The following is a 57,671-nucleotide window of genomic DNA, read 5'->3' as shown; positions in this document are numbered from 1 at the left end:
TTTTGCATCCGGCATCAAAGATTACGACGACACGGCGTTGAAAATGCCGCTTGAAACCGCGCAGCGCATGATGGAAACCGACGGCGTGAGTAAGGTGTTAATTTTACTGAAAGAGGATAATACAGCCGCATTCAGCGCCAGACTGAGAAAATTTATCGAGAAAAACCATCTGCCGCTAATTGTGAAAGAGTGGAAGGATACCTCGCTATTTTATCAGCAGGTTGAGAGCTTATTATCCGGGATCTATTTCTTTATTAAACTGATTGTTGCATTGATCGTTATCTTTATGATCGGTAATTCAATGACCATGAATATCGTCGAGCGGACAAGGGAGATCACGACGCTGCGCGCCATTGGTTTAAAACCTCTCCACGTTACCCGATTGTTTTTACTGGAAGGGATTTTTGTCGGCATGATTGGCGCTGTTGGAAGCCTCGGCATTGGTTTTGCTATCGCTTCAGTGATTAATCTTTACGGCATCGCAATGCCGCCGTCGCCTGGGCAAACTTTAGGCTACACCGCTTTTATTAAAACCAGCAGTTATGATTTGTTATTTATTACGCTGATGCTGCCGCTATTAACCGCGACTGCAGCTTCTGTTTTACCGGCGTTGCGTGCCTCTCGTCTTAATATATCGGATGCTTTTAAATTTTCTTAGGGAAACTCGTAATATGAAAATTACGCTATTTGGCAAAGGAATTGCCTGCCTTGGGCTTCTTTCAGCCTGTGCCTTCGCCGCGCCTGGCGATAACGCTATCGATATTATTCGTCGTGCGGATGAGATCCGTTCTCCCAATAAACCTTTCCGCTATACGCTCGCGGTGAGCGAATATAAAAATGGCGAAGAGAAGCCAGAAAGCAGACAGGTGCTGGATATCTCAATGCGTTTTATGAAGCCTGAAGGGGAGATGAAAGCAGATGCCCGCTCTTTAGTTCGCTTTATTTATCCGCCGCGTGATAAAGGTAAAGTGATGCTTTCCGACTGGTATGACTTATGGTTTTATTCTCCAGGGCTACGGCGACCGGTACCAATTTCTCGCCAGCAAAGATTGATGGGGCAAATATCTAATAGTGACGTGATTGTGACTAACTTTGAATATGCCTATCAGGCGACTCTGCAGGGCATGGAAAATTGTGGCGATAATCAATGTTACAAACTGGAGCTGACGCGAACCTATGCCGAAGCAACCTGGCCAAAAATTATCTATTACGTTGAAGCTGGCGATGAAAATCGGCCTTATAAAGCTGATTATTACTCTCTTGATGACAAATTACTTAAAGAAGTTCGGTATCTGAATTATCGGCCGGTATTAGGGAAGATGAGGCCAATGCGGATTATTGTGCAGGACGTACGCCATGAGAAAAGTTTTTCCGTCATGGATTACAGTGATGTTCGTCTGGAGTCGTTACCTGAATCTCACTTTACACGTGAACATCTTCAGCGGGAGGCAAAATGAAATATTCACTCCCGTTGATTACGCTGGTTTTTTCTGCTTTGCCAACAACCCTGTGGGCTGATTGTTTATCCGGCGAAGAAGTTGCACAGAACACGGATGTTGTGCTCTATGCGCAGACATCGTATGTGAATAAACAACCGTCGATCTGGCAGGTCGGTGGCAATAATCCATTCAGCAAAAGCAATATTTATAATAATTTCGGCATCAACCTCAAAGGCGGTTGCGCAATCATCGACAATCAGCTGGATCTGAATTTCTCACTGTATGGGCTCACTTACCGTCCATTGCATGCCAACAGTGGCTTTGAAGAAGATCGAAGCCATTCACGCGCTTTGATCGACAGGCTCAGTGTTATTTATAACGTCTCGGACAGCGTTCAGCTTGAGGCGGGCAAGTTCAGTCAAAAAGCCGGGCTTTTTTTCCTGCGATCGCCTGCTGATTTACGCAATAGCTACTATGCCGGGTTCAAAAGCACGCGTCTTTACGATCCGCTGATGGAGCCAGTGTTCCAGGAATCCCCGTGGCAGGTGAAGCTATCTGAAGATACGCAGGATTATTCGCTCTCGTTCTCAGTCGTTCCGAAATTAGCGGATGCCGGTAAGCGCCATCTCGCTTCTGGCGACTGGTCTGCCAATGTGCGAAGCAATAGCCGTGAAGATTATTTGCTCAATTACACCGATCATCGCTTTGAAAAACACCTTCCTACGGCGAGCTTGCTGCTTGGCGAGACGCGCTCTGTAGCCATATCGGATAGCTATAACTTGACGCCGCAACTGGTGATTAACGCGGAAGCGGCTTATCACACCGAGCAGCAGTGGCGTCATTTCTCCCCTGAAAATGCAGCAATGGTCGAAGAGTTCGAGTTCCCTTCTTCCCTTTATAGCACGCAGGAGAAAGAGGGGGTTGAAGTGGCCGTGGGTGGGCAATATGCGACGGATAACTTTAACCTGTTTGGCCTGGAATATTATTATCAGAGCGAAGGGTATTCCCGGGCGGAATGGCGTAAACAAACTGATTTTATTCAGTCATTAAATAGCCGCACCGGTTTTTTCTTCATTGATGATATTTTTGACTCTTATAAGTATTTGATGGCCTCAGAGATAAATAATACTGCAAATAAAAAGATGCTTCAGGGGAAACATTATCTTAATACCTGGTCAAGTATTCAGATGGATAACCAGTCAACGCTACAACCTTATGTGGTGTTTAACCTTGTCGATCACAGTTCAGTATTAGGTGTTAACTATAACACACCGCTAAATATTATTGATGATCGGCTTGAAGGCTATACCGGCGCATTTATGTCGACGGGAAGTTCTGACTCTGAATTCGCATTATATGGCGATATGTTCGGTGTCTATTTAGGCCTTAAATACTATATGTAAAGGTGGCAATATAATGACAAATACTCTATCACAACCGGTTGTATTGTTATTCTCTGGCCAGGGGAATCCCGTTATTGGTATGGGCAGCGATCTGTGGGATATCAATGAGACCACTAAGTCCATCTGGGATTGCGCCAGCGATATTGCTGGTGTGGATCTGCGTCGGCTCTGTCTGAAAGGGCCGATGAATCGGCTGATTCAGACTACCGTGCAACAAATTGCCGTGACGGCGATTAACGTCACGTTGTATAGCCTCTGGCGCGAACGTTTCGCCGATGCGCAGGTTGTCGGATCTTGCGGGCATAGCGTGGGGGAATACAGCGCGTTATATGCTTCAGGGGCGCTCACACTGGAAACCGTGTTCGAACTTATACGGTTCAGGGCCAACCTGATGCACCAGCAAAGCGAGAAAAATAAGGGAACAATGCTGGCGTTAAAAGGCGTGGATTACGACACGCTACGCAACATCATCTGCCGTTCAGGTATTGAGCTGGACATCAGTTGCGATAATACTCCTCGCCAGCAAGTCGTTGGCGGGCAGGTATCGGCGCTGAATGATTTCGCCAGAGTATTACTCGCTGAAGGCCACGAGGCGATTAAACTGGGTGTGAGCGGCGCATGGCACACGCGTTTAATGGCTGAAGGCGTTCAGCCAATGCGGGACTATCTGGCCGGGATCGCGATCCTCCCGCCACAGCATGATGTTCTGATGAATGTGACAGCAAAACCCGAAGCAGAGCCCGCCATGATCAAAGAAAACTTATCCTTGCATCTGACCCATACGGTGAAATGGCGAGATTCTCTGTCGCACTTTTTACAGCGCGCACAGCCTGTCCGGTTTGTGGAAATAAGCAATAAACCTTATCTGGGGCAAATGTTGCAGGATTTCGCCGGGTTTGATGTCGGGCAGGTTATCCATTGCCGAAAAGCAATAGCAATGTAGCGGTGTAATGATGATTCCAGATTATTTAACCTTCATCCGCTTCCAGGATAAACGCAATATATTATTTTTCTATATTGTGACCCTGATGCTGCTGGGTTTTTACTGGCGCAATGCGGATTTTACTCTTTCATTGCGCGATGCAGGTTTCATCGGCGGCATCTGCGCACTGGTGTTTTATAACGTTATCTCCGATCTGAAAGCATACTGGGCATACAAATGCGTAATTAAGAATATTGATTTTTCTTGCTTCAAAGGTAAAGCGTGCGGCCCGAAAGAGAGGTTATTCACGCACCCGCTTATCGCCGCAGCGTTGTCTTTTTTTATTTTTGCGCTGTTTTCTGCTGTGCTCATTATGCTGATTTATCCGGCCGGAGCAGCAATTTCTTTGGCCGTTAGCGTTCCGCCTGTCATTTACGCCCTGTTTTTTGTTGCGCGTCATAGTTATTTAAAGCAGATGCCGACATCCGTTGTTGAAAAGGTCCGTTACAAAAATCTGTCACAATATTTACTGCTTGCCGTAGTAGCCAGTACGGCGTTGAGTCTGTTGACCATCATTCCCTTGCGCGATAAGGTACAATTTGATTTATCTGGTAATTATTTCACGCTAAAGTCAATTATTACCATGTGTATTCTGTGTGCGGTTGTGTTGGCGGTTAACCTGCTCTTTTTACGTTTCACAAAACGCTATGTTTTTCTTGGGCGCCTGTTTCTCAACGAGATTAATTTGTTTTTTTCTCCCGTTTTACCATTACGCGCTTTGTACGCAAAACCGCTCTGGCAAAGGTTGCTATTATTATCGGTAGTGGGGTTTTTCTGGATCTCATTTTTGTGTCTGGTGATGATGCTTTCCGCAATAAAAATCTGGTTTGAGGTCTGGTTTTTATTGTGCTACACACCTTGCCTTATCTACTACTATTATCACGCATACTGGCGGTGGCATAACGACTTTATGATGTCATGCGATATGTACCTTCGCTGGGATGAGATTAAAAAGAAATCGGGGGTGTGGTAATTTGTCTTAGCTGTTAATTCCGTCTGTGTATCGCAATGCACAGACGGAATCATTAAGCGCATGAGGATATCTGATTCTATCTGCCTATCCACTTCAAAAAAGGCACGAGATTCTGGAAGCTTTTTAATCCGTATATCTCTTTTAATCTGTTTATATAGTAGTAGACTTGTTTTTCATTCAGATTGTACATTTTTGCTACTCTATTAACATTGCCAATCTGCATATACTTTTTGAATATCATGAGATAGAGATGAATTTTTTTACGGGGTTTTAAAATGTCGTAATAGTAGAGATAGAGATTCGCCGTCGATTTTCTTTCATTAATTTTCTTCTTAACATCTTCGATGAACTCCGCAACTCCCAGACGTGCATTGGTCGTGTAGCTGTTATCTCGTTCCGAAAGGATGATAACCAGCGCGTCCGGGAATTTGATGATACAACTGAGGAGTTCATCGATGATGCCAAATATATCATCGAAGTAGATCTCTTCAATGAAGATGAGTGTCTGGTTATCACCTTCAATATCCATACCCGAAAAAAAGGATTCGATTGCTATTTTTTTGAAAGGGTCGAGGATCTTACATATCACGTTCATAACTGTCATCCATAGTCGAAATAATCTAATCCGTTAAAGTTTTTATAGGCTACAGGAGCTTTGAATAATTCCCCCTGGAACAATGACACGTTTTTATTTAAAAAGTACTGCAAATGATAAACTGAGTCTATGCCGCTAACGATGATAGCTGTGTTCTGTTTGCTTAAACCACTCATTAAATCATCAGCGAAACCATGCATGATGACTTTATCCGTCAACGGGAAAAACATACTTTTATCGATTTTTATATAATCAAAGTCGAAGCCAAAAAGCATTTCAATATTGGAGTGTCCGGCACCAAAATCGCCGAGGGCAAAGAAGGTGTTTTTTTGTATAGTCAACAATGCGGAGAGTAATTTTAATTTGTGAATTAAGTCGAACGGAATGCGGGAGTTGACTTCAATAACCAGTTTGGCGTTTAGTTTATCGAGCTTTTTGGCAGTTTGAATACAATCTTCTGCGAACTCCATAATATTCTCGCTGAATAAATGCAATGGGCTAATTTTTATAAAAAAACGCAACTCACGGCATTTATCAATATCACCATGGTTGGCCAGATAATCCTGGATTTGCAGCAATAGTTCTTTTGTAATACTGATGATTTCACCACTTTTCTCTGCTGCGGTCAGGAAGTCATGGGGTGAAATAAAATCCGTGCAATTGGAGCCTTTGCTTTGCAACCACGCCGTTGCATCAATGCCGTATACACGATTAGCTCGGGTATCAATGATTGGTTGAAAAAATGTCGTGACATTCCATTTCTCGAAAATGTCATCGAACATGTCATGGTAATCTCTTTCATCATTGAATTGTTTCATAGCTGGTCCATTACGCGCCAACAAACATCAAAAAGCAAATATCTAAAAGGAAACTTGTGTAACCGAATGAGTTTAAAATATTGCAATTTGTATTAGATGGGCATTTTTTGATTTACATCCATTTATTGTATTATGTTTGATTTTGCGAAGCATGCAATCTATGTATGTTATTATCAGATTTTTCAAAAAATGAAGTTAAAAAATATTAAGTGTCTGAATAAAGGTCCTTAATATATTTTAATTGTGAATTTAAAGTTAAATAATATGTGATTTAATTCCATGTGACTATTAATTTATGTTTTAGATCATGTTCCGTCATCAGATATTAGGGTAAGGCGAATAAAAAACCGCAGTTTGTTTATTCTTAGTGCTTATATTCCGATGTGAGCGGGCCCTTTCGATAATTCTTATCAAGCGGGTAGAAGCTGCAGATGGTTGATAGTGGGTCACCGTCATTTACCCTACACAGAAGCGTTATACAGTAGCGCAACCTGAGAAGAGGGAATGACGATGAAACATGCCAAATTAGCGGAAACCTGGATCGATCCCGGCGTTCGTATGCGCGAATGCAAAATGGGTCAGCAATGTGAAGTGCTGGCTAATAGTCTGATGGAATACAGTACGTTAGGTGATTTTTCCTATATCGGTGAATATTGCACCATTGCCGATGCTGGGATAGGAAAGTTTGTCGCGATTGCCAATAATGTGCGTATTGGCGCGCCCAATCATCCGATGGGGCGGCCATCCCAGCACCGAATCACTTATTGCCCGGAGTACTATTCCGCCAGCGCGGTACGCGATCATGACTTTTTTACTCAGCGGCGAGGCGATCGCGTCGTCATCGGGAATGATGTCTGGATCGGGCATGCTGCTATTGTGCTGCCCGGCGTGACGGTAGGCGATGGCGCTGTCATTGCGGCTGGCGCCGTGGTCAGTAAGGATGTGGCACCTTACACAATTGTTGGCGGCGTTCCGGCAAAGGTTATTCGTTTGCGCTTCTCACCGCATATTGGCCAGCAGTTACAACAGATCGCCTGGTGGGAGTGGCCGCTGGAGACCATTATCGAACGGCTGGCCGATTTTCAGGATGAGGATATAGAAGCGTTTTGCGAAAAGTGGGGACGCCAGTAAGCCGCGCTCAGCGCTCCGGCGCACAGAGCGCTACCAGCATGCCCAGTAGCGCGGCAGCACCCAGCCCACGAAATACCGTAGACCAGCTTGCCAGATCCGGCTGCATCGCCAGTAAAACGGAGATCACTGCCAGCATCATCGCGCCGGCGATGTACTGGCTGGTGACCATCAACGCGCTGGCGCGTCCCTGTTGCTGCACTGGTACGGCGCTCAGCCCGACGGCGAACATTGCCGGATAGATCAATCCGTGGCCGATACCGCTGAGCACGAGTCCGGACATGAACCCGACGGAGAACGGGGCGCTAAGCGATATCGACAGCAGCCATAAGCCAACTGCCGCGCAGGCAAACCCCACCAGCAGCGCCTTTTGGCTACTAAAGCGTGCAGAGAGTCGGGTGTAAAGCGCATTTCCCGCCACAATCAGCACTGCCAGCGGGGTAAATAACCATCCGGTGGTGACGGCATCAAGCTGTAGCGTTTGCTGCCAAAGCAATGTCATGGCGTAAAACTGGCTGCCGACGCTGGCCATATAGCAGGCGCTGCTGAGCCAGCCTGTCTGCAAACCCGGCATGTCACGCAGTGTGCGTGACAGCAGCGGCTGCGGAGCAAAACGTTCATGGAGAATCAACAGCAGTAGCATGGCTGCCGCCAGTCGATTCGCAAAGAAATCCGGCGCACCTTGTTCGGCATAACGCATCATCGCCCACACCAGCGTGCCGGCTGTCGCACAACCAAGCAGCGCGCCAAAACCCGTGCGTTGCACGCCACCTTGTGGTTGTGTTTTCGAAAAGTTGCGCTGCACCAGCCATAGCGCCAGCAAACCAGGCGGCAGGTTGATGAAGAAAATGGCGCGCCAGCTCAGGGCCGTCAGCATGCCGCCCAGCACCACACCCGCCACCAGGCCCAGCGCGCCAATTGCGCTCCAGATCGCCAGCGCCCGGCGATGTGATTCTCCCTGAAAACGCTGCGCCATTAAGGCCAGCACTGCCGGTTGCAGCAGCGCGGCGGCGATCCCTTGTCCACAGCGGGCCATCAGTAACAATGTTCCGTTATCGGCCATTCCGCCCAGTATTGATGAAAAAAGAAACAGTATCATGCCGATGCTGAAGATTCGGCGCGCGCCGAAACGATCGCACAGGCTTCCACCAGGCAACAGTAGTGCGGCGAAGGTCAAACCGTAGATCGACACCACCCACTGCATTTCGCTCAGTGACAAGTGCAACGCCTGCGCCAGCGTGGGTAGCGCAACATAAATAATGGCGTAATCAAGCGCAATCAATGCCTGAGCGATGCCGGGAGCCAGCAGCGCCTGATAGTGTGGCGATGAGTGCGTAGCCAGCGTGTTAATTTGCGTCATGGGGTATTCCTGTTAATCTTCTTAAGGTGAATAATCCTCATGGATCATTCCCGATGAGTAACAGGCTACCCCCTGTTTCATGACGTAAGCAAAGTCATATTTTTCAGCTTAAGGTGAGTTAAATTCAGCTATGCGAACACGCCGATTGCCACCACTTTCTGCCATCCGTGCTTTTGATGCTGTGGCCCGCCACACCAGTTTTAAAGCTGCCGCGGAGGAGATTGGCGTGACGCCGACCGCCATCAGCCACCAGATCCGCGTGCTGGAGACATCGCTCAACCAGCGTCTGTTTACCCGCTCGGCGCGCGCCGTGGTGCTCACTAACGCCGGAGAAATTCTGTTTCGCGCCTCGGGGAATATCTTTGCCACGCTGCGCGAAGCGGTGGAGGCCATCGACAGGGCCGGGCAACCGGGAGCGTTAACGCTGAGCACTACCTCCAACTTTCTGACTAACTGGCTGGTGCCGCGCCTGCCGTCGCTGCATCAACAGCACCCATCGCTGGAGCTGCGTCTGCACAGCAGTACCGACCTGGTGGATGTTCGTGGTGATATGGCGGATTGTGCGATCCGCTACAGCATGCAGGCTGATGAAGCACTGGAGAATACGCTGCTCTACCGCGATCGCTTTGTGCTGGTCGCCAGCCCGCAACTGGCGTTGCGGGTGACCGAAGATCTTTCCCGTTTTACGTTGTTTCATATTGAAAACCGCCATGTTCCGCAGCCGGAGCCGGACTGGCCACACTGGAAAGCGGCCTTTGGTCCGGCCGATTTACCGGTACATACTGGTATTCATTTTGATGATGAGACGCACGCCATTCAGGCGGCGATTGCCGGGCAGGGTGTACTGCTCGCCAGCGAATTATTGATCCAGAATGCGCTGGCACAAGGATTGTTGCGCGTTGCCCTGCCGGGAACATTACCCGGCGGGAATTACTATTTCGTAACCAGCCAACAAAAAGCGCAGCGTGAAGAGGTTAGAATAATAAAAGCGTGGTTGCAGCAGGCATTTGCTGAGGGTGAATAATCGCGGCGGAGTAAGTTTAATTATATATTGTGTATTCATTCATCTTTTATTTAGAAAATGTCGTTGATACTTCTTAAGTGAAATTTATTTTCTATCCTTTATAACCATTACTTAGATTAGGTGTGATAATCATAATAGTTAACGGCATAAGAATTTTGTAAATCCTTCACGAATTTTAGAAATAGATCTTTTTGACTGTGGAAAATAAGGTAAAGTATTTTCCGTGTAACACTTCATGGTAAACGATGACATACAGCATCAATAAGACCATGTTTGGAAAGGCGATTTCCTGCCCTGCGCATGACGAAGTAGCGGATTTATCACCTTGCCTGCCAACTTTGGTAGGTTGATTAAACTTTATTGGAGTATATTCTGTAATGTTTTTTATTGTTAAATGTACAGGCTGTCCACCTCGTAAATAATAACCCTGATTCTACTACTGCACTAATAGCAAGGAGTTTGCTTTGAGTCAGTCTGAACTCGTTTCAGTATTTAAATGCACCCCCTGGTTGACGAAGTTTCTTACTCGTCGTGGATTAAAAAAAGCTGATAGTAGGCCTCTTTATGAATATCATGCAACCAGCGATGAATATGCCGATCTGAAACGGCTTCTTCGGGAAATAGGGCAGCCAGAAAAACTAAAAAACGATAAAGGTTATGCAGCCTGTTTTACCCTTTTTTGCTCCGAATGGTATCGCCGGGACTACGGGCGCGACTGCAAATGGAGCTGGGATCCTATTCATGCAGCCCTGAATATTAGTCTGTCTCATTCGGAATTAGGTTTGGTCGTACCAAAAGGATTGGAAGGTTTTTGGGAACGTCCAATTCGTTTTTATGAATCGGAACGTCGTAATTTTCTGGGGTCACTTTTCAGTGAAGGTGGTCTGCCTTTCAAGCTGCTGAAAGAAACGGATAGCCGCTTCCAGTCTGTTTTTTCCCGTATTCTTAATCAATACGAACAGGCCTCATCGCTGGGTTACTCAACGTCGATGTTGGTTCAAATGATGGTTGAAAAATCATCGCTTCCTCAAGGATTTCGGGAAGACACATCCATAGAATTCATCGCCCGGATGGCTGAACAACTCATTTCGTTGGTGCAACTCTATGAGCTCAGCACCCATGCTGAACCGGTTAAAGAGCTTGAGCGCGTACACCCTAAATGGCGCGACAGTTTTCCCATCCCCCTTGACGATGATACGGGAACCAGCTTTCTCAACGGCTTGCTTCGCACTGCATCGGTGGAAAATAAGCCCCGGCAGCGCAAAAGTAAGATTATTGAATGCTTTTTTTCCTGGTCAGAGCAAAAGCCCGATGCCTTACATACCTACATTTCACTGCCGGAAGAAATGGTTTTTCCATTATTGAGTGAACCTTCGACTACTCGCTTTGAACTGGCAGTGTGTGAAGACGGGGAAGACATGGTCAGCCTGGGAAGCGCTTACGCCACGCTTGAGCATATGCAAGCCAGATTACGGCTGCGCAAAAGTGATGTTCGTTTTCACCGGCGTCGTCCTGCCACCACATTGTCTCTGGTCGCCCGGGCTGGTGGGGTGATTATTGGCATTGTCAATATTGCTGAGAGTGAAATCCCGGTTGGCGATGTTCCTCTTGTCTTTGTGCGTCAGGGTGATGACTGGTCCTTGCAAGGGATTGCCTCATGCAGTGTCCGCAGTAGCGACATGCTAATCATTCTGCCGGAAGGTGGGACGCTGTCTGCTGAAAATACCCCCTCTGATTTTACCTGCCGGGCTTTCGGCTACCCTGCTTTAGTGGTGCAAGGAGGGCAGGATATCCTCATTGAGGGTGAGGAAACCTATCGCATACGTGCGGGGCTGGAGCAGGTGCGCCTGCCAGGTCTGGAGTTACAAGGTAAGCGTCTGAACTGGACGACCTTTCCTGAAGAGGTGTTTCTTGGCACTCCGCGAGTTATGCGAAAAATGGGGGTACCTGAAGTTCGCTACAGGCGTTTTTTGAGCGGTAAAGATATTGATGTGTGCGAGTTGCATGACACCATGGGTACGCATTTTTTGTCCATCCGCAATGAGAACAATGAAACGTTACTGCGTCGCAAAATTGGCATATTACCTGCGGATTTTCAGGTTGAAATTAAGAGCGGTGAGCGTGCAAACGAAGGAATCATTGCTATCTCGACGCAGCACAAATGTTGGTATGCATTAAAGGACAAAACACTTGAAATAGGCCGTAAGCGTTCCGGGAACAGAACGGAAATTCTGATCAAAGCGGAAGGGGTACCGCCCTCATCAGTACAATTGCAGGTTACCCCAAGCTTGATGGAAGCGCCCGTTGGGATTGTTATGCCTTTTCCCTCAAGTGGCTGTCTTGCTTTTGATGCCGAAGGTCGGCCGCTGGCAAAAAATATCACCATTACCGATTTGCTGGGCTCTCGAGTGTTCCTGTTTGGCAAAAATGGAGAACCGACCCGCTTTACCCTGGAACTACGCTTGCGTTCCAACAGTGGGCAGCAGGCATGGCATGAATGGCGTTATAACGCCGGTGAACGCCCGCTTGAAATTAATCTTTACAGCCTGAAAGAGCATATTGAGAACTTACTTTCCCTCGGTTCAGGGATTGATCAGATTGTGGATATGCGGATTAGCGGCGTAGGCGGTACCGGCAACTGGCAAATCCGGCGCTACAAATACAGCCTGGAATATGATCCGGCCTCACAGATACTGCGTTCCAACTCGATTCACAATGCATCAGGGAAAGCGCCTTCGCCAGTTATCATGTTGCTGAGCGAACCAGAGCGAAAATCCATTCCTCTGACATCAAGAATGAGTGAAGGTGTCCCGGTCGGTGAATTTGAGCTGGGCTCAATTGTAAGTAAAAACAGCCCCTGGCTGGTTCTGCCGAAACCTGGCGAAGAAACTGCATTCCGTCCCTGTTTTATTCGTGGTGAACAGTTGCCAGAAGCGGAAGCCGGTACGATTCACTCCTTGCAAAAAGCCACTCAGCTTTTCAAACCTGGTGCTGAGGTTAATACCATTTCCTTGGTTCTGGATCAGATGGCGAACGATCCGGCGCATTCTGGCTGGCAATTCCTGCAAAATCTTTACAGCCAGTTCAGTTATTTACCTCTGGCCACCTTCGAGGTCTGGCGTGCGTTATTTCAGCATCCTCAGGCACTAACGCTCTCCTTGTTCAAATTTGAAATGTCGGCCGAATATCTTGGTCGAATCGAATCTGAATTCCCCGTGTTTTGGGAGTTCTTACCGATACAGCAAATAAAAAATGCAGCAGCAAAAATGCAGGCCTTTATGGTGAGCAAAGGCGCATCTATAGAAATGCAGAGTAATTTCCTGAATAAAATGTATCAAAGGTTGGGAATGATCTTTCCTACCTATGCCAGCGATGTGCATAGCTGGTTAAGCGAGGGAAAGGCCCCGAGGCTTTTCCCACAACCGGTCATGAAAGAGATTATTCAGGGTTGGTATCAGGAGTTACTTCGTGAACACGGGGAATCCCGCTGGCCGGAATATGGCGGCCCACGTCTCTCTCGCTGGATCCAGTCGCAAGCCGATCCCATTATTGAAATCTCTTCCGATACACATTTTCGCTATGCCGTTGCATGGCTGCCGGTGTTTGCCGCCGCAGTAGCCAGCGGCAAAACCACCTTTACCAGCGTTTTTGGCAATGAACCTGGCGCCGTATTTTTCTTACGGCAGGTGAGAGACTTTGACTCTCGCTGGTTTAACGCTTTGTTCCAGTACTGCTTGCTGCGTAACGTTACGGAAAAATAAAAATGACTACACGCTATTTTTCGACACTCATTGAACAATCACTCTCTCGCTCAACGGAAGCGACACTCAGTATATTGAGTATTACCAATCCCCAGTTGCGTGAGCATCTTGCACAGCAAATGGCAGCAGAATGCGGTGCGGAAGGTTCATTTCTCGCATCGCCGGTTTTCGAGCAAACCTTTGGTTGGGAAGAGTCCGCTTTCACGATGCGCCAGCTGGCAACGGAAAAAACGTTGCTGAGTAAAGAAGTCGTCGCTTCTCTGGATAGCGAGGAAAATGGCCGCTATCGTTTTGGCGCAAGCTGGAAGCCTTTTACACATCAGTTGGCCAGCTGGAAAGCGTTGCTTGAGCAGAAGCATTCTATTGTGGTGACCAGTGGTACAGGCTCCGGTAAGACCGAGTGTTTTATGGTGCCGGTTCTGGAAGATCTCTACCGGGAACTACGTGGGAACGGTAATAAGCCGCTGGTGGGCGTGCGGGCGCTGTTCCTCTATCCATTGAACGCGCTGATTAATTCCCAGCGCGAACGCCTTGATGCCTGGACGCGCAGCTTCGGGACGGGAATTCGCTATTGCCTGTATAACGGCAACACCAAAGAGAAACATGCGGCCGTCAAAAGCGAGCAAGAGAAAAAGCCAAATGAAGTGCTTTCGCGTGAGAAGATGCGCGAAGAACCTGCACCTATTCTGGTTACCAATGGCACCATGCTGGAATACATGATGGTTCGCCAGGTTGATGCGCCGATTATTCAGCAATCTAAAGCGCAAAAATCATTACGCTGGATCGTGCTGGACGAAGCACACACCTATGTTGGTTCGCAGGCTGCCGAACTGGCGTTGCAGTTGCGTCGCGTAATGAATGCCTTTGGTGTTACGCCGAGGGATGTCCGGTTTGTTGCAACATCGGCAACCATTGCCGGTAGCGATGCAGAAAAGCAGCTGAAAAAATTCTTGTCTGAGCTTTCTGGCGTGCCACTGGAACAGATTGATGTGCTGGGAGGCAAACGCATTGTGCCTGAACTTGAGGCTAGCCTGAATCGCGCTGTTTCTCTGGATGTGCTCGAAGCTATTCCTGATGCTGGCGAAAAAGAGGTTAGCTCGGAGCGCTATAGCGCATTAACTCACTCACCGGAAGCGCGTCACTTACGTGAAATGCTGGTTAGCCAGCGGGCAATGAAACTGGATGCGTTGACCGCGCGCCTTAATGAACTGACTAAACAACGCTATAGCCAGCAGGACACTTTACGCTGGATTGATCTCTGTTCCGGTACACGTCCCAATGAACAGGATCCCGCTTTTCTCAAGGTCAGGGCGCATATTTTCCAGCGAAATACACAGGGACTCTGGGCCTGTGCTGACAAACACTGCGCGGCGAAGCACGGCACGGCTCTGGAGAAGAACTGGCCATTTGGCTATGTCTATGTAAACCAACGGCAGAATTGCGCATGCGGTAGCCCGGTATTTGAACTGGCATTTTGTAATGAGTGTAATGAACCCCATCTGCTGGCCCGAGAAAAAAGGGGCAGGCTTGTCCAATGGGAAAATAAAGGTGGTGACGAGTTCTCTCTGCAGGACGATATGCCGGAGGAGATTGAGCCGGTTGCTGAAAAAGTCGAAAAAGAGATTGTCATCAAGACTCCGCACATTATCGCGGCGGAACATAATGAAGCCGCTGGCTACACGCTTCAACGTCTTGATCGTCAAACGCACAGTATCGGTGTCGTGCACGATAACAGCATTTCTCTTGCCATAAACGACATCGATCAGGTCTGTAGCGCCCAGGGTTGCGGCTACCGGGGCGTAAAAGGAATATCACCTTTCCGACGTGCTATCCTGGGGAGCCCGTTTTATGTCACGCATATTGTTCCTACGGTGCTTGAGTACTGTCCGGATTTTGCCGGGAAAAATGAAAAAGGTGATGGTCAACAAACTCTACCGGGGCGCGGTAGACGCTTAATTACCTTTACCGATAGTCGCCAGGGCACTGCGCGAATGGCAGTGCGCATGCAGCAAGAAGCCGAACGTAACCGGCTGCGCGGCAGCGTGGTTGAAATCCTGTCGTGGTATCAGAAACAACAGTCGACAGGCGATGTTGTTGCTGCCGATATTGATCCGCAGAAATTCCGTGAACTGGCCGATAAAGCCCGCAAAGAAGCAAAAGAGTACCGTGATATGGGCATGCCGGGTGAGGCGGCAGAAGCGGAGGAAAAAGCGCTGCGTTTTGAACAGCGTCTGAAACAGGCATTGGGCGAAAAAGTAAGTGCGCCGTTGGTGTCACTCAGCTGGCGAGAGATGGTTGGCGAGTTACAAAAAACCTTTGATATCAAAGGTCCGATCCTGCGTTACAACAAATACCACAAACCGGAAATTTTTCGCGAGCATGATGGCCCGGTGAAATTATCGGAAATGCTGTTATTTCGCGAGTTTATGCGCCGTCCTAAACGTTCCAACAGCCTTGAAACCCAGGGACTGGTGAAGATCGGTTATCAGGGGCTTGATAAGGCGCAGATTGTTCCTGACCACTGGCAGGAAAAGGGGTTGTCACTCCAGGATTGGCAGGATTTCCTCAAAATATCCCTCGATTTTTATGTTCGCGAAGGCAGCTATATTCAGCTGGAAGATGACTGGCGGCAGTGGATTGGTAGCCGTTTTGCGCCGCGTTCCTTGCGCAGCCCTGAATCAGATGAGCATGACGAATATCAGATCAAGCGCTGGCCGCAGATTCGCCATGGCAATGTGTCGCAGCGGCTGATCAAGCTTTTGCTGCTGGGCGCCGGGCTGAATGTGAAGAGAACGGCTGATATCGATTTGGTGAATGCCTGGTTGAAAGCGGCCTGGAAGGCGCTTTCCGGGAATCTTGCTGTGTTACGTTCGGATGGTAACCGCTTTTACTTGCCGCGCGAGCATATGACTTTCTCGTTGGTGACAAAAGCGTATATTTGCCCGGTAACTAATAAATTACTGGACACGGCTTTCAAAGGCTTAACGCCTTACCTGCCGACGCATATCGATTTTGACAACCTGAGCGATACACAACGGCTGTCGTATCACGCGGAGCCGGTAATGTTGCCGGAGGTCTGGCATTTTGACCGCTCGCAGGATGATTACGATAACGGCATTAGCAAAATCAGACAGCAAAGTGCGGCAGACGATCTGGTGCAAAAGCTGCGCTCACAGAACTTGTGGACCAATATTAACGACCGGGCTATTGAAGGCGGCTTCTACTACCGCACCGCAGAACACTCGGCGCAGCAGTCTGCTGAACGCCTGGAAGAGTACGAAACGATGTTTAAAGAGGGCGGCATTAACGTTCTCAACTGCTCAACCACCATGGAAATGGGCGTAGATATTGGTGGTATCTCTGCCGTGGTGATGAATAACGTGCCGCCGCACCCCGCCAACTACTTACAGCGTGCCGGTCGCGCGGGCCGTAGTAAGGAATCGCGCGCCATCTCTTATACCCTGTGTAAGGGTAACCCACACGATCAGCAGGTATTTGCTAATACGCTCTGGCCGTTTGAGACGACGATCCCGGCGCCGATGGTGGCTATGAATTCTGAACGTCTGGTGCAGCGGCATGTTAATTCGCTGCTGCTCTCAGAATTCCTGTGTCACGTGATCGGGGAAACGGAAAAAGAGCGCACCAATCTCAACAGCCAGTGGTTCTTTGGCGAAGAGCATGAACAATCCATCTGTAATCGCTTTAAAGTCTGGCTGGAGCGTACTACCTTACCGGTCGATGGCGCACTGGAACAGTTAGTAAAAGGCACTGCGCTACACGGTGTCAGCCCCGACAATCTGCGCCGAAATACGCTCGGGTCCATTTCTTCCCTACAGAAACGCTGGCTTGATATTTTCCAGGATCTTTCGCGGCAGGAACGCGAGTCGCAGCCCGATACACCGTATCGTAAGCGCCTGGAGATGGAGAAAAAACGACACTGCGGCGAGTATCTGTTGCGTGATCTGGCGGCGAGAACATTCCTGCCTGGCTATGGCTTCCCTACCGATGTTGTCACCTTTGATAACTTCAACATGGAAGATTACATCCGTGAGAAAACATTCAGAAGCCGTGATAAGAGCGATCGTGAAGACAACGTCTCGCGCTATAAAGGGCTGCCTTCACGCAACCTGGGCGTGGCGATCCGTGAGTACGCGCCGGGTGCGGAAATTATTCTCGATGGCCGCGTGTTTCGCTCCGCCGGTGTCTCTCTGCATTGGCATAACCTGAACGCAGATACCAATGAACCTCAGCGGCTGGATGTTGCCTGGCGTTGCCATAAATGCGGGACGCTGGGGTATGGAGAGGGAATCAGCGGGCAGGGCGAACTGTTTTGTACCAATGCTGCCTGCGGCGAGCGGATTATTTCTGCAAACAAACGCCAGGTATTGCAACCGGCGGGCTTTGTGACCGATGCCTACTATCCGGTAACCAACAACATCGAAACGATGAAGTTCATCCCCGTGGTACCCGCGTGGGTGTTTGTACAGGCAGAACGTGAACCTTTACCGAATCCGCTAACCGGGTTTATGGCGTCCGGGCCTGATGGTCGTGTATTCCAGCAAAGTATGGGTGAAGGTGGACATGGTTATGCACTGTGCATGATTTGTGGCCGCGCGGAGTCGATGATTAACGAAACTGATGCGCCAAAATCAATGGAAGCCCACTATCCGCCGCGCCCGGGTAAGGGAGATCGTGATAGCCAGAACCATCGCCTGATCTGCCCGGGTTCCACAGCATTGAGAACCAAAGTGACACTGGGTGCCGTAGCGCAGACGGATGTGTTTGAGCTTATCCTCAGGCGCCCGCAGAGCGGCGAGTATATTCCGGATGGTTCCGACGAAGGTCGCAGCGTTGCAATGACGCTGGCCGTCGCTTTGCGTCGCGCACTGGCCGGTGTGCTGGGGGTTTCCGCCGCGGAGCTGGGTTATTCCATTCGCCCGGTGAAACTGGATAACGAACAGTCTGTACTGGCCATCCAGTTGTATGACGTGATTAGTGGCGGGGCCGGTTTTGCCTCCAGCGCGCCATTACATATTGATGCTCTGCTGAGAGGCATGGTGAAACAGCTCGGCTGTAGCCATTGCGATACGGCCTGTAGTGAGTGCCTGCTCGATTCGCAAACCCGTCACGATCACGATGCGCTGGATCGTAAAGCGGCGCTGGCCTGGTTGGGTGAGGATTTCACACACTATATTGGTTTGCCGGAAGAGGAAAAACTGTCGTTGGTAGATGCGCAATATTGCCCCGGCAGCATAGAAGATGCCATTCGGCGCGTGATCAATGAAGGTGCCACATCATTGACGGTGTGGCTCAACGAGCCGCTCAGTGAGTGGGATCTGTATGCCAGCGAGTTCCGCAGGGCGATCCTGCGTTACCGGTTGACCGATAATCTGGATGTGACGCTGGTGATCCCGGCCGGTATTACCGATGCCGACGTGTTGGGCGAGCTGGCTCAGTTTGCCGCGACGGGCATACGAATTTGCTGCAACAAGGTAGCGTTGACGGTGCCTGTTATCGCTCAGTTGCTGCGTGGCGAGAGCGTTATAACGCTGGCAACGCGTGACATGCAAGCGGCCATTCCTGGTTCTGACTGGCACCTGACGCAGGCCCTGGTTGTGCGTTCGCAGACATTTGCGCCGGTCGAGCTGGAAGCGGTGGATCTGGCACGCTGGAGCGAACCGGCAGGCGAGCGGGTAAAAGATCTTTCCCTCTCTACTGAACTGAATGGCCCGATTGCGCAGTTTGGTCGCCGCTTCTGGGCCGAGCTGGAAAAAGCCAATGAAGAGACTGCTGCGCTGCTGAAAAACAATCAGATAACGCGTGTCTACTACACCGACCGCTATATTCAGAACCCGGCGGCGCTGGTGTTGCTGGGTTCGATTATGAATCAGTTGAAACCGCGTCTGAGCGGCCATGCACAGGTCGCCATCAATACGCTGTTCAAAGCGAAAGAGAAACCGGGCTTCAAGGCGGCACACGACTGGGCAAACGAAGATGATTTCCAGGGTTTTGCTGAGCAGTGGTTTACCACGCTGATGGGCAAGCCGGTTGATGTCACGCTGAATTACTCCAACCGGGATATTCCTCATCATCGTAAGTTGCTGGTGGAGTTTGATAACGGCAAAGCGCTGAAGATCCGTTTCGATCAGGGAATGGGGTACTGGTCCATTCAGTTCCGCCCCGACAGTTATAACTTTATGGCGGAAGTAGAGGATCAGATCTTCAATATGGCGCGTTCGTTGGAACAAGCCCGGGTCAGCAATAAAGAAGAGCGCTGGCCAACGGATGTGCTGGTGGAAATTCAGCAGCAGTAAAGCAGAGATGCCCCGTCGTAAGGCGGGGCTTTCGTATGTCTCGCAAATAATGAGTAAGAGAGTAGATTGCATTTATTGCTCAGTATATTTAAAAAGGAAGTTAGACGATGAAGGCCAAAGAAGCGAAGTTACTTAATTTCCTCCAGACAGCACCGCAGTTAGTGATACCAATCTATCAGCGACTTTATTCCTGGAGTCTGAAAGAGTGTGAGCAGCTCTGGGAAGATATTATTCGTTGCGGGCTTGATGAAAATAATCACGGTCATTTTATCGGCTCGGTAGTCTATATCGAAGAAGGACTGTACTCCGTAACCTCTCAGTCGCCGCTCTTAATCATTGATGGTCAGCAGCGTGTGACGACAGTTTCACTATTGATTGCTGCGCTATCTGAGGCGGTAGGGGAAGAAGAATTTATCGAAGGATTTAACCGGGAACAGTTAAGAGGGTTTTATCTGACAAACCCACTATTATCAGGTGAAAAACGCTACAAACTTATTTTGTCTCAGGTTGATAACGAAACACTGCGTGCGATAATCAACAGAAAAGCGTTCCCGGATGAATATTCAGTACGGGTCAAGGAGAATTTCGAATTTTTCCAGGAGAAGCTAAAGGATGAAGCGATTCTGGAAACGGTCTGCAAAGGGCTAAGTAAGTTGATTGTGGTTGATGTTTCACTACAGCGCGGAAATGATAACCCGCAACTTATTTTCGAAAGCATGAACTCAACGGGTAAGAAATTGAGTCAGGCGGATCTGATCCGCAACTATATTCTGATGGGGTTAGAAAACGACCGTCAGACCATGTTGTATAACGATCATTGGCGCAAAATGGAGCTACTGTTTGGTCAGGAGGCTTATTCATCGCAGTTCGACGCCTTTATGCGCCATTATTTAACGGTGAAAACGGGAGATATCCCAAAAATAGATGATATCTACGAGGCATTTAAGCAATATTTTCACAGTTTGAGTGATACGGTTGAATCTGTCGTTGCCGATATTCATCAGTACGCGGTTTATTACTGTGCTGTAGCCTTAGGGCGTGAAAGGGATAAAACTCTAAAAGAGATATTCCGTAATATTCGTGAGCTGAGAATGGAAGTTGCTTATCCTTTGATGCTGGAGTTGTATGATGACTATCAGCATCAGAGACTGTCGCTGAGCGATTTTGCCGAAGCATTACGTCTGATGGAAAGCTATGTTTTCCGCCGTGCAGTTTGCGCGATTCCAACCAACTCCATGAACAAAACTTTTGCCGGATTGAGTAAAAGTTTTGATAAATATAACTATCTGGAAAGCCTGAAAGCTGCCTTTTTGCTGCTGCCATCTTATCGCCGTTTCCCGACAGATGAAGAGTTCAAAAGAGAGATCCAGAGCCGCGATCTTTATAACTTTAGAAGCCGCAGTTACTGGCTGAGAAAGCTGGAAAATCACAATCATAAAGAGCCTATCCCGGTTGATGAATATACCATCGAGCATATTATGCCGCAGTGCGATAACCAGCCGGAAAAAGTCCCCGTCGCGTGGCGAAATGCGTTAGGCGATGAGTGGCAGCAAGTATGGGAAACCTGGCGTCATACGCTGGGAAATCTGACGTTAACTGGTTATAACTCTGAATACAGTAATCGCTCATTCGCTGAGAAGTGCGATATGGAGGGGGGATTTAAACACAGTCATTTGCGGCTGAACGATGGTCTCTCCTCGCTTGATGTCTGGAATGAAGAAACTATTTTAGCCAGAGCGAAAAAAATGTCTGAGCAGGCAAGTATTGCCTGGCCTGCACCAAAGCTTTCCGCAGAAGCGGTGAAACGCTATCAGCCAGAAAGTCAGGCTAGCGTTACTTACGGGTTCGAAGACCATCCACATTTGGCAAAAGAGCCTGTCAGTTCATTGTTTGAAGCATTCAGAACCGCTGCAAAAGAACTGGACCCCTGTGTGACGGAGGTTTTCCTCAAGCTTTATATCGCCTATAAAGCTGAAGTGAACTTTGTTGATGTAATACCGCAAGCAAAACGGTTATTACTGATCCTGAATATTCCTTTCGCGGAGATTAACGATCCACGGAGTTTATGCCGAAACCTGACCGGCATTGGGCGCTGGGGAAATGGCGATGTGGAAGTCGCTTTCGAAAAAACAGAAGACTTGCCTTATATCATGTCTCTTGTGACGCAAGCCTTCGAACGACAGATGGATAATTGAAACGCTTAATATACGCCGTTATCTGAGTACACCCCGACGAGAAGTTGGGGTGTACTCAAGCCAGAATTACCGCCGCAGCTTTTTCTCCTTACCCGCTGCTAACAGGGCGGCCAGCTCTAATGATGTTTTTATTTCCGGCTCTTTCGGCGGTTGCCGGGTGGTCAGCAAAATACAGCCCCGCATCACCTGTACATCGACTTTCGCACCCATAGTAAAACCCGCCGCCTCCAGCCATAACCCCTTCATAATCACCGCCGGGGTATAAACATTATCCCTGTGACGACCCGCATAACTCACGGTTAAATGACGGTACGTTACCGAACGGGCTTTTTCATTCTCACAAACTGCAATACAATCCACGTCAGTCATAATTACTATTCCTCGTAAATAGTGATTGTGATCAGCGGTGCGGGTGTGTTGCCGCACATCCCCACCGCGCTAAAAACACTGAAAAAATAACCATGACAAAAATAAAAGTCCAGAAAAAAACAGACAATAATCGGCACCATTCGGAATAATCAATAAAACGCGCATAAAATATTTTAAACGCATTTTAAAATACCCAAAAAATAAAAACGCACGGCGTTAACCGTGCGCAAATAATAAAGAGAGTTATGCCTTTTTACGCGACGCTTTTTTACCTGTGCTTGCCGCGCGTTCGGCTTTAATTTTTTCCAGCAATGCAGCCGCGCTATTTTCCCCGGAGATCAGATCCGGGTTTTCAGCACGCCACTGAGCGGTAAGCTCACCGCGAAACGCCTTCGCCAGGATAGACTGTGTGAGGTTGTTCACGCGGGCAAGCGCAGCGTTGACCTGCTTTTCAATAGTGTCGGCGTAAGCGAAGAGTTGTTCGACACGGCGCACGATCTCGTGTTGTTCAGCAACTGAGGGAATAGGTATAAGAAATTCTTTAAGAATGTTCGCTGGCAGCTGGGGTTGGGCGGAACCTGATTTTTTACGCAATATTTCCCTTTGGAAATAAGGAGAGGCGATAGCTATTTTGAGAAAATCATTACAATGCTCTCTATTTATCTTCCTTAAGATTAACATGCCAGAGTTTATTCTCACGTTCGCGAAGGGTACTGTTTTATCATATGAGGCAATATTCCCCAGCGTACCACGCGTAGTAATTATTAAATCATCTACTTCAAGCTTCCCATTTTTTAAAGAACTATCTTTTTCTTTGCTTATGAAAACAGTTTCAGCAAAATTGAATCCAAAAGGTCGTACATTTTTAGTCGAAAGAAATAAACAATCACCATTTTCTTTGTAATCATTTTTTTTCGGATAATTTGGTCCTCGATCGCCATCAATACATTTAAAAACCGATTTTACAGGCAATTTCAGCCATGGTTCAAATGAAGGTCTAATATCTTCTGTAAGTTTTCCATTTACAGCTGTGTCTAAAACAGCCTGACGAAAACGTTTCAGGATTTTCGGGATTTGCTCAAGACGTGCTTTGGTGCTGTCTACCTGCGCCAGCAGCGTATCGAGTTTTTCAGCGATGATTTTTTGTTCGGCAAGTGGTGCTAAACGAAGTGGAGCTTTTAGCCCGTCAGCAGTGCCTAAGCGAGGCATATTTACGCCATAGCTAACTTCATCAACGTAATGCAAAAAGGACGAGCTTTTAAGCCAGTAAAAAATATATTTATTGAAGCAAAATGGCTCTGCATTAATAGGAACAATTTCTGTTGTACAAACGCCATCCTCGTCAGCGACAATGATTTTGTTGAGATATGGGCGAAGTTTTCCGTAAAGAACGTCACCTTTTTGGAAGCTATTTTTCGTACTTTTGAATGGTCTTTGATGCGCTCTGGTTTTGCCTAATAATTTTGATGAGTCTTTTTCTATATCTTCAAGTTCTAAAACCCATGTTTCTTGCTTAACGTCAGAAAGAGTTCTTTTTGCCACTTTACCATACTCGACAACATTGCCTAACTGAGTTTCAGCCCAACCCTCCGGCAATTTCCCCGCGCTCATGCCTTCACCTCACCAAATGCTTCTTCCAGCAACTGACGCTGCGCATCGGCTTCATCGCCTGCGCCCAGCTCGCGCATCAGGGCATCCAGCTCGCCCAACGCCTGCACCAGTTCGGTCATCGCCTCTGCCGCTAACACATCAGGCTCCGGCAGGCTGTCGGCATCGATACTGTCTTTATCTTTCAGCCAGGAGATATCCAGTGAGTCCGACTTGGCAGTGCGGATCCACTCGCGGCTGAACTTGCGCCAGCGACTGGTTGCGAGATGCTGGTCGGTGTTTTTGTTCTCTTCGCTGTCGGCGATTTCGCTCTCTTCGGCGTTAAAACTCCACTCGCCTTCGGTACGCGGGCTGAGGCCGTGCGGATCGTCACCGAACACCTGCTCAAACGGTTGCAGATGCTGATCGCCAAACGGTGTGCGCTTACCAAAGCCCGGCATATTGGTGCGCAGATCGTACACCCACACGTCGTCGGTGCAGTTCTTGTCCTGGTTCGGATTTGCCTTCGTGCCTTTGGTAAAGAACAGCACGTTGGTTTTCACACCCTGGGCATAAAAGATACCGGTCGGCAGACGCAGAATGGTGTGCAGACGGCACTTGTCCATCAGATCGCGGCGGATCTCGGTGCCTTTACCGCCTTCAAACAACACGTTATCCGGCACCACCACCGCTGCACGACCGCCCGGATGCAGGGTTTCAATAATGTGCTGCATAAAGCAGAGCTGTTTGTTGCTGGTCGGGTGAACGAATGTGCGAGTAATACTGGTGCTTGCTGCACTACCGAATGGTGGGTTCGTCAATACCACATGTGCTTGTGGCAGGTTTTCGCCATCGCTTCCAAGTGCGTTGCCCAGACGGACGGCGCCACCGTGATCGAGGTTGCCCTCTATGTCATGCAGCAGGCAGTTCATCAGCGCCAGACGACGGGTGCCGGGTACCAGCTCAAGGCCGACAAAAGCACGGCGGATCTGAAAGTCCTGGGTATCCGGATCCAGATCGTCAAGATCGTTGGTATGAGCTTTAATGTAACGGTCAGATTCAATTAGAAAGCCCGCCGTCCCGGAGGCCGGGTCTTGTATGATTTCGCGCGGCTGGGGTTTAACTAACCTAACAATTGACCTGATCAATGGACGAGGAGTGAAGTATTGACCCGCGCCGGATTTGGTTTCGTTGGCATTTTTCTGCAAGAGCCCTTCGTACATATCGCCGAAGTCGTCTCGGGATTTACCCTTACTGCCGTTATACCAGTCCAGCGAGTCCATATTACCGACCAGCGATGTCAGGTATTTAGCTTCCCGAATGGTGGTATTTACGTTTTGGAAAATAGCCTGTACGACATCATTTCTAACAGAACCTAAATGCACTAAAAGGTTACGGTAGAAACTGTATTGCTCCTGACCGATGCGGCTTCTTAAATCATCCCAGCGGTAACCTTCTGGCAGATAGTCGTGCTCCTGGCCTGTCTCTTTACACATTTTCAAGAACAGTAAGGTTGCCAGTTCGTTCACATAATCCTGATACGTTACGCCACCATCACGTAAGGTGTCACAGAGTTTCCACAGTTTAGCGACCAGATCGTTATTGTTCATCACAGGTTCCGTGTAAAAGCTGCGGCCCTGAACGGGCCGCGGAAGAAGAAATTGCCGGGGATTCTAACGCGTCAGGCGGGTTCGTCCCAGATGTAATCACTGAATTTCGCCAGCACGCCGTCGAGGTCGTCCTCAAACACGCGCTGCGACACGGCTTTGCCGCCGAAGCGGTGGAGGTTGCCGGTTTTAAACGAGTCGTCGTCGAGCACCACTTTATCTTTCAGCGCGGTGGCTAAGCGATCCAGCCACTTCAGCTGTTCGCTGCCCCAGTCGTTTTCGCCTTTGATGCGCGCCAGGGCATGATCAACACGCAGCTCAAACGGCTTCAACGCATCGCCCACTGCCGCACGGCGAATATGGCCAATCAGCCGGGCGGCGATATCCTCGTTACGCGTCTCTTTCCACGCGCTGCGCAGGGAAGACTCTTCGAAATACTGGCTGTCAAACCACTCCTGCAACTCCACCAGCCCTTTACGGGTGAGATCGCGCGGGCGGGCAATCACTGCCTGCAACGCGGGCTGTGCATTGGGAGAGCGCTTGACCAGATCATCAAAGGCTTCGAGGAAATCTTCCGCATTATGGTAAGCACCGTAAACCGGCTCGACGTTGATCACCTCATCCGGAATATCAAGGAAGATCGGACGCTCGCGCAGTTCGTTGATGTCGAGTTTGAGTTTCTCCAGACGCGCAATCAGGGTGGGGAGTTTATTGAACACCTCGGCACTCCAGTGCGGGCCTTTTTCACGCAGATGCGAAGCCAGCTTGTTAAAGCTGACGCCTGCGGCATCCAGACATAATTCATCCAGACGGCGCACCTGCTTATCGATGCCGGCGCTGCGGTCGCGGTTATAGGTGGCCAGGCCAATAATCCGTTGCAGCTTGGCGACGAGCTGTTCGTGGCTGTGCTCGGCAAAGCTGCGGCCATCGGCTTCGGTCACTTTATAGGTTTCCGAGTCGGTAATTTCGTTCACCAGCGTTTGCAATTCTACGCTTGGGCGCATCACCACCGGGCGCATGGTATCGACGCTTTCCAGCGTGCTGTAGATATCGACGCAGTCGAAAATCTTAAAGCGGATCTTATCTACTGCCGGGCATAAACGGGTGGCGCGGCCTTTCATCTGCTCGTAGAGAATGCGGCTTCTCACCTTGCGCAGAAAGACGATATTGCAGATTGACGGGATATCGACGCCGGTAGTCAGCAAATCAACCGTCACCACAATGTTCGGTAGCCGCTCCTTATTAAAACGGGTGATCAGGGACTGCACTTTCTTCGCATCTTTATCGGAATCACCGGTGATCTTGATGATCGCGTCATGCTCCAGTTGCGGATATTTCTTTTTGAAGGCGGTGCGCAGCTCATTGACGACCATATCGGCATGCTCGTTGGTGACGCAGAATACCAGCGTTTTTTGCTTGCCGGTCGGATCGAGGTGTTTGGTTAACTCTTCGCAGACGGCGGTATTGAAACCGGGGATCAACAGCGTACGGTTGAAATCTGCGACTTCAAAATCCTGATCGTCAGCCAGCGTGTCGTTGATCATCTCACCCTGTGGCGTCACGCGAATGATCTCTTCACCCTTCGACAGATAAACACCGTCTTGCGCATTGCGGGTGGTGATCTTGATGGGTGGATCCTGGTCGATCAGATACCCGTCGATCACCGCCGTGCGGTAGGTGTAGCGGTAAACCGGCTCGCCGAAGATATCTACCGTATGGCGTGCTGGCGTGGCGGTCAGGGCGATTTTCACCGCGTCAAAATGATCGAGGATGCGGCGGTAAGCCGACACATACTCCAGCTGGCTGCGGAACTGTAGCTCGCCCTCGGTCTGCTCTTTATCAAGGATATAGCCACGGTGCGCTTCGTCGACCACAATGCAGTCGTAGCGTGCCACCGGCATTGCCTCATCGGATTGCAGAGTGCGTTTAACCAGCGACTGGACGGTCGCAACGTGAATTTTGGTGCTGTCTTCCGGAAATTTATCCGTCAGCCCTTTGATGTCGAAAATGCTGTTAAAAGTATCACCGTTGATGCGCGTGTCTTCAAAGGCGCCCAGCGCCTGTTCACCCAGCGAGCGGCGATCCACAAGGAACAGTACGCGCTTAAAGCGCTGGGACTGGATCAGGCGGAACATCATGGCAATGGCGGTACGCGTTTTCCCGGTGCCGGTGGCCATGGCCAGCAGGATCTCTTGCTGCCCATTGACTATGGCGTTTTCAACGGCGCGAACGGCATCTTCCTGGTAGTAGCGCAGCCCCAGCTCGCTCATATTTGGGTTATCTGCAAACCACTGGTTTTGCCTTTGCGGATCGCTGCCCAGCATGGCGATCAGTTCTTCCGGGCGATGCCACTCCGGTAGCGCTTTCGACATGTTGCTGGTATGGCGGACATCGCGATACCAGATGCCGCTGCGGGTTTTCAGCGTTGCGCGGTATTCGCGGCCATTGGTGGAGTAGCAAAAAGGAATTTTATAGCGTTGGCTGCCGCTGGTATCCGCCCAACTGACTTCATATTCCGGTACCGCTTCCCGCACTTCATCTGCAGGATACTGCTCCAGTAAAATGTTACGCAGCAGGGCATTATCGAAACGTTTGCTGTAGCGATACGCCTCATTCAGTTTACTGAAGACATCGGTGTTGATGCGCTTGGCTTCCACTACCGCGATGGGTTTCATGCCAACAAATAATACGTAGTCGGCAAAACCCTGTTTTCCCGTTTCATCGGTACCGGTGGGCCATTCGGCGATTGCTTTGTTGACACCCGGTTCCGGCCGCGCGCCTTTGGAAAAGCGCAGCATTTTGCTGTCTGCTTCCCAGCCCGCTTTACGCAACTGGGCATCGATCAAAAAGCGGCTCTCTTCTTCGCTCAAATCCAGCGTGCGTTTGATGGCCTGATCGGTGATCTCTTTGTGGTAGGCCTTGCGCTCTTGCTCGGTCTGTTTCGCCAGCTCGGCATTTTTTTCTGCCAGTTGTGCTTCGAGGGCTGCGACGCGAGCCTGAGATTGGGCTTCAGTTTCCTGCTGCTTACTTTCGAGGATGGCGATATAGCCGTTGAGTGCCACCAGCTTTTGCTGCTGGGCCTCTAATTCGGCCTGGTTGTGTGCTTTTTCTTGCGCCTGTTGTTCCAGCTGCTGTTTTAACGTCAGCACTTCCTGATGATAGAGATCGCTACTCTGTTCCGGTAACACAAAAACCGGAACCGGGAAGTCATAATCTTTGGTGACCAGACGGTAATACCAGACTGCGAGACGAAAACCGAGGCGCAGACACATCTGCGCATCATCAAGATCGTTGTGATACTCGTGGACGGCCTGATTGCCAATGCGGCGCAATTTATGAAATACCGACAGGATGTTGTCATCAACAAAAGCTATTTTGCCTAATTCACGCAGCAGGTCATGCTGGTTTTCGCATTGGGGAATATCCAGTAGCAGCCCTAAATGCTTCGCCGTCGCTTCACCGAACATGCGCATTTTTACCAGCGTGGTGTTGGGATCGTTCGGATAATTGTTTTCCGCTGCACAGGCGATAGCGTAAATAAAGTCGTTAACGCCTTTCAGGAAATCAAAGTTAGATTTGTTCATGTGCCTTCCGCGTTAAGGCCAGCCCCTGGAGCTACTGACGTGTTACGTTAATCGGTAAGAAAAAGCGACCTAATCATGTTACCTCCCGCAGCCAATGCGATCAATCAACGGAAGATGCGATAACTTACTCTTTCATATGAATTAAATAGTAAGGAGCCGCGGTTATGAGTGTTCTGGTTTGTATTATCGGCAGCAGGAATGACAGGACGTGTCAGTTGCGTTGTGTTTGTTCAGACTTACCATAATTTTCAGAAGCAAGGCATTATTTATGGCGCGATAATTTCATTGGTTTACCATAAATAAACTAATTATTTATAAAGGTTACGTATTGCTATGCGACTATATACTATATATTTTTAAGGCCGAACCTGTATCCATTAGATTTTTTTAATTATTCATGAAAAAGATATTGGCTGGCCATTTGCTACTTGTTATCCCTGTGCAGCAGGTTATGATTTGTGAGAACAATCTGATTGCCTCAAGGATTAGGTGGTCTGGCGCTGTGGGGCACAGGATTATGGACGTTTACTCCTTTTGCTTGCGTCATCTCTCTTCAGAATTCGAATACTGCATATCAGTTTATTGTTGCGCTATAACCCCTTGTTATTAGCGCCTGTGGTAGCTATCAGAAAAAATAACTGTTGTTGACTCGGGATGAAAAATGGAATGGCTTAACTCGTTTTTAACTATATTGACTTCCGTGCAACCTGAAAAGGTTCCGCTGGTCGTTATTATTGTCGTTGCTATTGCGCTGGCATTTTTTGCTGCTTTGTATGTTTATCGGGCAATTAAAATTGTCAATAAACTGAAGAAGCAGTCAGGGATCATTTCAGACTGGAAGAATGAGACAACGGCAGTAAAACTACAGAAGCTGAGCGAGTTATTTACCGGGACGCCACTGGCCCACTCCTGGAGTGAGTTTGCAGAGTCACTCCATCAACAAAAAATGCTTGTCGATGGCGAACTGAAATTAAAAGATGTTCGGGCAACGGCTCCCGCAGCGGCATTTTTTACCGAGCAGCAATTAATCGATATTCCGCTTAACACTGAATTTTTTAAACATCTTCCCGGGATTCTGACAGGGGTCGGCATTATCGGTACGTTTTATGGGCTGATGATTGGTTTAAATCATTTCGACCCCAGTACGCCCGAGCAAGTTACCAGCAGCGTGGCTTCTCTCTTGCGGGATGTGCTTTATGCTTTTTTAGGGTCGTTTACCGCCATCGCAGCTTCCATCTTCGTAACGTGGCTGGAAAAGCTGTCGATAGCGAAGTGTTATAAATATCTTGAACAGTTTACTGCCGCTGTTGATCAGCTATTTGAAACCGGTGTGGGTGAGGAATACCTTGCCGAACTGGTGAAATCGAGCAACGAAAGTGCTACCCAGGCTAAGCAGCTTAAAGACAGCCTGGTGACCGATCTCCGCGATATGCTACAGAATCTGGTGGCAAGCCAGGTCGCTGAAAATGAAAAGTTAGCGCACACCTTATCTTCCACTTATCGCGATACCGGCCAGCAGTTTGCCGAGCAGGTGAGTGGAGCCATCGAAAATAGCCTGAAATCCCCGTTAGATAAAATTGCTGGTGCGGTACAGACCGCCAGCGGCGATCAGTCGGGTCAGGTACAGAATATGTTGCAGGATGTCCTGACGGCATTTATGTCCAAACTCGACAATACCTTCGGCAATCAGTTCGAAAATATGCACCAGATGATGGGGCAATCTGTGGGGGCCATTGAGGCAATGCAATCAGGTTTTGCCGGTTTGTTGCAGGATATGCGTAACGCCAGCGAGGATACTCGTCAGGGCAGTGCTGAGCTGATGTCACAGTTGCTCAGTGAGATGAAATCCGGACAGGTCGCGATGCAAGCCGGGATGAATGATATGCTGGCCAGCCTGCAATCGTCCGTCGCCAAAATTGGTGCAGAAGGTGAAGGCGCAGGTGAGCGGATGGCACAGCAGCTGGAAAAAATGTTTGCCGATAGCGAAGCGCGTGAAAAAGCGATGGCTGAACAGATGAAAGCGTTTATCGACTCTATCCAGCAAACGTCCCAGCAAGGCCAAAGTGAAACCATGAAGCAAATGGCGGCGTCCGTTGAGGCGCTGGGCGAGAAACTGGGGTCGCTGTTTACGCAACTTGAACAGGGACAACAGCAACTGGCCAGTCATCAACAGGATACTCAGACATCTCTCCATCAGGAAACGCAGCAGATCATTGCTGGTTTCGACGAGCAGGTCCGCTTGCTGCTGAATGCATTGAATGAACAGCAGGGGGCGACGGAAAGCACGCTACGCAGACTGGCAGAGCAGACTTCCGCCCATTTACAGGATATGCACACCGGTGCTGACAAAATGCGCCTGGCTGCCGAACGTTTTGAAACGGCAGGAGACAAAGTTAAAGAAGCAAATCTTCTTACCGCTGATGTACTTACTAAAGCGCAAGGTGCAGGCAATACGTTGAGCCAGGCCAGCCAGGAGCTGAGTTCCGTGGTGGCGGATTATCGTAATAACCGCGAAGCGGTGGCGAAATCCATTACGCTGCTGGAAGGTGTCATTGCCAATGCGCAATCTGAGCTGGAAGCGCGTAGCCAATTCCTCAAAGAGCTGAAACAGCACAATGAAGGATTGCATGACTATAATCGCGAAGCAAAAGAGTTCCTCGAAAACGCAGGACAAGTGCTGGCTAATGGGTTCAACCAATTCTCAGACAGCATGAAAACAAGCCTCGACGCCACGTTAGGGGCGCTGGACGCGAATTTAGACAGCGCGGTTAAACGTCTGGGAAGCGGTATTGACGAGCTTAGTGAAGGTATTGAAAACCTTGAAGAAGTGCTTTCTAAAGTGCCGGCGTAAAGGGGGCTGAATCATGTTCGGTCAAACATTTCGTATTAAGCCCCGGCGTTCGGATGAGGCAGAGAAACCCTTCTGGATTTCCTATGCGGACCTGATGACGGCCATGATGGTGCTGTTTCTGGTCGTTATGGTGGCTTCATTAAGCTCAGTAACACAACGGATCCAGCGGGTAGAACAAGGTGAGAAACTGCGTGGACAAGATATTACCCGTCTGTGTGAGCGTTTAGAGCTGCACGCCCGCAATCTCAATAAAACCATTGTCGTTGATTGCCGTGATAACCGCATCAGTTTTGGAGAAGCGGGCCGCTTCGACCACAATCGCTTTTTCCTGAATGCTGACGGACAGAAAGCGCTACAGGATGTTGTGCCGCTGGTGCTGGAAGCGGCAAACAGCGAGGAAGGGCAAAAATGGTTTAAACAGATTGTCATTGAAGGTTTTACCGATACCGACGGTTCCTATCTGTATAACCTGCATCTTTCGTTGCAGCGCTCAGAATGGGTAATGTGTAGCCTGCTCGACAGCCGTAGCCGCCTGCAACAGCAGATAACGCCCTTGCAGCAGGAGCAGATCCGTAAGCTCTTCCTTGCGGGCGGTGTTTCGTTTAACAACGCTAAAGAGAGTAAAGAGGCCAGCCGTCGCGTTGAATTGCGCATGCAGTTCTTTGGTCTGAAAGATGAACATGATAAGGCGGCAGTTGATGTGGGTAGCGTTACCGTACCTACAACCGAAAAATGTCAGTTGGAGATGCCGTTATGATCTCCGCGTTATCTCGCTTATCGTCAGATATTGCTGCCACCGTTAAACGGCATATTGACACGGAAGCGGCTGCTTTTGGCGATTTCCCTAAGCTCAGGGCTGCAGAGCAATATCTGTCCGTCAAAATGGAGAAAAGCGAGCGCACGACAGTCCCTCCGCTGACAAAACGACTTAAAGCGATCACTGCGCTTCGCCAGTTGAAAGTGCTAACGAGGTACGACTGGCAACTGATATTTGCGGGCCTGGCTGATAGCGATCCCGATGCGGCATTTCCGGTTCTGCTGGAGGATGATTCGCTTTATAACCGGGTTGAACAAGAGATTCAGCAGCGTATTGATAGCAAAAAACTCAAACGGCGCGAATGGAAGTTTTTATGTAGCAGTTATTTTGGCTATCACGCGAAAAAGCCCGACGAGAATAACAATTGGTGTTCGTTACGCGATCAACTTCGTATTGGTTATGGCGTGATTAAGGGTCAGGTGCGTCGAGAAAAACGCTGGATGGCGGTAATAGATGAATATCAGGATCTGTTCACGCCAGATGCCGGGAACTTATTGGCAAATAAAATGAGTGCTGGCGAGCTGGTCGATTTTTCAGCGCTGGAGACCGTGGCTCAGGTTCCCGATAATAGCTGGCTTTGGTACCGGGCCTTTGTTGTTCTGCTGGCAAAGATCTTAGAGCTGGATGATGACGCATTTAAAGAACATCTGCCCAACCTGCTGGAACTCGCTCGCCAGCGCGAAAGGTATAAAAATCTCATCTTACGTGCGTGTTTAATGCAGTATTACCGCTCTTCTTTCAGAAATACTCCGCATCCACAGCTTAAGCAAATGGCACTGGAAAACTGGGGAAGCCCGCAATTACACAGTAAACAAAACCTCTGGCTTACTCATTTGAAAGATCCTGATACCAGCGAGAAAATTTGCGGCATGGTACGCAGCTGGCTGGCGAAAGAGGATTTAACGCATTTCTTCCAGTTGCTGAAGGGGAAAGATGATGTGGATCAGGCCCGTTTGTTCTATTGGTTACGGTTTGCCAATCAGATGGGATTCACACGGATAGTAATAGGGCAGGATGCCCGTCAGAATATGCATTCCGATTTTGTTGCATTCAGGCAAAAAAATAAGGGACGGTTAAGCACTCTGTCTGGAGGAAATAGTGCAGATAATGCCGTAATTATGCAGATCGGTAATTATCTTTTTGTTGAGTTTTCTCGTACAGGCAATGCGTTATATGTTTATGAGTTGTCTTCTGCACCGTTTAACCCGGAAAAAAGCGACCTGCATTTAAATTATGAATTAAAAGCGGGAGCGATAAAGCATCGTCATGCACCAACAGCTTATGGCTATAGCGATAATCATCTCACCGGATGGATGGTTAACTATGAGGATGAGCTTCGCCGATTAGGTATCCGATACCAGCCTTCGGATATAGTTGTATCGCCATCGCCATCGCCATCGCCAATATCGACAAACATGGTAAATCCGCCGCCCGCTGATGCAATGCAAGGCTCCCGTGAGCAAGCGATTCGCAGCTTGCTTAAACAGCTCGATGCCACTGTGAGTGACAAACGTAATATTGGCGGTGCCCTGCATGTTCGGCTTTCCTCACGTAATGCAGAAGTCGTTGAAAAGCTTGTCCGCTTAGGTTTTAAACAAAAAAATGGCGATCCACTGACCTTCTGGAGTAAATAATGCTCAACCGTCTGCTCAGCAAATTCAAAGGTAACAATATATCTTCAGAAAAACGGGTAAGTCATCGTTATCAGGTTGAAGAGTCAGGGCTATCGTTTTTGTTTAAGCTTGCTGATGAAGATGCATTGTGGCCTTTGGTCGCCTATATGGAGCAGCTTGCAGAAGAAGAATATGTTGTTGAGTTATCCGATCGCTGGTTGCTCACCTGGGATGAACTGTATCGTCTGGCAACAGATGAGGATCATCAAACCAGCCTGTCATTACTGGGGATCCCTGAGATTAAGCCGCTGAAGGTTTGTCTCGCAGGCAGCGGAAGCCTGAGCGATGCTGATTTTAACATTTATATCCGTGACTGGAAGGAAAGCGCGACTGGCCGATCTGTTCAGATCGAAAGAACAGGAGCGATATTTCGCAACTCTGAGGGGCAATTTTTACAGACCCACGAGAACTGGCTGCTCCTCTCTGCTTTGCAGCAATTTCGTGATGAGCAGCAGCACAGAGCGGGAGAAAATACCAATCAGCTTGGCTGGGCGAAAATACGGCGCTTAACAAAAAAGGCGCAGGCAGAATTAGATAACTATCTGGCGAAGACGATTGTGGTTAAGCCCGAATCGTTAAGACTCAAGCTACGCAAAGCAACCATTCACAACACACCGGTCATCGAAATTGAACCTTCTTTCGATGATCAACCAACGCAATGGCTCAATAGTTTCGATAACAGTAAGTTAGTTCAGGATCAATACCGTGTTCTGGGTGATGATGGATCCCTCAGCCATGTGATCATTTCCCCGGAAGTGAAAGAAGTCCTCTCTTCTGTGCATTCAATTACTGGCAGGCGTATAGCGGGTGATGATGCCGTCTCTTTTATTCGCAATCCCTACACCTTCATTGGTGGGGATGCAGCCAGTGTTATCCCGCCTGAACAACATGAAGAAGCGTTGCAGGATGCGCATATTTTTTTCCACCGTTTCTCTGTTACACCTGTGCTTGATGATGAAGCAAAAAGAATCTCATCCGTATCTCTTGTCTTAGAACCTATTGCCGCCAGGCCGCAACCCGCTATCACTTTTTCTCTGACCAAACCCTATGAGTTTGAAGAGTTTATTCAGGAACTGGCAGTTAAACTGGCGTCGGGCCTACCTGCGGGAATATGGCAAGGTTATGAATTAGAGTTGAGCCAATTAACGTTAGAACAACTTGAACACTACCAATCACTCCTGCTTCGTTGGCAGCAAGAGATTGCCGGTATCGAATTTGATGAAGTTTTAGATCTGAATAAATATGGCGATCGTGTCATTGGCATTGGTGAGTTTGAAAAGATTTCCTCTCCCTTTTTAATAAAGGGTGAAAGTGAAGACTGGTTGCCAGAGACGTTAGGTGAAGCATTACTGGCGAGTGATTTTTTTGAGGGCTGGGAGCCGCAGAGCCAGGAACAATTATCGGACCTTGAAGAACGCATTGAATCAGCGGCGTCTTTACAAGAAACAACCGTCTCCATGCCGTGGAATGAGCAATCATTGCCGATTGACGATGCTAAATCATTATTGAAAAACTGGCAGAAGAAAATTGAGACTCTGGAGAGCGACACAGATAAAGACATCGCCGAGCCAGAAAAAAGAGCTGTTCTGCAGATAGAGCAAAACATTGAACATGCAGCGTATATAAAACAGCGACGTGAGGCATTGTTGAGCGCGAAAGATGCAGAACCTGCATTACCTGTTTTGCTTAAAGAACATATTCATCTTCGTGAACATCAACGACAGGGCTTAGCGTGGTTGCAGCAGTTGTTTCTTAAGTCGCCGGAAGAAATCTCAGGTTGTTTATTGGCTGATGATATGGGGTTAGGTAAGACGCTGCAAATACTGGCCTTTATTGTATGGTATATCGAAAAAAATCCTGATGGTTTACCAACAATGATCGTTGCACCCGTATCGTTATTAGATAATTGGGAGCGCGAACTGGATAATTTCTTTCATACCGCAAACCTTGAGGTGCTTAAACTTTATGGTAATGCCGTAAAAGCGGTGAAGTTCCATAAGGATGAAATCCCAGTAGAACTGAGAGCGCAGGGCATTAAAAACCTGCTGCGTCCGGGCTGGGTTGGTGGTGCAAAAATCGTGTTAACCACTTACGAAACCTTGCGCGATCAAGAGTTTTCTCTCGCACGCCAAAAATGGTCGATTATGGTTTGCGATGAAGCTCAAAAAATAAAGAATCCAGCGGCATTAATTACCCATGCGGCGAATGCTATCCAGGCGCAATTTAAAGTGGCCTGCACCGGAACACCTGTTGAAAATACGCTGGTGGATCTATGGAGTTTGTTTGATTTTGCCCAGCCAGGTTTGCTTGGCGCGCTCAACGACTTCGGTAAGCAGTATTTGCGGCCAATTGAAGGTGCGACGGAAAGGAATAATCTCGTACTTGAGTCACTACGACGTATTATCGAATTGCAGACGCTGCGGCGCACCAAAGAGGAAGTCGCGAAAGATTTGCCATCAAAAATTGAGGACATCTCCTGCAAACAGCTGACAATGGCTCCTTTACAGCGCGATTTGTATGTTTCGTCGATTGCCTCCTATCAGAATCGACAAAAAATGCAGGATGAACTGGAGCAACCTGGGGCGGGAATGCTTGGTTTATTGCACCGTCTGAAGCTCATTTGCGCACATCCCTACAGCGTAAAACCGGATAACCGCTTAAGGAATCACTCACCCAAACTGGAGTGGATGATGCGTAAACTCGAAGACATTTCGAAAAAGGGTGATGATAAAGTTATTATATTTACCGAGCTGAGAGATATTCAGCGCGAATTGCAGTATGCCATTCATCAGCGATTTGGTTTCAAACCTTATGTAATCAATGGTGATACCAGCACCCGAAGTGAGAGCGCGAACAGCCGTCAAAAACTTATCGATATTTTTCAGGAGCAGCCCGGATTTGGAATTATTATTCTTTCAACCGTGGCTGTCGGGTTTGGTGTAAATGTACAAAAAGCCAATCATGTTATTCATTTCACCCGTTGCTGGAACCCAGCAAAAGAGGATCAGGCCACAGATCGCGCTTACCGCATTGGGCAAACAAAAGATGTGTATGTTTATTATCCAACGATAACGGATGAGAGCATACCCACTTTTGAAGAAACACTGGATGCTCTGCTACAAAAACGGCGGGCTCTTGCGCGAGATATGCTCTGTACGAAAGGCGATTTAGTCTCTGAAGACTTTAATCAGCTTCTTCGTTCCTGACTAATTATCAATAAGTACTGCAACGATGGCAGGGTGATAAACGCAGAACGATTTGAACAGGTAGAAGAGTGAGTCGCTGTCCCGATAAATATGATGCTGTTATCGGGAACCTCGCTTATCATTTTTTCGGTTCTTTTTTCCTGGAAACTCTTAATGCATTTTCACGATGCCATTTTAGATAAGGACGAGATTCTGCGGGGAATGCTTTAATTTGCATTGGTAATTGTAATTGTTCTATCACTTCAGCATTTAGTTCATCATTGACTAAGAGTCGCCCATTATCTTCAAACGACATCCAACCTTGATCGAAAAGTACATCAATATGCGCTGCCAGCATTATTCCGTTAAAGTGATCGAGACGTTCTGTTCCTGTGTTACATGCTGACCAGGGTTTTATGTGGCTGGCCCTTAACACCGGTTGAAAGGAGATTCCAGTAATGGGGCAGGCAGGGTAATGGGCTAAACAGCCCTTTCTGAAGTCTCCCTGACCCAGCCGAGCGGCAACCAATCTCTCTCTTGTCGTTTCGTCGAGACCTTTATCTTTACGGATAAGTTGCACATCTTGTTGTGTTTGTTCAAAGGAGTCTGCCATTATCCATGACAAAACACGTTGTTCCGCCATAGGTTCTGCAAGCGCATTCATTCTTTCCATAACACGTTGAGAAGCGACGGGCAGTTCCCTCGGAGTGCCATCAGGGTTACGCCAGCCTCTGCGAGGGTTTGTCATCCATGAGTCAAATCGATCACGACAGTTTTTAAGACTATTGTAAAATTCCTCTGATGATTTGCCCGCACCAAATCTCGGATAGAAGAGGGCGTAGGCTTCATTCCATTGCCCGACACCAAATATCGTCGGCGGATCTTCCAACCCATATTTCGACATATACCAGGCAACTTCCAGGAGCCCTTCTTCTGGCGTGCTCATGTTGTTCCTCACAATTCGGTGTCATCATGCAGTATCGTGGCATGAAAACATTTGCTGCGGGAATAACTTAAGTGTAAATGTCATTATAATTGATGTGACGACAATGTTTTCAGAAGGCTTACTCTATCAGCTCAGAGCCTGCCGGATAGCGGCAAGCTCTGTAACCATCGCTATTGATACGGTCTGACACCTTCATTACTCTGGAGCGGGAGATTACGTACGCCGGTTTTAGATACTTCAATCGCGGCTACGACACTTCTCACAGGCATATTCTCCTGACCGGATTTCAGGACGTAGCGGATAACAAATTGGCCCTGCTCAGGAAAAGTATACAGCGCAGGGGGAATACACAATTGGCCATCCTCTACTTTCAAATCGGGATTACCGCCACGCCACATTTTTTCTGCTGGTTTATTGCGTTGACCAATTGTCAGTATGGTTGGCTGATATTCACCCGCGTCAGGCACCAGAAAACAGAGATTATTTCCTGATTTTTGTACTGTGGTTATTTCATCGGCTTGTAATCTGTCGCCCTGACCTGGGCATCCTGTCAATGTAAATAAACATGGAAGTAAGAATAAAAACAAGATTATGTTTTTCATTATCAGCACCATGGAAAATTTTGCAGTGTTTTTTGGTATTGGGCTCTTATGACACTTTCAGTAGTATCACCATCCAGGGTGATATCTCCTCGTTCTCTGAGTGTGCACCATGCTATATAACCGTAAGTATTTAGAATGTACCAATCGGTAATAATCTGTGCCTGCTGCTCCATTGGATATCGTCTTAAAGGACGACCATTAAGCGCATAGCGATAGCTAACCAGGCTGCTTATCAGCCCATTCAGACGTACGTTCATTCCTCTGCCTCGCTGCCAGACATGGCACATCTCATGAATAAATATATGACGATGAGGGAGGTCTGACTGTGAAAAATCATGGGTATACCATGCCCGGAAATAGAGTTCTCCATTTGGAGCCATGCCCGCATTATCTGGCTGAAGTCCGAATGGAAAGTAACTGTCGTGGTGGACCCAAACTTTGTGATATTCAATTGCGTCGCCGAATACGGCTCGGGCCATTCGCACTTCGCCTGGTGTGAGTAAGCGTAGCGTCCCTTCCTTTTCCATGAAAAAAATGCTCCATTTTCTAAAAGACGAGCTATTAAAATAGAACGGCTTATCTTTAATTTCCATCTGTTTTGAATTTGGGGTGAATACTGTAACGAAAAATCAAATTTCATCGATGCTAAGCTGGATGTGTAATGCATATTCACGAAGAGGGAATGAGATTTTTCCGGAAGGTGTCGAGAGATTTGTCGCTCTGAAGTCCGAAATAAAAAGCCGGGTTTCCCCGGCCTTGATATACAAAATTAATTAAAACGGCTCGCTACATCGGCCACGCGCTGGCCGAATTTCACTGCGGTATCGAGGTCGCCGGAGGCGATTTTATCGGCGCCTGCATCAGATGGCGACTGCACCAGCAGGCCGACAGAACCGCCGAGGTTGTTGATGTCTTCGCGGGTTGCAGCAAGCGTGTTCGCCGGCAGCAGGCCCAGGCTCACCCAGATGCCGCCATGCTGTGATGCCAGCGTTTGCAGGTATTGCAGCGAAACCTGTTTGTCACCGTTCAGGCTGGCGCTGTTGCTGAAACCGGCAAATATTTTGTCCTGCCAGGCGCGGGTAAACCAGGCTTTAGAGCTGGCATCAGCGAATTTCTTAAACTGCCATGGCACGCCGCCCATATACGTTGGGGCACCAAAAATAATGGCTTTGGCGTCGTTCAGTAATTGCCAGTCGCTTTCCTGAATATCACCGTTATTATCCACAGCGATCAGCGTTGCATTTGCCCCTTCGGCGACTTTCTCGGCAACCGCTTTAGTGTGCCCGTAACCAGAATAATAGATCACAACAATAGACATATTTTTCCCCTATTTAAGAGAGATAACGTACAAATGAGTTTGCACGACCGTCATTATTTTTCTTTTCCGGCAAACAGGGTGTATTTCCCTGCACCCAGAAACATAATGCTTAATCCGCCGAGGAAATAGAGGGCTTCACTTTCCAGACCCCATGCGCCGACGTTGGTCAGGGTAAAGAATTTCCCCATGCCGACCAGTAAGGTGGCAACCAGAATATTAAATGCGTAAATAAATGCCGCCTGGCGCGTGAACAGGCCAATAATAATCAGTACCGGCGTAATAATTTCGCCAACAAATACACCGTAAGCGATAAAGCCCGGTAAACCCTGCGCGACCAGCATGTCGGAAATCCAGCCTACACCATGCTGCACTTTGGCTACGCCGTGAAACAGCATCAGCACGCCAAATGTCAGGCGCAGCAATAGCTTGCCAAACTCCGGGTGCGTGGTAAGACTGAGAAATGCGTTGTTCAGCCGACTAATCATCCTTTATTCCTTTCTATTCCGCAGGAGAACTTTTGCCATTTCTGGCACCTTAGTATCAAATAGAAACTTAGGCTTTGAGTTATACACATCCCGCTCCGGTTGCGGAAGAAGGCACCCAAAGGGCACTACGTTTCCTCAAGGAAACCTACTACGAGAATTTGTCGTTATGATTAAGCCGTCCATTCCTTACGATATTTATGATAACCGCTGCCCGACGCGCGATATGCTGGCAAGGCTGGCGGACAAATGGGCCTTGCTGGTGCTGGCGCGTCTGGAAAATGGGCCCATGCGTTTTAATGGCCTGAAACGGGATATCCGCTTGATCACGCAAAAGGTCTTAACCCAGACGCTGCGCAAGCTGGAGCGCGATGGCATCATCGCCCGTGAAGTGTTTTATACCGTGCCGGTGGCGGTGGAGTACAGCCTGACGCCGCTGGGGCGTACGCTGACGGAAACCGTCTCGGTGCTGGCGCACTGGGTGGAAAACAATATGGATGCAGTGCTTGCGGCGCAGGCTGCGTATGACGAGGCGAGTTTGCTCAAAATGAAAGAACCCACCGCATAGGGTGGGTTCCGGGAAGTGCTTATTTCAGGTGGACACGCAGTTCATTGGCAGCCTGGGAAAGCGCGGTGCGAACGGTTGGCTCTTCGCTCAGGGCATTCAGCAGACCGTAGTCGTGGATCATGCCGTTATAGCGGGTAACGGTAACCGGCACGCCTGCGGCATCCAGTTTGCGGCCAAAGGCTTCACCTTCATCGCGCAGCACATCCAGCTCGGCGGTCTGGATCAGCGTAGGCGGCAAGCCTTTCAGTTGCTCACTGCTGGCTTCCAGCGGTGAAGCCAGAATGTTGCGGCGATCGCTCTCTTTGGTGGTGTAGTTATCCCAGAACCATTTCATCATGTTTTTACTCAGGAAATAACCATTCGAGAACTGGTTATAGGAACCGGTATCAAAGCGCGCATCGGTGACCGGCCAGAACATCACCTGGTAGCGAATCGCTGGTGTATGGTGCTCTTTGGCCTGAAGTGCCACCGCAGCCACCATATTACCGCCGACGCTGTTACCCGCCAGCGCCAGACGAGAGCCATCCACGCCAATCTCTTTACCATGTTCGGCAACCCAGCGTGTGGCTTCATACGCCTGATTAATGGCGACCGGGAAGTGTGCTTCCGGTGACGGTGTGTAATTCACGAACACGGCGGCAGCGCCGGATTCGTTCACCAGATCGCGGACAAAACGTTCATGGGTTGGATAATCGCCCAGCACCCAACCGCCGCCGTGGAAGAACATAAATACCGGCAGCGTACCGGTTGCGCCCTGCGGTTTGACGATGGTCAGCGTCAACGGTTTACCGTTCACGGTGATGGTTTTTTCCGTCACATCTGCGGCGGGCAGTTTGGCGCCTTTCTGCGCGCCGATCAGCACCTGGCGAGCATCCGGCACTGAGAGTTGTTCGATAGGTTTGCCACCGCTGCTGTTCAGCACAGAAAGGAATTTCGCGACACCGGCAGTCGGTGCGGGCGCATCGGCGGCCCAGGCAGTGGATACGCTGGCGGCGGTTAAACTCATGGCGATCAGTAATGAACGTGACATCTTTATCTCCTTTGCGATTGTATCGCGCGCTATTTAAATGGTGGTGAAAGCGCGGTTGTGTTTGCGTCTGGGGAGGAATTTAAATAGTGCGCAATTTGATTGCAAGTGAATTTTTAGCGATAAAAATATATTGTCTCTTTATTCATTGAATTTTAAGGTATTTTATTTTTACTTTTTTATAGTTGCTGGCGAAAGTAAAACGATCGGTTTACTTTTTAAGGATGAAAAAACGACAAGAGATCATTCAGGCCGCCGAGCGGCTGTTTTACAACAACGGTTTTCACGCCACCAGCACCGATCGTATTTGCGAGGAAGCCGGGGTTTCAACGCGCACGTTGTATCGCCATTTCCCTTCGCGAGAGCGATTAATCGCAGCGGTAATGGAAGCTCGCCAGCAGCGTTTTTTCGCCGATCTCTACGCGCCCGAACACCCACAGTCGGTGGAAAAACTTTTTACTGTGCTCGGGGAATGGATGGCGAGTTACGGCGCGGGCGGATGCTTTTTCCTGAAAGCCTGGGGCGAGTATGCGCAGGAAAACATACAGCTCTGCGCGCTGGCGCTGGATTTTCGCTATGCGCTGCGGGATTACATCGCCACGAGCGTGAAACACAACGCGCTGGCAGATGCTGTCTGGATGCTGTTTGAAGGGGCGATTACCGCGGCGTTAATTCGCGGACCGCAGGCGGCTTATGATGCCGGAAAAGCGGCGGCGATCCTGATGGCCAGCGAGGAGGCGAAATGATGAAGCTCGGCATGACCGGTTTCGCGCTGATCGCCGTTTCTTATGGCCTCGCCCGTTTCTCATGGGGGCTGATGATGCCCGCTGTGGCGCAGAATATCCCTTTCAGCCCGCGCCTTGCAGGCATCCTTTCGGCCTGTAGTTTCGCGGCTTATTGTCTGTCGATAAGCGCAGCCGCAACGTTGAATCAGCGTTATGGGCCGCGATTTCCCTCGGCGGTTTCTGCGCTGAGTGCCGCGCTTGGCCTGTCGTTGCTCGCCGCAGCCGCTTCCCCCGTAATGCTGGGCGTCGGATTATTTATTGCCGGGATCAGCGCCGGGTTTTCGTCGCCTTCGCTGGCGGCAGCGGTCAGTCGTTGCGTGAGCGCATCACGGCAAACGCAGGTGAATACCCTGATTAACGCCGGAACCGGGGCAGGGATCATCCTTTCCGTGCCGCTCCTGTCGTTTCTGCCGTGGCGAATCGCGTGTCTCGTGTTCGCGGTAATTGCACTGCTGTGCCTGTGGCCGGTGCAGCGCTATTTACCGCGTGGTGCGCAGCCGCAGGCGGAGGAGCGAGCAACGCTTTTATCACGCGCGGTTGTCCGTCTTGCGCTAATTGCGTTGCTGAGTGGGATGATGAGCGCCGCGTGGTGGAGTTTTGGTCCGCAAGTATTGCGTCAGCAGATGGCGGTAGCGGATCCGCTCATCAGCATGCTGTGGTGTGTTTGCGGTGCGGCGGGTATTTTGGGCGCCTTCACCGGGCCGGTTGCGCGTTATATCGGTATGCACCAGGTTTACCGGCTGGCGCTGGTATTTATGGCCGCACCGTTGCTGTTGATGGCGTTCAGCCACGTATTTTCCTGGTGGTTAATACCGGCGGTGGCGCTTTGTGGGGCTGGCTATATCACGCTTTCCGGCGTGCTACTGGTGAGTGGTGCAGAAGCCACGCCAGCGACCCCGGCTTCCGGGGTCGGGATGGTGTTTTTTATGCTGGCCGCAGGCCAGGTGGCTGGCGCGGTGATATTGGGTTTGATCTACGCACAGGCTGGGGTTGCACTGGCATTTGGCCTGTTTGCGCTGCTGGGGTTGCTACTGCTGTTTTTTACCCCGGATTGAAGCCGCCAGGTTAATAGCTTCAGGCTCTGTCTGCCCACGCAGGCATTGATGTCAGATAGCGGATGGCACGTTTACGCGCTTCTTCGTTGCCCACTTTCTGCCATGAATCAAGGTATTGCGCGAGGCCGGAAACGGCATCATCCCAGGATTTTAGATTGCCTTCGCTGTCGGTGCAGTACACGCAATATTTATCGCTGGCACCACGGGCATCTGGCGCGGAGAGCGGCATTCCGCAGGAGTGGCAGTGCTGTTCGGTGTAAGACATGGTGTGCTCCTTGTCAGTTGGGTGAGTGAAAAATATACAGTCCCGGCAAGCAAGGAAATGTCTGGCTGATCAATAAACCCCGTATTCACAGTGGTTATTTTTGAGGTGACACCGTATTCGTTGTTAAGTTAGTAAGCGCTTACGGCTGGGTGAGGGGACATCTCCCCGCATCCCTGCGGGGAACAACATCTTATTTCACCGCTTGCAGCGCGGTTTTTTCCACATAGGGTTTCATCAGCGTATCCGCTTCTTTCTGCGCCGCTTCTGCGGCCGCTTCCGGGGTGACTTTCTCATCGTTCACCACGGCCGCCAGCTGGTTTTCCATCGCTTTACGCACGGCAACCGTTTCGTAAGTGGAATACCACGGATGTGCGTACTGCAACTGTTCCAGCGCGATGGCGGCGCGCGGATCCTGCTTCAGGTACTCTTTCATTTCCGCCGTATCATAGGCCGCTTTGCGCGGTGAGAAGTAACCGGTGAAGCGGCTCCATGCGCCATTCACTTCCGGGCTGACGAGATAAGTCAGGAACTGATACGCCGCTTTTTTCTGCGCATCGTTAATGCCTTTAAAACTCACCAGGCTGGCGCCGCCAATTGGCACGGCACGTTGTTCCTGAGCAGGCATCATTGCCACGCCCAGCTCGAAATCTTTCGTGTTTTCACGCATAAAGCCCAACGCGCCGGTACTCAGCATCGCCATTCCCAGTTTGCCGGAAAAGAACGCAGCGCTGATCTGCTTCGAGTTCAGCACGCCGGACGGCATCACTTTGTCTTTGTAGATCATATCCTGCCAGAAACGCAGTGCGCCGATGGTAGTGGGCGCGTTGTAATAGACTTCGCCAGGATAGTTTTCGTTGAAGTAGTTACCGCCGTTGGCGCGTACCAGCGAGGAGAAGATCCAGCCGCCGTAATCGTCGTTGGTAGAAGGCAGCATAATGCCCCACTGGCCTTTGCTCTGGTCGGTCAGCTTTTTCGCATCCTCCAGTAACTCTTTCCAGTTCTGCGGCGGCTGTTTAATGCCCGCTTGCTCGAACATCGTTTTGTTGTAATAGAGGATTGGCGTTGAGTTATGGAACGGAATGGCGTAGGTCACGCCCATCACCTGCGCGTTTTTACGCATCGCAGGCCAGAACTCGTTTTGCAGGAAATCGCCTGCTTTTTTGTCGCCGTACTGGAACAGTTCGTCCATCGGCAGAATTTCATCTTTCAGCGCCAGATCGGTAGTGAAGTTGGCGGACATGATCACCAGTGCAGGCGGCTGGCCTGCTTTCTGCGCCGATTCAGCTTTCATTTTCGTGGTGTCGTAGTTGCCGGTAAAAATCCCGCGCACTTCTACCTCTTTTTGCGAATCGTTAAAAGCTTTGATGACGCGCGTCATTTCCATGGTCAGTTTGCCGTCCACCGGGGCCGGAAACATGAAATCAATCTTCTCCTGCGCCAGTGCGGTGCCACTCATTGCGAGGGTTATACTGTAAGTAAGCGCTCGCAATGTTTTTGGCAGAGGCTTATGCATGGTCGTTCTCCTGGTGTAAGTTAAGCAAGGTTTGCGCATCAAAAAGATGACAATCAAGGGGTGAAAAACCGACGCTGAGTGTGTCCCCTTTGTTGGGCACATCACCCCGGTGTCGGCGGATGTAACGCAGGTTGCCGATGGGCGTGCTGACGTGAAGCTGATAATCCGCGCCCATTAGTTCCCGCTGCATGACGGTGGCCGGCAGCACCAACTGGCCCGCTTCCGGCGTGTCGGTAATGTGCTCCGGGCGAATGCCCAGCCACACTTGCGACGCGCTGCTAGCGTGCTCAGGCAGCGGCAGGCGTTGCTCACCCAATTGCACTTCGCCATTGGCGCAGGAGAGCGACAGCAGGTTCATGGCCGGAGAGCCGATAAACCCGGCAACAAACAGATTTGCCGGATGCGCGTACAAATGTTCCGGGCGGCCAACTTGCTGCACGTGGCCGCCATTCATCACCACAATGCGGTCGGCCATCGACATCGCTTCGGTCTGGTCGTGCGTCACATAAATGGTGCTGGTCTTCAGTTGCTGGTGCATCTCCATAATGCTGTCGCGCACTTCAGTACGCAGGCGCGCATCAAGGTTAGAGAGCGGTTCATCCATTAAGAACAGTTTCGGGTTACGCACGATGGCGCGCGCCATCGCCACGCGCTGGCGCTGGCCGCCGGAGAGTTTGGCGGGCTTTCGCTCCAGTAATGCATCAAGCTGCAACATCTGCGCCACGCGATCGAGGCGCGGTTGCCAGCTGGTTTTCTCTTCGTTACGCACTTTCATGCCGAAGGTGATGTTGTCGCGCACGGACAGGTGCGGAAACAGCGCATAGTTCTGGAAGATCATCGCGAAGTTGCGCTCGCGCGGCGAGCGGGCGGTGATGTCATCATTATCGAGCCAGATGGCGCCATCGCTGACATTCTCCAGCCCGGCAATCAGCCGCAACAGTGTACTTTTGCCGCAGCCGGACGGGCCAACCAGCACCACAAATTCGCCATCGTGAATATCCAGCGACAGCGCGCTGAGCGCCGCTTTGCCATCAAACTGCTTGCTTACATTGTTCAGTCTTAACATGGGATTAGCGCTCGTCCACCGGACAACTGATGTTTTCGTCATACAGCCACGGGCCCGCGTAATGCGACAGCGGGTGCAGGTAGCTCACCCACTGATCGCCAATCTGGCGGTGCATCAGGCACGACGGCGGCGACATATCGTAGTACGGGCGGGTATCTTCGTGGCAATACGGTACCTGGTGTACGGTGGCCGGAATGGTGGCAATCGTTGCCTGACGATATTGCGTCATGGTCAGGCTGTGGTTATGGCCGCAGAAAATGCGCGTCAGCGACGGGAAGCGCTCAACCAGTTTCAGCAGCAGGTGACCGTTTTCACAGGCGATGCGATCCATCTGCGCGTTGCCCAGCGGCAGCGGCGGATGATGCATAAATACCGCGGTCGGTTTGTCTTTGCTGGCGCTCAGTTGCGCTTCCAGCCATTGCAGGGTTTCATTCGTCAGCCAGCCTTTTGATTCCCCGGCAAGACTGGAATCGATAAACAGTAGACGCGTCGCGAAATCATCAATCGCATAACGAATGTTCTGCGGATCGCTGCCAAGATGCGGGCACAGCGGGTGCAGATATTCCAGAAAGTGCGCTTTATCGTCGTGGTTGCCTGGAATGACAAACAGCGGGTAATCCAGCCCGCTGAGGATCTGGCGCGCCACGCGGTACTCTTCCGGGCGGCCGCAGTTGACGATATCCCCGCTCACTACCACCGCATCCGGGCGTTCGCGCAGGGCGTTAAGCTGACACACGACGTCGGCATTCCCGGCGTTGATATCAATAAAACCGTACAGCTTCTCGTTCTGGCTGCGGAAATGGGTGTCGGAAATTTGCGCTAAAAACATAACTACACTCCTTATTTAATACCGGAGAAGCCAAAGCTCCGGAGAAACTGTTTCTGGAAAGCAATAAACGCGACCATCAGCGGCAGGCAAACCATCAGCGTCCCGGCGCTGATCATTCCCCACTGGCCGCCGGATTCTGCGCCCATGGCGAAGGAGACCAGGCCGACTGTCAGCACCTGTTTGTCCGGATCGTTGAGCATCATCAGCGGCCATAAATACTCGTTCCAGTGATAGGTAATGCTGACGGTGGCGAACGCCAGCACCGACGGCCACGACATCGGCAACATCACGCGGAACAGCACCTGCCACCAGCGACAGCCCTCCATCAGCGCCGCTTCTTCAATCTCTTTTGGGATGGCGAGAAACGCCTGGCGCATCAGAAAGACGCCAAACGCAGAAGTGAAGTAGGGCATCATCACGCCGGTCAGCGTGTTGAGCAGGCCGAAGGTTTTCAGCGTCAGCATGTTGGGGATCATCATCACCACCGGCATGATCATCAGTTGTACCAGGAACAGGATGAACAGCGTTTTCTTGCCGCGAAATTCGTGGCAGGCGAAGACGTAACCGGCAGTGGTAATGGTGAACAACTGCACAAAGAACGTGCCGAAGGCGAAGATTAGCGTGTTGGCGTACAGGCTGAGCCAGTTGGCGCTGTCCCACGCATCGCGAAAGTTATCCAGCGTCAGCGGGAAGCGCGGCAGAATTGATGCCATATCTTCGCCAAAGGTGGTGGCGCTAAACGCGGATGAAAGCATCCAGATAAACGGGCTTACCCACAGCAGCGCCAGGCAAACCATCAGCAGCGTAAGCGTGATCGGGCGCGAATGACGCAGACGCAGCCACAACGGGCGCGGCACGACAGCAGCCCGGTTGATAACAGGAGTAACCTCAACGCTCATAATGCGCTCCTCTCTCAAGCAGTTTCAGGTTGACCAGCGAGAAGACAAACAGCCCGACCAGCGTTAAAAACGTGGCGGCAGAGGCTTTACCGAGATCGTGAGTGTCCCAGGCGAGATTCTGGATGTAATAGAGCAGTACGGTAGTGGCATTGTCCGGGCCGCCGCGCGTCATCACGGCAACGTGGTCGATCTGGGTAATCGAGTAAATCAACGCGGTAGTGACCACAAAGCTGATGGTCGGGCGCAGTAACGGCAGGGTGACTTTAAAGAAAACCTGCGTGGAGGTTGCGCCTTCCATTACCGCCGCTTCACGCGTTGAGGCGGGAATGCCCTGCAAACCGGCGAGGAAGAACAGCATGTAATACCCGGCAAACTTCCACACGCCAATCAACGCCAGCGCCAACAACGCGCTATTGCTGCGCCCCAGCCAGTTGTTGTTCATCGGCCCGAAAAGCTGCGCGAGGTAGTGATCGAGCATCCCGAGGCCAGGCATAAAAATAAACAGCCACAGCGCGGCGGCGCTGACCATCGGGATAATCATCGGAAAGAAAAACGCCGTACGTAACCAGCGGTTGATGCGATGGTTTTCCCACAGCGCCACCGCCAGCAGTAGCGCCAGCGTTACCCCCGGAATGACAGTGAGCAGGATGTAGATAAGGTTATTGAACAGAGACTGCCAGAACACCGAATCATCCAGCAGGCGGACGAAATTTCCCAGCCCAACGAACGGCGCATCATTGCTGACGATGCGGGTATCGAACAGGCTGTCATACACCGAGCGCAACAGCGGAAAGTAAGTGAACAGCGCCAGGAACAGCAGAGACGGTGACAGGATCAGCCACGGAAGCCAGTATTTTCTCATAAGCCTTGAACCGCGAATTTACGGGTTTCGAAAGCCAGAGAGTCTGTGAAAAAAATGCTGCAAAAGGATTGCGTAAAGGTGACCGTTTAATGAACGAGTGTTCATTGGGGGCGTTTCATGGTGAAACCGGGATGTTACCAGCAGGATGGCGGCAAAATAGCATGTCAGAAAAAAGCCCCGCGTCGTGCGGGGCAACTTTCTCACTGCGTTACGTTGGGGACTCAGAACTCCATTTTGACGGTGAACTGCACTTCGCGCGGATCGCCAATCTGGTTGCCGAGGTTATTGGTGGTGATCGACGAGGTGTAATACGTCTTGTCGAAGATATTTTTCAGGTTTACCTGTAGCGTTACCGGGTATTGCAGCTTCATTTTGTAGGCGGCAAAGGCATCGGCAACAAAATAGCCGGGCAGGTAGTAATCCGCGCCGTTGGTGGCTGAACGGCGGCTCACGCCGTGACCGCCGCCGCCAAGGGTCAGCGTGTTACCGGCAAACACGTTATTGATGTCGTAAGTCAGGAACACGGAGCCGGTATGACGCGGCACGTTCGGCAACGGTTTACCGGCGTAATCCGGATCCTCCAGCACTTTCGCAGCGGTGTAGCTGTAGCTGGCGATGACATTCATGTTTGGCGTCAGTGAACCGGCAAGATCCATCTCTACACCCTGCGAACGGACACGCCCGGCGGTTTTGGCAACCGTTTCATCACCCACGATTTCGCTGTACAGCACGTTGCGTTTATGGATATCAAACATGGTGATATTCGCAGTAACACCGTCGAACAGGTCAAACTTGGCGCCCACTTCGTAAGATGTCGAGGTTTCCGGCGGCAGATCGCCAATATAGCTGGCGATGGAGGACTGCGGCATAAACGCTTTCGCCACGTTACCGAACAACGACACTGAAGGCGTCAGCTTATAGACCAGGCCGAATTTCGGCGTCCATTTCTCATCGCTGCTGTCGGTGTTGACGTTGAACGGACGGCCTTTACCGGCGTACTGGGTGTAGTACTGATAACGCATCCCGGCAACGGCGATCCATTTGTCGGTCAGATATAACGCGTCCTGAGCGTAAGCCGAGTAGCTCTCCTGCTTAATGGTCTGATCGCTGTCCGATGCGGAGACGGTCGTACATTTGCTGGCGCTGCCATAGCTTGGGTTGTAGATATTGAAGTCTTTCACGTTCTTACAGCGGATCATGTCGGTACGCAGCAGATCGTAATATTCGTACGAAATACCGGTGAGGATCTCGTTGTAGAAGCCGCCGATATCGACATTCCCCTGCAAATCGGCACGCGTCGTGTGCATCCGCTGAGTGGATCCCTGCGTGGCGTCCACGCGGCGCGTGAGATTACCGGTAGCGGCATCGTAGGCCATTACGCGTGACTGGTTATCGCTGTACTTGTCCTGGCTGTAGCCGTATTCCAGCTTGCCGGTCCAGGCGCTGTTAAAACGATATTCTGCATTCAACTGCGCAATATCGGATTCGCCATCGGTAATGTTAAACGGCTCATCGAAGCGGGTTTTACGATCGACATTCACCGCCTGTTTGGTGGTGAGATCGAAGATCGTGCCGCGGTCGAATGGCGTCTGATAATCACGATGTGAATAGAGCACGTTGACGGTGGCGTTATCACCGAACCATGTTAACGACGGAGCAATATAGGTGCTCTTATTTTTGCCAAAGTTGCGCCAGTAATCTTCGTTCTGATATTCGCCGATCAGACGATACGCCAGCCGCGTGCCTTCGATCGGGCCAGTGACATCAAACTGACCGGTGCCGCCGCCAAAGCTGGAAGAGGTGGCGGAAATGGAGCCGCCGAATTGGGTCTGTGGACGTTTAGTAACAACATTGATAAGCCCGCCAGGATCGAGAATGCCATACAGCGTTGAGGCCGGGCCTTTCAGCACTTCCACGCGCGAGGCGTCGGCATTAAAGCTGCGCGGCACCACGGTGCGCAGGCCGTTGGTCATGATCGAACCGTCGCGGTTGGTACCAAAACCACGACGCACAAACGAATCCTGCGTACCGCCCAGCGTGTTGGTTTGCACCACGTTACTGACGTTATACAGCGCTTCATCAAGGCTGGTAGCGTGCTGATCTTCCAACACTTTATCGCTAACGGTATTCACCACTTGCGGAATATCCAGCAGCGGCATTGAGGTCAGCGTTGCCGTAGATGAGCTGATGGGTTGATAGCCGGACGTGGCGGGTTGATCGGCCGATGATGCATCCGCGTTGACGGTGATGGTGTCGTTATTGGTTTTATTTGTTGTTTCCGCCGCGTGCGTAACCGGCGTGAAGCATGATCCCAGAAAGAGCGCAGAGAACAAGGCGCGCCCTTTCAGCCCATAGATACCGTGAGTGAACTGAACCATTTAATCTGTTTTCCCAAAAAACTGTGCATAACACAGACGTGGACGTTTCTAATGTATTGCCCGATTGCGCAAAATCTATCCGTTAAGTCGCCGAATACGGCGTCGGATATGTAATTGAGAATCATTCAAACACGAGCATTTGTAGTAGTAAATGCAAAATGAAAGAATTTTGCTACAACGGGAAAGGGTGAGGAAAGCGCAGCGGGATTACTCAGGTTTATCTTTTTAACCAAATGAAATAAATAAGATTAATTATTTTCACGATCGATGTAGTCGCCTGTAGTAACACTTGTTTTGTGGCTGCTGGATTGTGTCATCATGCTGCTTGACTACTACAGTGCCAGACGGCAAAATCGAAAAGAGAATGAGAGTTATTTTTATTTGAAAGATTAGCGCGCACGGGTTTTCCACGCGGTTGCGGCGCAGGAGTTAACATGCCACAGCGAGTGGAACAGCAAGCTCAGCAGGGGATTGTGCTCGACGGCCTGTCGGCGGGCTATCAAAAGCAGGTCATCGTTGATGACATCACACTCACTATCCCGCATGGAAAGATGACCGTGCTGGTCGGGGCCAACGGCTCCGGCAAATCTACCTTGCTCGGCACTATTGCCCGCATGCTCAAACCGCTTGGCGGCAGCGTGTTGCTTGATGGCAAAGCCATTCATCAACAGCCAACCAAAGCCGTCTCCCGCCAGTTAGGTATCCTTCCACAGTCGCCGCTGGTGCCGGAAGGCCTGACCGTTTTTGAACTGGTATCACGCGGGCGTTTTCCGTGGCAAAGCTTTATGCGCCAGTGGTCGGAAGAGGACGAACTGGCGGTGCTGGAAGCGTTGCATCTGACCGGCACGGCGGAATTTGCCCACCAAACGGTTGATAGCCTCTCCGGCGGACAGCGCCAGCGCTGCTGGATCGCGATGGCTCTGGCACAACAAACGCCGGTGATCTTGCTGGATGAACCGACTACTTTTCTCGATCTACGCTATCAGGTCGAGATCCTCGAACTCTTGCAGACCTTAACCCGCGATCATGGCCGCACGGTGGTGGTGGTGTTGCACGACCTCAATTTCGCCGTGAATTATGGCGACACGCTGGTGTTCCTCAAGCAGGGCCGTTTGCAGGGCGTGATCCACGAAGGCGACAGTTGCACGCCTGCGCTGATCAAAAATGTGTTCGATGTGGATGTGCAAATGTCGGTTAACCCGTTGACCGGAAAGCCCTTCTTTATGCCTTTTCGTAAACCGGCAGGTTCCGGCGTATGAGTTCGCTTGCGCTTTCAACCCGACGCAGCGGGCGCATCAGCGCGACGGCCTTTGGCTTGCTGCTGCTGTTACTGACAGCGGCTGTGGCGCATCTCGGCCTTGGCGCGCGCTACATCGCGCCGCTCACGGTGTTACAGGCGCTGGTGGATTTTGAACCCAACAATTTCGATCATCGCGTCATTATCAGCCTGCGCTTACTGCGGCTGGTGGCTGCGCTATTTACCGGCGCGGCGTTAGGGGTTGCCGGATCGTTGTTGCAGTCGGTGATCCGCAATCCGCTCGGCGAGCCGCATATCCTCGGGCTGAACTCGGGGGCGGCGCTGGCGGTGGTTGCCACAACGGCGCTGGGGGTAAGCGTTGGCGATGCCAGCTTCAGCCGCGCCTTTATCGCCGCAGGCGGCGCTGCGCTGCTTTTTTCACTGGTGATGGCGCTCTCTGCTGCCGGGCGCTCCGGCTTTACGCCATTAAAAGTAACGCTGTGCGGCGTGGCGATTTCCACTTTTGCTTCCTCCATCACCGCCGCCATCCTGATCCTTGATGAACAGACGCTGCTGAGCATCCGTAGCTGGCTGGCGGGCGATCTCGCCGGGCTGAGCTGGCCGGTGTTGCGGGCGGCATCACTGGTTGCTGGTGGTGGATTTGCCCTGGCGCTGTGGCTCGCGCCAGCGCTGAATATGCTGGCGCTTGGCGACAATATGGCGCGCGGCCTGGGCGTTTCTCTGCTGCGCACTCGCGTGTTGTCGTTGGCCGCTATTGCCTTGTTGTGCGGTGCGGCCGTTTCGGTCGCCGGGCCGATAGGGTTTATTGGCCTCGTCGTTCCGCATATGGTGCGACGCCTTGCCGGGGATGATTTGCGCGCGGTCATCCCGCTGTCAGCGCTCGGTGGCGCATTATTATTGCTGCTGGCGGATATCGCCGCCCGTACGTTGCTGTCGCCACAAGAACTCGCTACCGGCGTGATGACTGCGCTGGTGGGCGCGCCGCTCTTTATTCTGCTGGCGGCGAGGTTTTTCAAATGAGCCACCTGCCTGAACACGCCGGGCTGCGCGGCTTGCGGCTTGGCGGCTTCTCGCGCTTGCTACGCCCGCACGCGCTGTGGTGGCTGGCTGGTCTGAGTTTTTTGTCGTTAATACTGCTGCTTTCCGGTGTGACGCAAGGTTCGTTACCGGTTCCCGCTTCTGCCATTGGCCGGGCGCTGTTGCTGCCTGATGCGCTGAGCGCTGAACAGCACTACGTAGTGTGGGATATTCGCCTGCCCCGCGTGCTGATGGCGCTGTTGTGCGGCGCGATGTTGGGTATGGCTGGCGCAGCGATGCAGTCCATCACCCGCAACGGGCTGGCCGATCCGGGGCTGATTGGCGTGAAAGAGGGGGCCTGCGTGGTGGTGCTGACGCTGGTGCTCTGCTTCCCGGCTGTCGGGCTGCTCTGGCGTCCGCTGGCAGGCATGGCGGGCGGTTTACTGGCCGCCGGGCTGGTGATGGGGCTGGCGCGTGATGTCTCCCGCCCGCGCTTTGTGCTGCTTGGCATTGGCGTCTCCTGGACCTTCGCCGCCGGTATCGGCGTATTTATGACCACGGCTGATGTGCGTGATGTGCAGACGGCAATGATGTGGCTGGCAGGTAGCCTGCACGCCGCCACCTGGCCACTGCTGATCGTTGCGCTGTGCTGGGCACTGCCCGCGACGTTGATTTTGTTGTTAACAGCGCGCGCCGCCGATGTGGCACTACTGGGCAATCAGGCGGCAACCGGGCTCGGCGTTCGCCTGTCGCACCTTGCATGGCTGCGGGTGATCGCGCCGGTATTGCTGACGGCCGCCAGCGTTTCCTGCGTCGGCAGTATCGGTTTTGTCGGGCTTATCGCTCCGCATATGGCGCGTTTTCTGCTGCGCGGCGGCCAGCGGGCGCTGCTGTGGGGCAGTGCGCTGCTCGGCGGCCTGCTGGTGCTGGTGGCGGATTCGACAGGCCGTCTGGCGTTTGCGCCGCTGCAAATTCCCGCCGGGATCGTCATCTCACTGATTGGCGGGCCGTTTTTCCTGCTGCTGCTGTGGCGGCGACGCGATCGTTTATAAGCTTAAGGAGCCGTATGCGCCTGATTTTTTCACTGTTATTGCTGGTTGGTCTGAGCGCTGGCGCTGCCGGGCCGACACAAACCTTCACCGATGATTTGGGGCGCGTGGTCACGGTACCGCTGCATCCAAAGCGCATCGTGTCGCTGCACGATCTGGATATCACCATTCCTCTGATTGAGTTAGGTGTGCCACCGGTCGCCAGCCACGGGCGTACCCGCGCCGACGGCAGCCATACGCTGCGCTCCAGCGGCATGCTGACCGGCGTCGATTTTGATAACTCGGACATTGCGTTTATTGGTACGGCGGATATCGATATTGAAGCGATCGCCGCTGCGAAACCGGATCTGATCATCACCGAGCCGAGCCGCAACACGCCGGTGGAGCAGTTAGAGAAGATCGCGCCAACGGTAAGTATCGATCACTTACAAGGCGGTGCACCGGAGATCTACCGCAAGCTGGCACAACTTACCGGTACGCAGGCGCGCTTGCAGATCCTTGAGCGCCGTTACCATGAACAGATTGCGGCGCTAAAAAGTACGATCGACACCAGCAAAATCACCGTGTCGGTGATCCAGGCGAACAACGGCAAAATCAACGCATTACACAGCTATCATTCGCTGGGGCGCGTGCTGCGCGATGCCGGCTTTCGTTTTCCGAAACTGATCGACAGCATTCCTGAAGGTGGGCGCATCGATGTCAGTGCCGAACGTTTGCCGGAGCTGGACGCTGATTTTGTCTTTGCCACCTGGCGCGGCGATACCGGCGGTAAACCGCAGGATGAGATAGCGGCGATGGATGCGGTGATGCCTGGCTGGTGCGATTTTCTCAATGCCTGCCGTACCGGGCATTACGTGCTGATCTCCCGTGAGGAAGCGATCTCCAACTCCTTTGCTTCCCTGAGCCTGATGGTGGCGCAGGTGCAATCACAAATCGCCGGGCGGCCGCTACCTGCCGCGAAGTAAGGAGCCGCAACGATGCTGAACACAAAAAAAGTGAAAAATCGCGTGGATGTGTACGGTGAACGCTTTCGCGCGCGGGCGCACACGTTGTCGCCGCGTTTGCAGGCCGTTGCCCGCTATATCAATGAAAATCGCGATGTGGTGCTGGAGCATACCGCGATTGAGATTGCGGCAGCGACGCAGACTTCAGATGCCACGGTGGTGCGCGCCATCCAGGCGCTGGGCTTTGCCGGTCTGCGGGATCTAAAACAGACGCTGGAGCACTGGTTTGGCCCGGCCATTTCATCGGCAGAGAAGATGAGCACCACGGTAAATGCGCTCGCCTGCGATGTGAATTCCGGGATCGATTTTGTGCTCGAAGGGCATCAGCACACCTGTGAAGTACTTTCCGCGCCGGACAACCGCTATGCGATTGCGCAGGCGGTGGCCCTGCTGGTGGGGGCACGGCAGGTGGCGATTTTCGGCATCGGCGCGTCGGGGATCCTGGCGGAGTATACCGCGCGGTTGTTCAGCCGCATTGGCCTGCCTGCGACACAGCTCAATCGCACCGGTATTGCCCTCTCCGAGCAACTGATCAATTTGCAGCGCGGCGATGTGCTGATCATGATGGCGCAAAAATCAGCGCACCGCGAAGGGCTGACCACGCTGAAAGAGGCGCGGCGCCTGGGGATCCCGGTGATCCTGCTGACCAATGCGACGGACTCGCGTTTTAGCCAGCAAGCGGATGTGATAATCCAGGTACCGCGCGGCGGCGAGAAGGGTAAGATCCCGCTGCACGGCACGGTACTGCTGTGTCTGGAGATGATTGTTTTGTCGGTCGCGTCCGCCACTTCGCAGCAGGCTATTAAAACGGTGAAACGCATTAATGAGTTTCACCGTGGGTTAAAGCCGGGCGGGAAGAAGGGTTAAGCTCTGTGCTGCGGCGTAATGGTCAGATCAATCTGTCGATTTAACTGATGTAGCGCCAGTTCAACCGTTTCCACCTTCGATGAGTGCTCCACATCGAGCAAGCGGTCAATTTGCGGCCCTTTCTGTCCCAGCTTTCTTGCCAGCTCAGCTTTTCGCGTCCCGGTTTCGATCATGGCGTTATGCAGTGCGGCTTTCATGGCTACGAGTACGGGCAGC

The 57,671-nt window shown here is 50.8% G+C and carries 43 protein-coding genes (2 of these 43 running past the window's edge); 22 read left to right on the top strand and 21 right to left on the bottom strand.

Translation table 11 applies throughout. The features are described from left to right. The 5 genes in view from CWM66_RS16710 to CWM66_RS16690 are tightly spaced (at most 13 nt apart) and all read left to right on the top strand, a layout consistent with a single transcriptional unit that may run on beyond the window. A protein-coding gene (locus tag CWM66_RS16710) for an ABC transporter permease (RefSeq protein ID WP_035886645.1) crosses the window boundary here: on the top strand, positions 1-658 show its 3' portion. Its footprint begins 647 nt before the window's first position; only the last 658 of its 1,305 coding nucleotides appear in the window; its start codon lies off the left edge, out of view; the stop codon is at positions 656-658. A 13-nt stretch (positions 659-671) separates the two neighbouring features. After that, entirely contained in the window at positions 672-1,457 is a 786-nt protein-coding gene (locus tag CWM66_RS16705; RefSeq protein ID WP_107146929.1) for an outer membrane lipoprotein-sorting protein, read from the top strand. Then, positions 1,454-2,842, top strand: coding sequence for a hypothetical protein (locus tag CWM66_RS16700; protein WP_071920144.1), 1,389 nt, complete (start codon positions 1,454-1,456; stop codon positions 2,840-2,842). The genes CWM66_RS16705 and CWM66_RS16700 overlap by 4 nt, the downstream gene beginning before the upstream one ends. Before the next feature lie 13 nt (positions 2,843-2,855). Continuing rightward, positions 2,856-3,785, top strand: coding sequence for an ACP S-malonyltransferase (locus CWM66_RS16695; protein WP_090398139.1), 930 nt, complete (start codon positions 2,856-2,858; stop codon positions 3,783-3,785). Positions 3,786-3,795: 10 nt separating this feature from the next. Beyond that, positions 3,796-4,797, top strand: a complete 1,002-nt coding sequence (locus CWM66_RS16690) for a hypothetical protein (protein ID WP_090398265.1) — start codon at positions 3,796-3,798, stop codon at positions 4,795-4,797. 76 nt (positions 4,798-4,873) lie between these two features. On the opposite strand, the gene CWM66_RS16685 is transcribed toward CWM66_RS16690, so the two are convergent. Next, positions 4,874-5,392, bottom strand: coding sequence for a hypothetical protein (locus CWM66_RS16685; protein ID WP_079516994.1), 519 nt, complete (start codon positions 5,390-5,392; stop codon positions 4,874-4,876). A gap of 5 nt (positions 5,393-5,397) precedes the next feature. Next, entirely contained in the window at positions 5,398-6,210 is an 813-nt protein-coding gene (locus CWM66_RS16680; protein WP_090398141.1) for an EAL domain-containing protein, read from the bottom strand. 510 nt (positions 6,211-6,720) lie between these two features. On the opposite strand from CWM66_RS16680, the gene CWM66_RS16675 reads away from it, so the two are divergent. Further along, positions 6,721-7,341, top strand: a complete 621-nt coding sequence (locus CWM66_RS16675; RefSeq protein ID WP_227136111.1) for a DapH/DapD/GlmU-related protein — start codon at positions 6,721-6,723, stop codon at positions 7,339-7,341. A gap of 7 nt (positions 7,342-7,348) precedes the next feature. Here the strand turns inward: CWM66_RS16675 and CWM66_RS16670 are convergent, their stop codons facing one another. Beyond that, entirely contained in the window at positions 7,349-8,698 is a 1,350-nt protein-coding gene (locus CWM66_RS16670) for an MFS transporter (protein WP_007372941.1), read from the bottom strand. Positions 8,699-8,828: 130 nt separating this feature from the next. On the opposite strand from CWM66_RS16670, the gene CWM66_RS16665 reads away from it, so the two are divergent. From CWM66_RS16665 to CWM66_RS16650, 4 genes are all read left to right on the top strand, one after another. Further along, the gene (locus tag CWM66_RS16665) at positions 8,829-9,722 is read left to right on the top strand and encodes a LysR substrate-binding domain-containing protein (protein WP_035886639.1); all 894 of its coding nucleotides are present in this window, start codon (positions 8,829-8,831) and stop codon (positions 9,720-9,722) included. Positions 9,723-10,186: 464 nt separating this feature from the next. Further along, positions 10,187-13,483, top strand: coding sequence for an STY4851/ECs_5259 family protein (locus CWM66_RS16660; RefSeq protein WP_107146927.1), 3,297 nt, complete (start codon positions 10,187-10,189; stop codon positions 13,481-13,483). A gap of 2 nt (positions 13,484-13,485) precedes the next feature. Beyond that, positions 13,486-19,797 (top strand): DEAD/DEAH box helicase, encoded by a 6,312-nt coding sequence (locus CWM66_RS16655; RefSeq protein WP_107146926.1) that lies wholly within the window; start codon positions 13,486-13,488, stop codon positions 19,795-19,797. 107 nt (positions 19,798-19,904) lie between these two features. Further along, positions 19,905-21,992 carry a DUF262 and DUF1524 domain-containing protein gene (locus CWM66_RS16650; RefSeq protein WP_107146925.1) on the top strand — a complete coding sequence of 696 codons (2,088 nt, stop codon included), beginning with the start codon at positions 19,905-19,907 and terminating at the stop codon, positions 21,990-21,992. Between the two features lie 66 nt (positions 21,993-22,058). On the opposite strand, the gene CWM66_RS16645 is transcribed toward CWM66_RS16650, so the two are convergent. The 4 genes from CWM66_RS16645 to hsdR form a co-directional block, all read right to left on the bottom strand. After that, positions 22,059-22,361 (bottom strand): SymE family type I addiction module toxin, encoded by a 303-nt coding sequence (locus tag CWM66_RS16645; RefSeq protein WP_107146924.1) that lies wholly within the window; start codon positions 22,359-22,361, stop codon positions 22,059-22,061. A 243-nt stretch (positions 22,362-22,604) separates the two neighbouring features. Continuing rightward, positions 22,605-23,972 (bottom strand): restriction endonuclease subunit S, encoded by a 1,368-nt coding sequence (locus CWM66_RS16635; RefSeq protein ID WP_107146923.1) that lies wholly within the window; start codon positions 23,970-23,972, stop codon positions 22,605-22,607. Continuing rightward, complete coding sequence (locus tag CWM66_RS16630) at positions 23,969-25,558, bottom strand: N-6 DNA methylase (protein ID WP_107146922.1); 1,590 nt, start codon at positions 25,556-25,558, stop codon at positions 23,969-23,971. The genes CWM66_RS16635 and CWM66_RS16630 overlap by 4 nt, the downstream gene beginning before the upstream one ends. Before the next feature lie 71 nt (positions 25,559-25,629). Continuing rightward, positions 25,630-29,139, bottom strand: coding sequence for a type I restriction-modification system endonuclease (hsdR, locus tag CWM66_RS16625; RefSeq protein ID WP_107146921.1), 3,510 nt, complete (start codon positions 29,137-29,139; stop codon positions 25,630-25,632). A 661-nt stretch (positions 29,140-29,800) separates the two neighbouring features. Between hsdR and zorA1 the strand changes: the two genes are divergently transcribed. From zorA1 to zorD, 4 genes are read left to right on the top strand one after another with little or no spacing between them, the layout of a single operon-like run. After that, complete coding sequence (gene zorA1 / locus CWM66_RS16620) at positions 29,801-31,990, top strand: type I Zorya anti-phage system protein ZorA1 (protein ID WP_107146920.1); 2,190 nt, start codon at positions 29,801-29,803, stop codon at positions 31,988-31,990. A 13-nt stretch (positions 31,991-32,003) separates the two neighbouring features. Then, positions 32,004-32,747, top strand: a complete 744-nt coding sequence (zorB1, locus tag CWM66_RS16615) for a type I Zorya anti-phage system protein ZorB1 (protein ID WP_007372952.1) — start codon at positions 32,004-32,006, stop codon at positions 32,745-32,747. Further along, positions 32,744-34,441 carry a type I Zorya anti-phage system protein ZorC gene (gene zorC / locus CWM66_RS16610; protein WP_107146919.1) on the top strand — a complete coding sequence of 566 codons (1,698 nt, stop codon included), beginning with the start codon at positions 32,744-32,746 and terminating at the stop codon, positions 34,439-34,441. Before zorB1 ends, zorC begins: the two co-directional genes overlap by 4 nt. Further along, positions 34,441-37,686: a type I Zorya anti-phage system protein ZorD gene (gene zorD, locus CWM66_RS16605; protein WP_107146918.1), complete on the top strand. Its 3,246-nt coding sequence runs from the start codon at positions 34,441-34,443 to the stop codon at positions 37,684-37,686. The genes zorC and zorD overlap by 1 nt, the downstream gene beginning before the upstream one ends. A gap of 118 nt (positions 37,687-37,804) precedes the next feature. Here zorD and CWM66_RS16600 read toward each other — a convergent pair whose 3' ends face one another. From CWM66_RS16600 to CWM66_RS16580, 5 genes are all read right to left on the bottom strand, one after another. Further along, positions 37,805-38,611, bottom strand: a complete 807-nt coding sequence (locus CWM66_RS16600) for an HNH endonuclease (RefSeq protein ID WP_035886625.1) — start codon at positions 38,609-38,611, stop codon at positions 37,805-37,807. Positions 38,612-38,781: 170 nt separating this feature from the next. Next, the gene (locus CWM66_RS16595) at positions 38,782-39,213 is read right to left on the bottom strand and encodes a putative T6SS immunity periplasmic lipoprotein (protein WP_233218394.1); all 432 of its coding nucleotides are present in this window, start codon (positions 39,211-39,213) and stop codon (positions 38,782-38,784) included. A 2-nt stretch (positions 39,214-39,215) separates the two neighbouring features. Next, the gene (locus CWM66_RS16590; protein WP_035886624.1) at positions 39,216-39,740 is read right to left on the bottom strand and encodes a hypothetical protein; all 525 of its coding nucleotides are present in this window, start codon (positions 39,738-39,740) and stop codon (positions 39,216-39,218) included. A gap of 242 nt (positions 39,741-39,982) precedes the next feature. Beyond that, positions 39,983-40,531, bottom strand: coding sequence for a flavodoxin family protein (locus CWM66_RS16585; RefSeq protein WP_007372957.1), 549 nt, complete (start codon positions 40,529-40,531; stop codon positions 39,983-39,985). A gap of 53 nt (positions 40,532-40,584) precedes the next feature. Next, positions 40,585-41,016, bottom strand: coding sequence for a DoxX family protein (locus tag CWM66_RS16580; protein ID WP_007372958.1), 432 nt, complete (start codon positions 41,014-41,016; stop codon positions 40,585-40,587). Positions 41,017-41,182: 166 nt separating this feature from the next. Here CWM66_RS16580 and CWM66_RS16575 point away from each other — a divergent pair, with 166 nt between their 5' ends. Continuing rightward, positions 41,183-41,581 carry a helix-turn-helix domain-containing protein gene (locus CWM66_RS16575; protein WP_107146917.1) on the top strand — a complete coding sequence of 133 codons (399 nt, stop codon included), beginning with the start codon at positions 41,183-41,185 and terminating at the stop codon, positions 41,579-41,581. Between the two features lie 19 nt (positions 41,582-41,600). Here CWM66_RS16575 and CWM66_RS16570 read toward each other — a convergent pair whose 3' ends face one another. After that, positions 41,601-42,611 carry an alpha/beta hydrolase gene (locus CWM66_RS16570; protein WP_107146916.1) on the bottom strand — a complete coding sequence of 337 codons (1,011 nt, stop codon included), beginning with the start codon at positions 42,609-42,611 and terminating at the stop codon, positions 41,601-41,603. A gap of 221 nt (positions 42,612-42,832) precedes the next feature. On the opposite strand from CWM66_RS16570, the gene CWM66_RS16565 reads away from it, so the two are divergent. Next, the gene (locus CWM66_RS16565; protein ID WP_107146915.1) at positions 42,833-43,354 is read left to right on the top strand and encodes a TetR/AcrR family transcriptional regulator; all 522 of its coding nucleotides are present in this window, start codon (positions 42,833-42,835) and stop codon (positions 43,352-43,354) included. Beyond that, complete coding sequence (locus CWM66_RS16560; RefSeq protein WP_107146950.1) at positions 43,354-44,448, top strand: MFS transporter; 1,095 nt, start codon at positions 43,354-43,356, stop codon at positions 44,446-44,448. The genes CWM66_RS16565 and CWM66_RS16560 overlap by 1 nt, the downstream gene beginning before the upstream one ends. A 19-nt stretch (positions 44,449-44,467) precedes the next feature. On the opposite strand, the gene CWM66_RS16555 is transcribed toward CWM66_RS16560, so the two are convergent. The 7 genes from CWM66_RS16555 to CWM66_RS16525 all read right to left on the bottom strand — a co-directional run bounded on the left by CWM66_RS16555 (position 44,468) and on the right by CWM66_RS16525 (position 52,260). Further along, complete coding sequence (locus CWM66_RS16555; protein ID WP_071920158.1) at positions 44,468-44,713, bottom strand: zinc ribbon domain-containing protein; 246 nt, start codon at positions 44,711-44,713, stop codon at positions 44,468-44,470. A 190-nt stretch (positions 44,714-44,903) separates the two neighbouring features. Continuing rightward, positions 44,904-46,226: an ABC transporter substrate-binding protein gene (locus CWM66_RS16550; protein WP_035886620.1), complete on the bottom strand. Its 1,323-nt coding sequence runs from the start codon at positions 46,224-46,226 to the stop codon at positions 44,904-44,906. Then, entirely contained in the window at positions 46,219-47,292 is a 1,074-nt protein-coding gene (locus CWM66_RS16545; protein WP_107146914.1) for an ABC transporter ATP-binding protein, read from the bottom strand. Before CWM66_RS16545 ends, CWM66_RS16550 begins: the two co-directional genes overlap by 8 nt. 4 nt (positions 47,293-47,296) lie before the next feature. Then, positions 47,297-48,121, bottom strand: a complete 825-nt coding sequence (locus tag CWM66_RS16540; protein ID WP_107146913.1) for a phosphodiesterase — start codon at positions 48,119-48,121, stop codon at positions 47,297-47,299. Between the two features lie 11 nt (positions 48,122-48,132). Continuing rightward, a complete protein-coding gene (locus CWM66_RS16535) occupies positions 48,133-49,020 on the bottom strand; it encodes a carbohydrate ABC transporter permease (protein WP_007372967.1) in 888 nt (295 codons plus the stop codon). Next, positions 49,010-49,882, bottom strand: coding sequence for a carbohydrate ABC transporter permease (locus CWM66_RS16530; protein ID WP_035886614.1), 873 nt, complete (start codon positions 49,880-49,882; stop codon positions 49,010-49,012). Before CWM66_RS16530 ends, CWM66_RS16535 begins: the two co-directional genes overlap by 11 nt. Before the next feature lie 221 nt (positions 49,883-50,103). Then, entirely contained in the window at positions 50,104-52,260 is a 2,157-nt protein-coding gene (locus tag CWM66_RS16525) for a TonB-dependent siderophore receptor (protein WP_090398167.1), read from the bottom strand. A gap of 434 nt (positions 52,261-52,694) precedes the next feature. Here CWM66_RS16525 and CWM66_RS16520 point away from each other — a divergent pair, with 434 nt between their 5' ends. From CWM66_RS16520 to CWM66_RS16500, 5 genes are read left to right on the top strand one after another with little or no spacing between them, the layout of a single operon-like run. After that, entirely contained in the window at positions 52,695-53,519 is an 825-nt protein-coding gene (locus tag CWM66_RS16520; protein ID WP_007372970.1) for an ABC transporter ATP-binding protein, read from the top strand. After that, the gene (locus CWM66_RS16515) at positions 53,516-54,538 is read left to right on the top strand and encodes an iron ABC transporter permease (protein ID WP_107146912.1); all 1,023 of its coding nucleotides are present in this window, start codon (positions 53,516-53,518) and stop codon (positions 54,536-54,538) included. The genes CWM66_RS16520 and CWM66_RS16515 overlap by 4 nt, the downstream gene beginning before the upstream one ends. Beyond that, positions 54,535-55,587 (top strand): iron ABC transporter permease, encoded by a 1,053-nt coding sequence (locus CWM66_RS16510; protein WP_035886609.1) that lies wholly within the window; start codon positions 54,535-54,537, stop codon positions 55,585-55,587. Before CWM66_RS16515 ends, CWM66_RS16510 begins: the two co-directional genes overlap by 4 nt. 14 nt (positions 55,588-55,601) lie before the next feature. Continuing rightward, positions 55,602-56,549, top strand: a complete 948-nt coding sequence (locus CWM66_RS16505) for an iron-siderophore ABC transporter substrate-binding protein (RefSeq protein ID WP_107146911.1) — start codon at positions 55,602-55,604, stop codon at positions 56,547-56,549. Between the two features lie 12 nt (positions 56,550-56,561). Next, positions 56,562-57,455 carry a MurR/RpiR family transcriptional regulator gene (locus CWM66_RS16500; protein ID WP_007372974.1) on the top strand — a complete coding sequence of 298 codons (894 nt, stop codon included), beginning with the start codon at positions 56,562-56,564 and terminating at the stop codon, positions 57,453-57,455. Here CWM66_RS16500 and CWM66_RS16495 read toward each other — a convergent pair. After that, positions 57,452-57,671, bottom strand: partial view of a type II toxin-antitoxin system HicB family antitoxin gene (locus tag CWM66_RS16495; RefSeq protein ID WP_035943124.1) — the 3' portion only. The gene runs 218 nt beyond the window's last position; only the last 220 of its 438 coding nucleotides appear in the window; its start codon lies off the right edge, out of view; the stop codon is at positions 57,452-57,454. The genes CWM66_RS16500 and CWM66_RS16495 overlap by 4 nt on opposite strands.

The sequence above is a fragment of the Kosakonia sp. H7A genome (genome assembly GCF_003028445.1).
In the GTDB taxonomy this organism is placed as follows: domain Bacteria; phylum Pseudomonadota; class Gammaproteobacteria; order Enterobacterales; family Enterobacteriaceae; genus Kosakonia; species Kosakonia radicincitans.
The sequence above is the reverse complement of the archived record's forward strand: the minus strand, read 5'-3'. Positions and strand labels throughout refer to the sequence as shown.

Excerpts from the sequence above, each read along its gene's own strand:
- CWM66_RS16670 (WP_007372941.1), bottom strand. The coding sequence starts at position 8,698 with ATGACGCAAATTAACACGCTGGCTACGCACTCATCGCCACACTATCAG.
- CWM66_RS16680 (WP_090398141.1), bottom strand. The coding sequence starts at position 6,210 with ATGAAACAATTCAATGATGAAAGAGATTACCATGACATGTTCGATGAC.
- CWM66_RS16630 (WP_107146922.1), bottom strand. The coding sequence starts at position 25,558 with ATGAACAATAACGATCTGGTCGCTAAACTGTGGAAACTCTGTGACACC.
- CWM66_RS16665 (WP_035886639.1), top strand. The coding sequence starts at position 8,829 with ATGCGAACACGCCGATTGCCACCACTTTCTGCCATCCGTGCTTTTGAT.
- CWM66_RS16510 (WP_035886609.1), top strand. The coding sequence starts at position 54,535 with ATGAGCCACCTGCCTGAACACGCCGGGCTGCGCGGCTTGCGGCTTGGC.
- CWM66_RS16520 (WP_007372970.1), top strand. The coding sequence starts at position 52,695 with ATGCCACAGCGAGTGGAACAGCAAGCTCAGCAGGGGATTGTGCTCGAC.
- CWM66_RS16600 (WP_035886625.1), bottom strand. The coding sequence starts at position 38,611 with ATGAGCACGCCAGAAGAAGGGCTCCTGGAAGTTGCCTGGTATATGTCG.
- CWM66_RS16695 (WP_090398139.1), top strand. The coding sequence starts at position 2,856 with ATGACAAATACTCTATCACAACCGGTTGTATTGTTATTCTCTGGCCAG.
- CWM66_RS16700 (WP_071920144.1), top strand. The coding sequence starts at position 1,454 with ATGAAATATTCACTCCCGTTGATTACGCTGGTTTTTTCTGCTTTGCCA.
- CWM66_RS16550 (WP_035886620.1), bottom strand. The coding sequence starts at position 46,226 with ATGCATAAGCCTCTGCCAAAAACATTGCGAGCGCTTACTTACAGTATA.
- CWM66_RS16515 (WP_107146912.1), top strand. The coding sequence starts at position 53,516 with ATGAGTTCGCTTGCGCTTTCAACCCGACGCAGCGGGCGCATCAGCGCG.
- CWM66_RS16580 (WP_007372958.1), bottom strand. The coding sequence starts at position 41,016 with ATGATTAGTCGGCTGAACAACGCATTTCTCAGTCTTACCACGCACCCG.
- CWM66_RS16565 (WP_107146915.1), top strand. The coding sequence starts at position 42,833 with ATGAAAAAACGACAAGAGATCATTCAGGCCGCCGAGCGGCTGTTTTAC.
- CWM66_RS16705 (WP_107146929.1), top strand. The coding sequence starts at position 672 with ATGAAAATTACGCTATTTGGCAAAGGAATTGCCTGCCTTGGGCTTCTT.
- CWM66_RS16690 (WP_090398265.1), top strand. The coding sequence starts at position 3,796 with ATGATTCCAGATTATTTAACCTTCATCCGCTTCCAGGATAAACGCAAT.
- CWM66_RS16500 (WP_007372974.1), top strand. The coding sequence starts at position 56,562 with ATGCTGAACACAAAAAAAGTGAAAAATCGCGTGGATGTGTACGGTGAA.
- CWM66_RS16595 (WP_233218394.1), bottom strand. The coding sequence starts at position 39,213 with ATGAAAAACATAATCTTGTTTTTATTCTTACTTCCATGTTTATTTACA.
- CWM66_RS16545 (WP_107146914.1), bottom strand. The coding sequence starts at position 47,292 with ATGTTAAGACTGAACAATGTAAGCAAGCAGTTTGATGGCAAAGCGGCG.
- CWM66_RS16585 (WP_007372957.1), bottom strand. The coding sequence starts at position 40,531 with ATGTCTATTGTTGTGATCTATTATTCTGGTTACGGGCACACTAAAGCG.
- CWM66_RS16635 (WP_107146923.1), bottom strand. The coding sequence starts at position 23,972 with ATGAGCGCGGGGAAATTGCCGGAGGGTTGGGCTGAAACTCAGTTAGGC.
- CWM66_RS16570 (WP_107146916.1), bottom strand. The coding sequence starts at position 42,611 with ATGTCACGTTCATTACTGATCGCCATGAGTTTAACCGCCGCCAGCGTA.
- zorC (WP_107146919.1), top strand. The coding sequence starts at position 32,744 with ATGATCTCCGCGTTATCTCGCTTATCGTCAGATATTGCTGCCACCGTT.
- CWM66_RS16505 (WP_107146911.1), top strand. The coding sequence starts at position 55,602 with ATGCGCCTGATTTTTTCACTGTTATTGCTGGTTGGTCTGAGCGCTGGC.
- CWM66_RS16560 (WP_107146950.1), top strand. The coding sequence starts at position 43,354 with ATGAAGCTCGGCATGACCGGTTTCGCGCTGATCGCCGTTTCTTATGGC.
- CWM66_RS16650 (WP_107146925.1), top strand. The coding sequence starts at position 19,905 with ATGAAGGCCAAAGAAGCGAAGTTACTTAATTTCCTCCAGACAGCACCG.
- zorA1 (WP_107146920.1), top strand. The coding sequence starts at position 29,801 with ATGGAATGGCTTAACTCGTTTTTAACTATATTGACTTCCGTGCAACCT.
- CWM66_RS16575 (WP_107146917.1), top strand. The coding sequence starts at position 41,183 with ATGATTAAGCCGTCCATTCCTTACGATATTTATGATAACCGCTGCCCG.
- CWM66_RS16590 (WP_035886624.1), bottom strand. The coding sequence starts at position 39,740 with ATGGAAAAGGAAGGGACGCTACGCTTACTCACACCAGGCGAAGTGCGA.
- CWM66_RS16655 (WP_107146926.1), top strand. The coding sequence starts at position 13,486 with ATGACTACACGCTATTTTTCGACACTCATTGAACAATCACTCTCTCGC.
- CWM66_RS16530 (WP_035886614.1), bottom strand. The coding sequence starts at position 49,882 with ATGAGAAAATACTGGCTTCCGTGGCTGATCCTGTCACCGTCTCTGCTG.
- zorD (WP_107146918.1), top strand. The coding sequence starts at position 34,441 with ATGCTCAACCGTCTGCTCAGCAAATTCAAAGGTAACAATATATCTTCA.
- CWM66_RS16540 (WP_107146913.1), bottom strand. The coding sequence starts at position 48,121 with ATGTTTTTAGCGCAAATTTCCGACACCCATTTCCGCAGCCAGAACGAG.
- zorB1 (WP_007372952.1), top strand. The coding sequence starts at position 32,004 with ATGTTCGGTCAAACATTTCGTATTAAGCCCCGGCGTTCGGATGAGGCA.
- CWM66_RS16525 (WP_090398167.1), bottom strand. The coding sequence starts at position 52,260 with ATGGTTCAGTTCACTCACGGTATCTATGGGCTGAAAGGGCGCGCCTTG.
- CWM66_RS16645 (WP_107146924.1), bottom strand. The coding sequence starts at position 22,361 with ATGACTGACGTGGATTGTATTGCAGTTTGTGAGAATGAAAAAGCCCGT.
- CWM66_RS16675 (WP_227136111.1), top strand. The coding sequence starts at position 6,721 with ATGAAACATGCCAAATTAGCGGAAACCTGGATCGATCCCGGCGTTCGT.
- CWM66_RS16555 (WP_071920158.1), bottom strand. The coding sequence starts at position 44,713 with ATGTCTTACACCGAACAGCACTGCCACTCCTGCGGAATGCCGCTCTCC.
- CWM66_RS16535 (WP_007372967.1), bottom strand. The coding sequence starts at position 49,020 with ATGAGCGTTGAGGTTACTCCTGTTATCAACCGGGCTGCTGTCGTGCCG.
- hsdR (WP_107146921.1), bottom strand. The coding sequence starts at position 29,139 with ATGAACAAATCTAACTTTGATTTCCTGAAAGGCGTTAACGACTTTATT.
- CWM66_RS16685 (WP_079516994.1), bottom strand. The coding sequence starts at position 5,392 with ATGAACGTGATATGTAAGATCCTCGACCCTTTCAAAAAAATAGCAATC.